The sequence below is a fragment of the Nostoc sp. C057 genome (assembly GCF_013393925.1).
GTDB lineage: Bacteria > Cyanobacteriota > Cyanobacteriia > Cyanobacteriales > Nostocaceae > Nostoc > Nostoc muscorum_A.
Genome location: NZ_CP040289.1, coordinates 229,515 through 285,878 on the forward strand (window position 1 = coordinate 229,515; position 56,364 = coordinate 285,878).

Below are 56,364 nucleotides of genomic sequence, written 5' to 3' on the forward strand. Positions count from 1 at the left end.
GCAATCGCGGATACTGCCTTTGCTTGTAAGCTTTAGTTTGGCAATGTTTGTCATGCCAGCAATGTATTTTTTGTAACTCATAGAAATTAGGGAAACTCAGCTAAATCGGGAACACAGGAAACACAACAGACAATTGTTCTTCATTGAAAGCAGTTGCTTGTACTATTATTGACAGCGTTGCTAACTACTGACAAAAGTAGTTTTTTGCGACAAAACCTTCTTTTGTCAGAATTGCTAATTTCGGACTACCTTAGCAAGGGAAAATCATGATTTTTATCATGACCTTAAGCTGCCAACATTTATTAACTTGATATTAGATGTTTAATACCTTATAAAATGTTGATAAACAGGAAAGCTTATGACTGTCAGTTGCTCAAACGATCAATCTTTAAACATATTTGCTCAACTTTCTCAACCACCAAATACTTTGCCTTCAGCTTAAAAAGCAAATATAATCCTTATTCGCTTTGGATGTAACGAAAGTTCATATCCCCCTTGTAGCCAGAAGCTTTCGCAAGCTCCTTAAGGTTTTGCACGCCGCTATACTGATGTCCATTGATAACCCAAGTTGGTACACCTGGGACTTTCGCTGCATTGCACAAGTCTGGGTGGGGATTGATACCTCTCTTATCGCACTCAACTTTAATACTGTCGTTGATTATTTGGTAGGCTTCCTTCCCAAAGATTAACTTCTGTTCGTGACAGTGAGGACACCACCAAGCAACATATTCTTTTGCCCCGATATACACCAAATGCTTCGCCAAGGCTAGTTCTGCCTTCCCAGAAGTGGTAGTGATTTCCCAACCGACTCCAGTCTGAGGCCGTTCTTTGGGCAGGAAGAAAATAATTGATGGGGACTTTTGGTTGTCTGTTTGTTGAGCAATATCTGTCAGTAGGGCAGAGCCAGAACTCGTACTAACACAGATAATGGAGAGCGTTAACAGTGCAAGTAAAAAAGGGTGTTTGATAGCCATATTAAATATATACTTTGATTGAATAGTTGTCGAAGCTAACAATTAGAAGCTTTAAGATTATAGGATTTTGTATAACTGATAACACGAAGTCAAGATATTATTCTTCATCATCTTCTTCCTCATAATCGAAATCATCATCGCCATGTTCTTCATACCACTTTCTTTCTTCCTCCAAAGCGATTTCTCTTGAGATCCTTTTTCTTTCTAAAATTTCCCTTTCAAGATTTTCTCTTTCTTGCCTTGCTCTTTCTATTCTTTCTCTATCTCTGGTTTCTCTTTCTACCCTGTCTCTTTCAAGCTGAATTAATCGCTGCTCCACTCGTTCACAATAGAAATCCAAAGCCTTACCTGTGGCTGTTCCGGTAATCGCACCACCAGCTAAAAATATTATTACAGTTTTCCAGCCGCCAAAGGGATTACCGCTCCACTCCAAACTACCCTCATTGATCCACACCAGTAGAAAGTAGACGAGAATTCCAATAACTGTATTGATCAGTGCAAAAACTCTTGGTGTCATCTCGGTTTGACGAAGTATCAACCACTGCGCCAAACTGAGAATCACACCAAACATGATGGCAGCGATGCCTACGGCGGCAAGCTACGCACAAAGAATAACATTACCTGGAAAAGTGAATGGATCTACCACAAATTTGATGATTAGCGTGATACTAATCAGGGCAGAGAGCAAAAAGCTCAGAAGTAAGCTAGCGCTAATCGCAATAAACCAGTAGCGACCGAGATAACCCAGGCGAAATTCTAACAACGACTCTTGTACTCCAAACAAAGTCATCCAAAATGCAATACTCACGGTCAAATAATCAAGCATTAGCCGTTGTTTTACCCGTGTGTTGAAGAGGGTATTTCTAGAATAAGCTGAAATTTAATTCAGTTGTCAGAATTGAATTCAGGCTTTTGACAACTGAAGTTTTTCTTATTAACTGTGGTATTCGGCTGATTTTCGTTAAAGTATTCTTTCATCGGTGCAAAATATAAAAAGCAATGAAAAACCCCAACCTTTAAACAGGATGGGGGCATAAATAAAAAGTCTATATTTCCATGATGACACAACTCAATATTGCTACGAGCCAATTGGTACTGGAGGTGGAATAATGAACAAACCACTATCCAGACGCAAGAAAGTTATCCCTGGGGCATCTGAGGAACCAAAGCTAGCAACCGACTCTGCTGCCGAAAATACTTCTGAGCAAGATAACCCAGCTTCAGCAACGATTACGGTTACTGCTATTGAAGTTACAGAGTTGACCGAAGAAGAACAAAGCTTACGCTTGCAATTTGAACGTCAAGTAGAAAGGGCATTTTTGTCAGCAGGTCAGGCGTTGATGGAATTGCGGGACAGACGGCTGTACCGTTCCACGCACCAGACATTTGAGGAGTATTGCCGCGAACGCTTCAATTATAGTCGTGACGCGGCGTACTTGAAGATTTCAGCGACTGTGGTTTATGAGAATCTTCAAAAGTTTTTGCCGACCATTGGTCGGCAAATTCCAATGCCGACCAACGAACGACAATTGCGCTTTTTGGCGAAAGCCGAGTTGGAACCGGCTGTGCAAGCGGATGTTTGGCAGCAGGCAGTAGAGCAAGCTGGCAATAAGATTCCATCTGGTCGGATCGTGAAAGACGTAGTGGACAGGATACGCGAAAGGACGAAAGTACCCAATCCTTACAATATTGGTGAAATATGCATTCTTCTGCCCAAAGATAACCCAGACTTGAGAGGTAAAGCGGGTTATTGGGGCGTGGTAACTCATGTTGGAGACTATAGCTGTACAGTCCAGACATGGGACGGCGACTACACCGTAAAAATCGAACACCTGAAATCACTGGAATTGCTTGATGAAGATTGCCAATTCATGCAGCAGTTATGTTTGAGGTTACGGCAGTTGCATCAAGTGGCCAGGCGTGACGAGGCTGTGGATTGGCTGTTGCAGGGGTTGGGGAAACAAGCTAAACCTTATTTATCTTCGTTGCAGGCAAAGCTGCTGGCGGCTATGGAACGGGAGTACAAAATCGAGTGGAGGCAACAGAAATGATTGTGTAGCGAGGAAACAATAGTGATAGAATCTACGGTTAATAGCAAAGAGTGATATCTTGTGCCGTTTTCACGAGCTAAAAAGGTTTTTTTAGACCAAATTATGGTTAGCGAATTGGTAAATCTCAAACAAGAACTGATTTCTATTTCAGAAGCTAGTGACATTGGGTTTAACTATACTCCAACAGCCGCATTGCAAATCGAGACATTAGCGCGATCGCTTGAGTTGGTAAATCCTACTACTGAACCAACAAACCATCTTGAGTTGGTTCAAGGGCGCTGGCGGCTCTTGTACAGTACATTTGGCTTAGAACAAGAAACTACTCTACAACGTGTTTCTTTTGGTAAACTCCCGAATGTGGCTATCAGCGTTACTGGTATCTTTCAAGAAGTTTATACAGATGGTCAGCAATACAATAACCTAATTGAATTTACTCTATTGTCTGGTATTTTAGGTATTACTATAGTTGAAGGGCGTTACACAGTAGAAGATTCTAAACGTCTCAATATTGATTTTGTAGAAACATCCGTTAAAAGTGTAAGCAATGATTTGACCGACTCTAGTTTTCGTAAGGCTTTAGGAGTCGATAATCAGTTGCCTTTGGAATCAACACTCTCCTTTAATGGCTGGACAGATATTACCTATTTAGACGAAAATTTTCGCCTCATGCGTGGGAATCAAAAAAATTTGTATGTGTTGCTACGATCCGAGTAAAAAGATCAGAGTCTCCTTACTTGTAAATAAAGCTAAAACTATTACCTAGACTGTATTTGTCTCACTAAATCATTAAAAGGTTGCCAATTATCTTCTTGGGCGATCGCTTCCCAAATAGATTCTATATGGCGAATGAATTGTCATTGATCGAAGGAAGGAGAGTTTTTCACCCAGACATTATGGTTGTGATAAAAATCACCACGCTGTTCTAATGTAAACCCACCCAGCAATAATCCCAACCACACTTCTACCATTGGCATTTGCAACACACGTTGCAGTTTAACTAAAGAAATCTCATCTTTGACATTTATCAGATGGTTAGCGATCGCGCTCTGCCATTTTTCCACATTCTCATCTGATGCCAAATTGCGGACATCTTCTAAAGTTGTTACCTCATCAAGCATTGCCAAAACATTCGCTTTTTCAACAGGTGCTGCTACAGAATCACCCTCCTGGTTAGGAGATGAAAATTGGCGTGGGCCATGTGGTTGAAAGGTTTGTGGTGTTTGCGGTTCAATCAAATCATCTAAATCTAGGTGCATTGTTGTCCGCACTAGACCAGCAAAGAGATCGGTGCTAACAACAGGCCCCAAAAGACTATTGCGATCGCGGGTATCTTGCAACAGCACTTCGGCACGAGACTTAAGAATATCCGCAATTTGACTGAAGGCAAGCGCTGCGGTTGATAATTGTGCCTCCAAGGGTAATTTTTCTAACTCGGCATCCAAACAATCCCACATAGCATCAAGGGAAGAAGTTGGTGGAGATTCGGACAATTCATCAAGCACATCCCAAATTGTTAATTGGCGGTATGTGGTCATCTCTAAGATTGTGGATGCAAGGGGCAAGGGCGCACTGGGCAGTAGCTTGAGGTAATTTCAAACATATCCTTATATTGATAGAGCGAAACACCATATTGTTTCGCAAACGCCTGCAACACCTGATCTGTATAGGCGCGGATCTTACCAGCCGTTAACCCAAAACAGTGAATTGGTTCTAAGCGACAAATAGGCTGTTGTCCCAGCCACAGTTCTGCGCCCAAGGCGTGCAATGGTTTATCCCCTGGCTCTTTATACAAATACAGCACTGCAAAATATGTTGCTGGTGGTTCGACTGTTACTGAATCAATTTCTGCTGAATTATTCTGCGAACGGTGGCGGTAAAACGAACGGCGATTGTGGCATACTTTTGGATTCCAACACCCGTCCCCTGCTGTTCCATGTAAAACTTTAGCTTGAGTTGTTGGTAATTTGGCGCATAACTGACACTTGGGGTCTAACGGCTTTGGCATACCTTACTCTGCTTCTTCACCGATTGCACGATAGTAAGCAGCGATCGCTGCTTCTTGTTCGCTGCGAAGTGTATATCGTCGAAAGGCTTTCTCGCTTTGATGTCCTGTTAGTTTTCGTGCATGGCTAGGGTCAACTCCCAATAGCAATAAGTCAGTAGCGTAAGTATGTCGAAAGGAGTGAGGGTGCAAATCCTCAATGTGGGCTATTTCACCAATTTTTTCTACAGCAAAGTAAATACCGTGATAACTCAAGCGTTCACCTTTGTATGAAGCATGGTGTGAAATCATCAATGGACTAAGGCTGTTTAACACCTCTCCTTGCTGTGAGCGTAATTGTAAATAATCTGCCACGACTTCTCGGCTTTCTTTTCGCAGTGGCACTAAGCGTGGTTCATTGGTTTTGGTGTCCGGTAAAAACAGGAGCTTGCCATCAAATGAGCCAACATTTAACTGCACAACTTCCCCAGCCCGGAGTCCATGACTAAGAATGTGAACGAGTGCTGTATCCCGTTGCTTTGTTTCTCCCAGCAATTCCAACGCTGACCAAACCTGTTCCATCTGTTCTGGGGTTAAACTCTGGGCTGGTGGCAGTGGCACTTTTTCCAGTTTTATCCCCAGTGTAGGATTAGTAGCAATAATTTCAGGATACGTGTAACACATCCATTTGAAAAAGCTTTTGAGTGCAGCAACTCCGGCATTTATGCTGCTTTTTGAAAGCGGTTTATCTGCATCAGTCCGCAGTTCATCACGGAGATATTCTTTATATAGTGCAAGGTGACGTGGGCGTAGCTCATGATAGTGCAGTTCACTCCAAGCCAAAAATCGTTTGAGTTCTCGTTCGTAAAGCTTGCGGCTGTTTGGTGCGAGATTGTTGCTGCGTAAAAATTCCAGAACTTTTACCCACCGAATATCGGTTGGTGGTCTTCTAGTTTCTCCTGGCTGTGTGAAATGTAGAGCTTCACGATCAAGGGGAATGAGTTTGATCTCAGGTAGAGAATCTGCGCTGTAGTTCATTCAGTTATATGTAAATTATTTAATAAGTATTAAATATAATTTTCTGTTTATCTACTCATCTGGTGGTGAGGTAGTCATGACTTCTACAACGGTATGATCATGACCGAAGCGTGCCTGCTCCCATGTAGAATAACGCTGCATTCTCCCGTGATGAGGCCCACCTAAAACCATTGTTTCAAAAAGCAACGGGGGATCTCCAAAAGTGAGATCGAATCCTGAAAAACTAGTTGATACTTTGGCATCCCCAACTATAGTTTCGGCAACTAGATGTTGTGTTGAATCTTGTACTGAGTGTAAATAATTTTGCCACTCTGGCAATGAATTAACAGCAACGGGTGTATGTCCTACTAGTTTGTAATAAAGCATGATTGACAATTTGTGGCTATCACAACAAAACTTTACCCGATTTTATACAAAGTAAATTAATCCTTTTGCTACCTCATAGCTCTTTATTAACTAATATATGCTCAATCGGAATAGTGGCAAATAATTCTGCATTTCGCATCATGTTTATTCCACAGCAAATCCCGATAGTTGACGCATTTTTGGAGTATGGAAACCGATGACAATATCTTGTTTCTCTATACCCATTTCCATTAATTCTAAAGCAATATCCGCTTCCGTTGTATTTTGTTGAATCCAAATTTTATTATTCTTGATATCTAAGTGCATTATTGGCCCGTAAATCCGATGCTGATTATTCCATCCAACGCTAATAATTTGATAATGGTCATGTTCTTCATCAAAAATTTGTTCTACTTCCACATCTCCGTAACTAGGCTTGTACTGGAGATGTTTAGTTAAGAGTTGCCTAACTTTTGTTCGATATTCATTTAATTTGTCCATTGTTCTATTGCCTCCGTTTCCACATTGTAAATAATTAACTTCAATTTGTTTTCATTGACTACAGTTTGGATAAAAGACAAGTTAAAGAAGTCGTTATAAGTTACCAATGGTACAGCTAAATATAAGTTTCTATTTGGCTCTTCAACACGCAACGCTGTTCGATAATTAATAAATTGTCCTAGCGCCATGTGAAATTCAGAAATTTTTGAGGCACTCACAAAATTTTTGATTTCAACTGCTATTTTTTCTCCTGCTTTTTCGGCAGCTAGAAGTCGCTCTGCACCTAAATCAATTTGAACATCAACCCCGCCACACCTAATATTGAGCGGATCATCTGTAATTACCCAACCCTCTTTTTCTAATGCAGACCTCACTATATTGTGGAATAAATCACGAGCCATAGTTTTACACCAAAGCCACACTAACCTTAATACTGCTGTCACTGTAAGCATAAAGTGAGCAACTTGCTCATCTTATGCTTACACTGGCAATTCGCCAGTAAAACATTTAAACATAGATTTCAACTTGGTACTGACTATCGACTCCAGCACATAAATCTTTTAAATCTAGACTTTGCTCACATTATGCTTTAGATTACCTTGTAGTACAAGGCTACAACACAAAATAAGCTACCCTTATCTTTTATCCGACATAAACTCCGATTAACACTACTTCCCTTGATATACAACACTTTCACCAACATGCGATCGCGGAGAGTGCATGTTGGCAACGGAATAAAGACTATTACGCTGCCGATAAATTTTGCTTGTCTTGGTATCGCCTTTGACGCGTAATCCAAGCGATAACCATTTACAGGGTGCTAACTTCCAGTTATAGTTAGCCGTAACTTAATTATAGGCACAATTCAACTATATCTTTGACTGAGTGCAAAGATAGTTTACAAAAGTTGCTCAGGCGGTTGCCTTAGTCTATGGGAATAAAAAAGTTTAACAATTTCTGTTAAGTGCTTTACCCCGCTCCAAGCATCCGTCCAGAAATCGCTTGAAAGAGCCTGTACGCCGTACCCACGCTACGTTATTACTAGAGCGATCGCCACTTCGCCACTGGCTCATGATGGTTACGCCATCGCTGTTAAGCTCTTCAAAGATTTCTGGTCTTATTTCCCAGTAACTCTATTATTATCCAGTCATCAGTAATGGGGAGTATATTTTCCAGTGTTGTAGAGTCTTTTTGTTCTTGACTAATAAATTTCGTCTTCTTCATCTAGCCAATCTTCATCCCAGAGAAGTTCATTGTAAACCTTAGTAGCTTGAGATATTTTTAGGTTGTGAGCTGCTGTCACACAATTTCTTGGTTGCCAGCCAATGAGGGCGTATCGAGCATGTAAATATCTGACAGCATTTTTGCAGTCATTAATTACTGGAATATCCTCAAAGATATATTTTCGCAATTGGACTCCTAAACGAATTGCCTCCATTTCATAATTGTGAAAGTAGTGTTCTTCAGCATCAGGTGTAGAAATCAGTAATCCTCTTACCCAGGCATGATTTTTATAGATAGCCTTCGCTACAACTAAATTGACTTGTTTTGGTGTCCATTGGCTCCGAAGTAAAAAGTTATTTATTGCTGATTCATCATCTAAATCTATATCTACATTAGATTCTGAAAGTATTTCCGAGATATCTATATTTTCTAAGAACAGTTCGTACCACTCTTGAAAAGTTTCGGGACTAAATAGTTTTCTGGCTTCTTCAAATGAAATTTTCTCCCATCCAGCATCTGTAACTATTTCGTTACCAGTAGGAGCAATGAACAGATTTTCTTTTTTTACCATCCAAGGGAAGGGTGGATTGTGATTTTTTCTCTTTCGTTTACCCATTGAATTGCTATAGAGGATGACTCTTATTATCCTGTCTCCATTCTACCTGACAAATTGAGTGTCTCTAGTCCATGAAAAGCGATGCTAATAGAAACCATTACAAAAATAATTTGATTTCGAGGAAATCTAGTTAATATTAATTAGCGGAAGTAAAAATATTTTGTTAGAGTCTTTATGTTTGATTTTCATCGTTTGCGACTGCCATTAAAATATTTAAATATTCTCATTACAGTACTAACTTTTGTTTTAGTTTTCTGGTTCACTCCTGTCGTTTCTCAAGCATTAACTAAAGCTCCAGTTATTTTGGATGGACAACAGCTTTTTAGGATCAGCGATTCTGGTCAGTATAGCGCTCAAGAACGGACAAATTTAATCAACTCACAACTAAAAAATGTGATTTCCACTTCTGAGTCTATTCAAGTTAAAATTGAGAAACGCAACCAGCTACCTACTATTTTATTAAATGACCGCTATCTGTTAACAGTTACACAACAAGATACTTTACCAGGTAGTACACTTGATGAGCAGGCTAACATTTGGGCGCAGCAAATCAAAGAAGCCTTACAGCAAGCTCATTTAGAGCGAACTAGAACTTATCTTCAACAAACAACTTTTATCGCAGCAGTAATTTTACTCATAACTGTGGGATTTAGTTGGCTATTAGGATGGATTAAGCATCAATTTATCCGAGTAGCTTCACTTCGCTTAACAACTAGCAATGCCATACCTAATTCGGAAACCCTTAAAGTATTAGAATTATTTTTAAAATTAGTGTTGGCAAGTATGCGGTTCGCACTTTGGATGAGTGCGATTCTTTATATCACTAATCTCTTTCCTTTCACTCGTCAATGGAGCTATCAAATTTCAAATATTCTGATTACCAGTTTCACCTCACCGATTCTGACGTTGGGAAAAAATCCTTATTCTCTTACTGAATTAATCGTTTTGGTTGGTTTGTTGTTTGGCTTAGTTATCTTTGCTGGAACGTTAACCAATTTTTTACGTTCTCGGATTCTCTCTTTTACTGTCATCAATCGTGGCGCTCAAGAGGCGATTATAATACTTTTAAAATATGGTCTAATTTTTATTGGCACACTGGTACTGCTACAAATATGGGGGCTTGACATTAGCTCTTTGACAATTTTAGCGAGTGCTTTAAGCGTTGGAATTGGCTTTGGTTTACAGGATATTGCTAAGAATTTTGGCAGTGGTTTAGTACTAGTATTTGAGCGTCCGATTCAGGTTGGAGATTTTGTGGAAGTTGGGGAATATACAGGTATTGTCGAGCGAATCGGTGCCAGAAGTACCGAGATTCGTACTCTTGACCACGTTTCAATCATTGTACCCAACTCTCGCTTCTTGGAAAAAGAAGTAATCAACTGGAGCCATCGCAACCCGATTTCTCGCCTTCATCTCCCCGTTGGCGTTGCCTATAGCTCAGATCCCAAAGCAGTGCAATCTGCTCTGTTAGAGGCTGCTTCTAAGCATCCCAATGTATTGCAGACTCCTTTGCCTCTAGTGCTGTTTAAAGAGTTTGGCAACAACACTTTAAATTTTGAGTTATTAGTCTGGACTACGGAACCTAATAAACAATTTTTGCTCAAAAGTGATTTATACTACATTATTTACGAAGTATTAAAACAACGAGAAATTGAAATTCCTTTTGCTCAGTTAGATTTACATCTGCGTTCTGGTAAGTTGGAATTTACGCCAGAAATGCACTTAGCTTTAATACAGATGCTTGAAGGATTATCAAATCAGGAGTCATACATAGATTCAACCAGTACAATTAAAAAGGGTACAGAGGGTATAGATGCATGAGCGCTCGTAATCTCGTAATCATGGGGGTCGTCTATCCACAAAAATCATCCACCCGAATATCCCGCCAGACATCAGAAACCTGCCAGCCAGAATTGCCCACAGATTGTACTGGAGGATTGTCAAGCAATGGAACATAGTCAGGAACTCTAGGCTCTGAAATCGCTACTGGTTTCTCCTCAACCTCAACCACAGGGGCTGGAGAATTGACAGTATTAGCTTCAAGAAGTTGGTCTTCAGCCTCCTCGATTAGCTTCATCTGTCTCAGGGTAAGCTTGTCGGATTTTTTGATGATCTTCTTCGTATCTGTATTATTAGAAGTTTTCATTGGCTGTTCCCTTGAAGGCATTGGCTTAAAATTTGTCTGAGTAAAGTTGCAAGAAGTTAGGTATAAATAATTTGCACGGAATTAACAAGGTACACCAAATCGATGGAAAATACGAGTCCCTTGCTGAGGAATTTATTAATTGTGTACAAATCTGTTTTCGGGTAGATGTCCCAGCATAATCTGTTGCACAGATGCAAGTATTAAGCGTAAGCGTAGCTCGCCGCAGGCATCGCTTCTCGATCATGACTGTAACTCAAGATTATTTTGCGTTTTTGACTCCTAATAAGCAGATAATGGATGGTTGAGAGTTCTCGCTGTGGAGGAACAGCGTTGAGAAACTTATCAGGTGATAAAGGCACAATCCTAGTAGTTGATGACGAAGCCAGCATCCGTCGAATTTTACAGACGCGTCTAGAAATGATTGGCTACAGTGTAGTTACAGCTAGTGATGGCGAAGAAGCTTTGTCAGCTTTTAGTCTCTTAACTCCTGATTTGATAGTTCTGGATGTAATGATGCCAAAACTAGATGGTTACGGTGTCTGTCAAGAATTACGGAAACAATCAGACGTACCAATTATCATGCTAACAGCCCTGGCAGATGTAGCAGACCGAATCACTGGGCTAGAACTAGGTGCTGATGACTACATGACAAAACCTTTCTCACCCAAGGAACTAGAAGCTCGAATTGCCTGTGTACTAAAACGGCGCTCCCACAAAACCAGTATCAATACTATTCCTAACTCTCTTATAATTCATGCAGGCGACCTGAAAATCGATACAAGTAAGCGGCAAGTCCATAAAAATGAGCAACGTATTCGGTTGACAGGTGTGGAGTTTAGCTTACTAGAGTTGTTAGTGAATCATTCTGGAAGAGTTTTTTCAAGGTTAGAAATATTGCAGCAGTTGTGGGGCTTTGTACCAGAGATGAATACAGACACCCGTGTGGTAGATGTGCATATTTCACGATTGCGGACAAAGGTAGAATCCGACCCCAACGATCCAGAATTCATTATTACAGCAAGAGGTAGCGGTTATTTTTTCCCACGAATTATAGATTCAGAGCAAGAATAATAGAAAAATATGAGTAAGCTGATCTTAATTACAGGCATAAGTAAAGGTCTAGGCTATGCGATGACCATTTAATGAAATTCAAAATGCAAAATTCAAAATTAAAGAAATAATTTTGAGTAGTCAGTTACCGAAACAAGTGTTTTGTCGATGCAAACTGGCTTGTCATTCGGTTTGCAGAAGAACAAGTCTCGTCTCAACCAGAACCGATTTATTGCTGGTGCGATCGCCCAACTGACAGATAATACTTATCGCCATCAGCTACTTCATGTAGAAAAAGTTCCTCCTATGCGTCAGTGGTCTGCACATCAAGCTGACAAATTAAAGAAAAGTGATTACCGCCAAGGCTACCTTGTCCAGAGGAAAAACTAAGGATGTGAAAAAGTATTTCGAGACAGTTACAGTTGTCACTTGCTTTGGAAGCAATTGGGTTGGCTGCTCACCGACAATCACAGAACGTATTTAGCCAAATGCGCCTTAAGACGTTCGATGTCATGGTCAATGCCACCTTGCTTCAGTACGTCGTGACAAGAGAAAGAAGGAAGGATTTCTACGCCACAGAACTTGTAATTTGCGGTGTTGAACATGAAAAAATCGTCCACCGATTTGCCCGCAAACAGGAACTGCCTCTCGTCATTGAAGGCAATAGCTGGGGCGTTCCAAGTCAGAGAGAGCATATATTTTTTGCCTTGCATTAGTCCGCCTGTCCCGTACTGTTTTGTGAGGTCGCTGCGTGTGCGACCGTCATTTGCTACCATCTTTTGCTGAAGAAGTCCAGCATTGAAAACTTCGTCTACGTACTTTTTATAAATCCAAGGGTTTCCGAACCAGTAAACCGGTGACTGAGTGATAATGACATCAGCCCAAAGATGCTTTTCAACTTCTTCGTCAATGTCATAGCCGTTTTTAATCTCTGTTAATCGGACTTCATGTCCGTTCTGTTCTAACTCTTCTCTAATGACTTTAGCCAGGAAGTCATTGAGTTTTCCTTCGGACATTCCGGCAACAGGCTGAGAAGCGTTGATGATGAGTGTTTTCATGGTGGACGCTAAAGGAAAGTTTAGGAATGAAGTAAGTTTACCAGCATCGTTTCTCCTGTTAAGTCGCTCGTCTCATCTTGCACGATTCTCCCGCACACAGGCAAGCCGCGTGCTGCTGCACAACGACTGTCACAGCTATCTGCCTATGCATTTCATTCAGTCGGGCACCATGCACGAATGGCACGCTTGTTAAGCGCAAACCCTTGATATAACTGGATGAAAGGGTGTGGGGTTGCAGGTATTGGGGAATAAGAAGATGTTGAACTTCTTAAGCAACTAAAATTTAATTGTCTTAAACACTACCCACAGCAGCAATAAATGTCCCAAGTTAAAGTTGATACTGTACTCTGTGTCAACGGAAGTGTCCTAATGGTTTTTTACACGCCAGGGCATTGCTGGCAGTTTCGGATTATCAGCCGGACAGGTGGGATATTCGGGGAAAAAAAGATTTATTACACGGCAGAGGCGGCGTTGAGAACTGGGTTTGAGTGGTTGCGGGATGAGGAGTGATGAGTGCGTATATGCGATCCAAGGTCAGCATTAATGGCAAGAAACAATCGCTTTTGGTGAAGGTGAATTGCTCGAAATTTACACCCTGTGCGATTGCCTTCGGCACTGCGCTCCGCGCAATCGCATAAAGGCAGGCGAAGCAGAGCCATTGCGCCTCAAGAATGATTTCGAGTCAACTGTAGCAAGATGGCCTCAAGACTCTGTAGTGCTGCGTTTGTAGTGCGTTGATTTTCGTCAAAATTACGTTGATGTTCTTCAAAGTTACGTTGATGTATTTCGTGGCTATCGCGTAACTCAAGTAGTACATCATCTAAAATTGCACTTCTGGCTAATACACGATTTACATTTTCGGTAAGTGAGTCTAATTGCTGTTGAGTATTGGATTGTCTCTCAGCAAGCCCCAATACTATTTGTTCAAGCCGGTCTAGTCTGCTAGGGAAATACTCAGGCGTGTCGGTCATATTACTTTCGTTAGTCCTCTACTAGGGATTATATAAAGTTGTGACATAGAATTGCACGTTATTTTAGCAACAGTTTCCAGTCTGAACAGCCTTTTACTAGGCGTTGCTGAATAAAGGGATGAATAGATTTATGTAGGTACAGTTTGATACTTCAAATAATGAAGTAATAATTTAATTGAGTACCTCAGCATTTCTTCTGATTTGGAATAGCATAAGGTCTTTCGGTGAAGGCGTGCAAGATAATGTCTAACCCTTGTGTTTTCATTTTCAACCCGTGTCATATATGTTTTACTGACAATTTGGTCTTCATCAGGGATAAAACTTGGGTAAACTTTCCAACCATCTGTCACATAGAAATAGCTCTGCCACTGCTTAACAATTTCCCATAATGGCTCAAACGTTTCAGCGCTATGATCTCCTAGAACCCACGCCAAAATCCCTTTAGTAAAGTGATTTACTGCTGTCCACAGCCAAATTTTGTTTTTTTTGAGCCTATGAATGTCTCTAATTCATCCAGTTCTCCAACTTCTGGAATGACATCTTCTTTTGGTACATCGGGAAGTTTTTCTCCCAGTTGTTTGACCCAATAAATGATAGTAGTATGATGCACTCCTTTAACCCGTTCAATACCGCGAAAACCCATGCCGTTAAGGTACATTTTTAAACATTCCTGTTTTAACTCCTCAGAATATCCTTTTGGCGGATCGTACACGTCGATAAATTGGCGTTAGCGAAGCGGGGCGGAACGCAGGGCAAACGCATCTAAAGTATAAGAATCCTTTAATAGCAAGGGTTTTGGCGTTTTTTAATTTAGCCTATTTTTTCATCAAGATCCTTGCCCAGCAAGGGTTTCAGAAATCCCGTGCGTTCGCCCTGGGGCGGAACGCACGTCGCAGTTAGTACAGATGTGATTTTGCTTACATCTTCGCTTACCATTCTTCAGAATTTCCGTAGACCCACAGTATGGACATTGCACAGTAGATAACCTCAACTCATCCCTCTATTATGCAACGCCCCTTTTACTATTAGACTACTAGTTTTGCTCAGGGCAAAAAGCATAAGATGACATCTAATAAGTTGTGCTTCTCTCAATTGTAATCGTTGCCATTAGGAGCAGACAGTTGAATCACCTCAGTAAAACGTGAATACTTAACCGTATCAGTAGGGGGGTAATCTGCCGACACTGCAATCAACCCAATTTTTATATCCTCGAAATAAATCACACCCCCGATACGTCCTTCAACTTGGAAACCTCCATGAAATAAATGATATGGAGCGATGTAGATCAGCAAGCAGTCACTAATCTTTATTGCCCTGTCAAACATCTGCTGACAAGTTTTTTGGAGGACAGCATCTAGATATTCATTATAGGCAGGCTCACCCATGTCAGTGAATTCTGAATGATCCGCAAAATGATCCATATAAAATAGCCAGATATCGGACAAGTCTGCGTCATTCGTGAGTTTTTGCTTAAGTTCATGTAATCGGTCGATATTCATATTGTGGATATTGAGGAGATGGGGCAAACAGACAATACTGTTAAAAAGTTATCAATTATTTTTGCATTAATGGGGGATAGAGAATTGTCACCAAAGGGTTCTACTAAATGGTGGGAGACTAAGATCACGAAACTAGTGCTAATGTACTATAGGATTTCTAATTTAGGATTTAATTTGCTTGAAAATGGTGTGAAAAGCGAAACTGTTTGTAGTGGAGCTACCCTTGGAACAAGAATCTGTCGCTAGAACTCGGAAGATAGTTCACGTTGATATGGATGCCTTCTACGCATCGGTAGAACAGAGGGACAACCCTAGCTACCGAGGTAAACCGTTAGTAGTCGGTGGCAGCCCGAATCAGCGAGGCGTAGTTGCAGCCGCCAGTTATGAAGCTCGTAAGTTTGGTATTCATTCCGCGATGCCCTCAGTAACAGCGTTCGTCTTTGACGTTGCCGCAGGCATCGCTAAATGTCCCGCACTTATCTTTGTCAGACCGAGATTCGACGTTTACCGAGAGATTTCCACTTCAATTCACGCCATATTCAAACGCTACAGTGATTTAGTGGAAGGGGTTGCGCTAGATGAAGCATATCTAGATGTTACTGAGAATAAGCAAAGTATCCCCTACGCTTCTACTATCGCAAGACACATCAAAACTGCAATTTTCCAGGAAACCCAGTTGACGGCAACCGCAGGTGTGTCGATTAACAAGTTTCTTGCAAAAATGGCATCAGGGCAGAACAAGCCGAATGGACTAACGGTGATTTTACCGGAGGATGCGATCGCATTTGTAGAGAAGCTAGCGATTGAGAAGTTCCACGGCATTGGAGAGGTGACGGCGGCGAAGATGCATTCGCTCGGCATTCATACTGGGGCAGATTTGAAAACGCGATCGCTGACTGAGTTAACACACCATTTTGGTAAAGCAGGTAATTATTACTACAAAATTGCCAGAGCAGAAGATGACCGCCCAGTTGAAGCGAATCGGGTTCGCAAGTCCATTGGTGCAGAAACCTCGTTTGCACAAGACTTAAGTGATATCAGCCAGATGTTACAAGAACTCGACCAGATTGCCCAAATTGTCGAGCAACGGTTAGAGCAGCATGAAACGCGAGGTCGCACGTTAACATTGAAAGTCAAATTTTCTGATTATCAGCAGTTAACCCGTAGTAAGACAATGCTTGCTCCCATCAGTGAACTATCTACGATTTTTGAGATAGCCAAAGCGCTGTTTGAGTCAATTGAACTGGAGAATCGTAGTATCAGATTGCTAGGGATTTCTTTGTCTAACCTTGATAATCAAAAACAATCTCAAGCTATTCAATTGCCATTATTTCAGAATGGGAACATCAGATTTTAGCGTAGGTGTAAGCCCCACTTCTAAAAAGCTAAGTTACTGTCGTAAGCATTTCACAAGCTCATTAGTGACTGCAATTGTGTGTCTGAATTATCTCCCAATTCTTGCTGCAATTGGGATAGTTGATTTTCTAACGCTTCAGCAGTCTGAATGAGATTCGACTCTTGGGCTATTCTTAGCTGAGTTTCTTTAATAGATATTTTTCTTACCAGTTCATTGACTGCATCCACTGAATCATCATTTTCAGTAATCATGGCTGAATTACGATTCCTCTAAATTCTGTTTTGAGATTTAATACTCTGCTTCAATTTGATAAAGGGCAGGATTAGCAACAAAGAGGTAATTGTTGTTCAAAAATCTCATTTTGGGAAATGCGTTTAGAGAATGCCGATTGCCACGTTTCTTTACTAGACCATTTTGCAATATTAATAAATTGAAATCTCTCCGTTGAGTCAAGACTGCGATGTAACTTTGTGTCGATAAACCCTGGTTCATTTTTCATCAACTGAGCAGTCTGATTCCATTTCTGAAGAAACTCATCTTCCAAACCTTGAGGAACAGAGAAGATATTGATCAGTACCACAGGTGAATCCATAAAGGCTGTTCTTTAAACTCTGTCATGCTAGACGATAGCATTTATCAACAGAAACTTGAATGTACCTATAGTAGGATTATACAAGTTTTAGATGCTGCTCACCGACAAAAATCATCAACCCTCAACTCGCGCCAGACATCAGACGGTTGCCACCCGGAGTTACCCACAGAGCGGAGGGAGCGATAGTGTTCAGAAATGTAGTCTGATTTTGATGCTTCAATGTACACAGGTGGATTTGGTTCAATCACTGTTTCAGGAATATTTTGACTCTCAGACATCTCAATGGGTTCAGTCGGTGGTGGGGTTACTTCTGTCTACATCCAACTCTCACTGCTGTAGTTGCAGCTTCAGTACGGTTCGTTACTCCCAACTTATTTAATACTTGGCTGACATGATGCCTAATGGTAGAAGGACTCAGTTTCATCCGTTGAGCGATCGCGTCATTACTCAATCCTAAAGCCAGCAGTGCTAAAACCTCTCCCTGCCGCTTGCTCAGTTCATAGACAGCTTGGGATGATGGTTTGCTCGGTTGCAGCAATGCCTGAATCACTTCTGGTGTCAACATAGAACGACTGATCGCAGCGCTTCGTATGGCATCCGCCAACTCATCAATTGAGATACCTTTGAGCAGGTAGCCAATAGCTCCGGCTTGCATTGCTTGCTGTACCAAATCATTCTCTAGAAAACTCGTCAAAATTAAAACTTGAATTTCTGGGTATTTTTTGCGGATAGCTTTTGTTGCTTCTGCCCCATTCATCCCCACCATCATCAAATCCATCAGCACTACATCTGGTTGCAACTGTTCGCATAAATGTACTGCCTCATCTCCATTACGCGCTTCACCCACTAATTCAAGGTCATCAAATGCCAGCAAGAGAAATTTAATACCTCCTCGCAAGATTTCATGATCGTCAACAGTAATCACCCGAATCGGTTTCAATGATTTATCTTTTTCCATATATAAATCTGGGGTATTAAAACTATTTTTAATACATTTACATTACATTGATTGCTTTATTTGCAGTATTTATACGTGAGATTCTTAATCTTTAATTTTTTTATTTCGTGCGAGTCAATCACAGGAAAATCCCACAACATGATACCGAAATCTGTCTTTTCTAAATAAGTTGATGGAAATAAACATAACTATGTTAAAAAAGCAAATACGCCTAAAAGCTTTACCAATGAAAAATGACAAATGACGAATGACAATCCTAGTAGTTAATTTTATTTGTACCCAATACCTAATTCCCTACTCCCCACTCCCTATTTTCAAAACAGCGATTGACCAACTCAGGACAATCTTAGTCCCCTCCCCTGGATAGCTTTCTAGATGGAAAGTAGCACCAATCGACTCAGCCCGCTCTTTCATAATTGCTATTCCCAAATGCCCAGATGGTATCTTGTTGGAGTCAAAACCACAGCCATTATCACTGATACGCAAGACTATTTCCTGTGAATCGCTGTAGAGGCTGACTGATACTTGCGTTGCTTGACCATGTTTAATAATATTATTCAGTGCCTCTTGAGTAATCCGGTAGAAGACAAGCTTCACCTCATTAGACACAGAGCGATGATCGCCTTCCACCGTTGTTATTACCTGTAAATTTGCCCGTCCTTGAATTGCCTTGGTTAACTGCTGTAGCAATTCACCTAAAGGTTTCTCTACCAAACCATTAGGACGCAACTCGACTAGTAAATTCCGCATTTCTGCTAACGCCCCTTGTGTCAATTGGATGAGTTCTTCTAACCCCTGTTGGGCTATCTCTGGGTTGCGTTTCCAGACTCTAGGCAAAGCTTCGGCAATTGTTGCCACAGCAAACAATGTCTGCGATACCGAATCGTGTAAGTCACGGGCGAGGCGATTTCGCTCCAGCTCCACAGCAATCTTCCGTAGCCGTTCGCTTTCAATCAATTGTTCTCGTAGCTTCACGGCTTGGATCAACTCTTTAGTCAGGTGTAGACTCATAATTACTACCAAAGACAAAAATCCATATTCAGTCAAATATATGGATTTGATTATCCCCAAATCGACTAGCCGATCGTGTTGAGCAGTTCCTACCAAAATCACTAAACTTAGACATAGAGTCAGCGCCGCTTGCTTCTCATCGCGCCGATATTGACGGTAACAACTGTAAAAAACAAAAATGATATTACTGTTTAAAGCTAAGAATTGGAACCCAAACAGGGGATTGAGTGTGCCTTCTGGAAGGGGAATCGATTCGCCCCAAGGTAGATAAATACTTGATAGCTTGCTGATATGAGAATACTGAATACCAGTGGGGGAAATTTCGTTGATTAACAGGCAGATAAGGTACAGGCTATTCAGTGCTAAAATTAAGCGCACTGGCTTAAATTTAGTGTAGACAGCCACAAACCAGACAATAGCAATTCCATAAATATATCCCAAGGAAGATAGTAACTTTCTGATATTTATATAATCTTCTACATCACTGGCTTTATATTTGAGCATCACAGCCAGAATATAGCTAACACATACTAAGCAAACTAAGCCAAAGCAGAAGTGAAGCATGGTTTGTAATCGCCGAGAGGCAATTAGCAGGTGTAACAGACCGACATACAGGCAAACGCCAGCACATATACCCAGAATGGTTTGAATAAGAATCATTACCTGTTAAATGAGAAATTTGTTTTATAAATAATTTAGTAGGGACAAGGCATTGCTGTGCCTTTACGATCTTTGCCACGCTAGAAAAAATTAAATGCCTAGACAACTTCATTAAAGCGTGATTGGTGACTTGCCCAATGCACGCCACTTGCAAGATGGAGTTTCCCGCCGCTTTCGATGAAAAATTTCTCCTCCAGCCTCCCCAGCTTTTTGAAGTCAGGTTCCTAACTATGGATATATAGGATCAATGACCTAGTACAGTATGGGTCATTTGTCCTAGTCAAAAATAGGACATTTATCCGATGCATTGATCAAGGTGATCGCTGTACAATTCATGACACTAATGATTTAAGCAAAACTTGGCTATGCATTGCCTCTGCGGCCAAAACGCACAGGTGCAAAAGCTTGTGCGCCAACACCATTGGGTAAAAACACTGTATTGCGTAGAAATGTTGCAATCAATACCTTTAGTTGAAAATACTTCTAAAGTCCTTACATCTGGTAATCAATTTAAAAAGGAAATGAATCAAATCTTATCCCGCAAAACTTTGTTGTTTAGTTCTGTTATTGCTTGTACACTGCTTGCCACTCCTAATATCGTTAGGGGTAACGACTTGTCAGCACCAGAAACTCAAGATAACACAGCACGTTGTCGCCAAAATGTCGGCGGTTCTTATCTGACAACAATCTTCAACTCAGATGGCACAATCGGATCGCGTGGAGTCATAACACTTACCGAAGAAGGTAACTTTTTTGTCATTGACTCCAATCAAGGTGGTGTTACCAACGTCTTCAATCCCTTTAGTAGTGGACAAGGTGCTTGGAAGTGTGACGGCAAAACTGGGGTCAGTGCCAGTTCAATTACCTTTGCTTTTCCAGGAAGTGCGGGTTCTACTGGTAGCATTGCTCGCTCTGACTATCAAGCCAGCTTTAATCCCCAAACGCAGACAGTACAAGGGACTATTACACTACGTTTTTTCAATCTCAATGCTAATCCCTTATTGAATAATGTCCCGCCCGTAGGAACATTCAACTTCTCAGGACAACAAATCAAAGCCGCCAATTAAGCATAATGACTTCCAAAATCCACTTGATCTCCGGCTTACCTCGCTCAGGTTCCACCTTGCTCGGAGCCTTACTGCGGCCCCCCGGTTTCACGCCAGCATGACTAGCCCCGTTGGTAGTTTGATGAACCGATGCTAGAAGCTATGAGTGAAGATAATGAATTTTCAGTCTTTATTACCCTAGAGCAAAAACGGGCATTAACCTTAACTATATTTTTTATCTTTTACGAACCCGAAGCTCAAAAAGATTTATCAATTTTTAGAAGAAGAACCCTTTGAGCATGATTTTACCAACGTGGAATACGAAGCTTCGGAATTTGATAATCGGCTGTGGTGTGGCAATTTGTCTTTAATTCAAGAGCTATTTCCTGGCTCAAAAGTGATTTGCTGCGTGCGGAATGTCGCTTGGATTATGGAGGGAGCAACGCGATTTTGTGAGGTTAGATAAAAAAGTGCTGTGAAAAATTATTAATGAATTCAAAACTTTTGTATGGTAAATTTTCTGCCCGTAAGTAACGCCATACCCTCTTCGAGTGCGCCCAAACTAGAAATTACCTGTTCGCCGCATTTAGCAACTTGGCTGCAAACCCAACTTCTTAGCCTCGCCTTCACTACTTATCAAACTAATCGCCTGTTTTTTATTGGCTGCAATGACCAAGGTACGATCGCTGCTCACGAGCGATTGTTTGATAAACCGATGGGTCTGTATGCATCAAACAACGGCATATACCTTAGTACACGTTATCAAATTTGGCGATTTGAGAATTTACTCTCACCTGGGGAAAGATATCAGCAAAGCGATCGCCTATACATCCCTCGTCAGGCATACACCACTGGCGATTTAAATGTCCATGATGTGGTACTGGATGATGCAGAAAATATCGTATTTGTCAACACAGATTTTAGCTGCCTCGCTACCATCAGCAACGACTACAGTTTTGTCCCCCTGTGGCAACCAACCTTTATTTCCAAGTTGGCGGCGGAAGACCGTTGTCACCTCAACGGGTTAGGTTTGCGCGACGGCAAACCAAGATATGTGACTGCCTGTAGCACCACCGACACCGCCGCCGGCTGGCGTAACCATCGGGTTGGCGGCGGTGTGGTAATTGATGTGCAAAGCAACGAGATCATTGGCACGGGTTTATCTATGCCCCACTCGCCGCGCTGGTATCAAGGCAAGTTGTGGCTATTGAATGCGGGAACAGGGGACTTGGGATACCTGGATGGTGAGCAATTTGTACCCATTACCTTCTGTCCTGGGTTTGTGCGCGGGCTGGCATTTTGGGAAAACTTCGCCTTTGTGGGGCTATCGAAATTGCGATCGCCTACCTTTAGCGGACTGCCTTTAGAAGAAAGGCTGACGGCTCTTGGCAATACTTCCCAGTCTGGGCTAATGGTGATTGATATTAATACTGGGAAGACGCTGCATTGGCTACTGTTCGATGGCGTAGTTGAAGAACTATTTGATGTAGTAGTGCTACCAGGTGTGCGTCAGCCCCAGTGCTTGGGCTTCCAGTCAGAAGAAATCGAACGCCTAGTTACCTTTCCCGGTTCTGGTGGCATTGTCACCACCAAACCAACAGCGAAACGCCCCAGTGTCGGCGATATGGCTCCTGTTGCCGGATTACCCCGCCAATTGTGGTCAGGCAATGAGCAAGACGAAGCGCCGTTATCTTCCCCTGCTCATATCTCCCTACCCCCAAAATACCAGCGCGTCTATCACATTACTGCTAGCAGTTTGGCTGATTACGATGCCTTTACCTTTCCCAGTTTGCAACAGAGGTGGCAAACTCAGCCGCAACGAGGGGAATTGGTGGGCATCTCTGCGTCGGTGGCTGGAGAAATGGTGGCCTTTGCCATTGCGGAAATGTTACCAGAAAAGACGGCGGAATTATTATCGCTCTTTGTCGCCCCAGAATATCGGCAGCAGGGGATTGCTACTAAGCTGATGCAGTATTTAGAAAAAGCTTTGGTGGCGGAAGGTTGTCAGCAGGTGAGGGTAGTTTACCAGCCGACAGCATTGACTACGATGCCTGCGGCGGGCGTAGCCAACGCTCTTGTACCCATATTACAAAAACTCGGTTGGCAGTCACCGCAAACCACCCAGGATGGAGAACAGCGATCGCACAAAGTTCTAGTTTTAGCTGCACCCCTAAGCAATCAATTCTTATTCCCAGCCCCACCGACTAGCCCCAAGGTGTCTTTAGTGATGACAGTTTACAACACTGAGGCTTACCTAGCAGAGGCTTTAGACTCGATGCTGGCGCAAACCTTCACCGACTGGGAACTAATTCTTTGGGATGACGGCTCGACTGATGGCTCAGTTGCCATTGCTCAAGATTATGCTCGACGAGATGCGCGGATTCACTTCCATGCAGGTAAACACTTGGGGCGCGTGCAGGCACTCCAACAAGCCCATAGCTTGACGCGAGGAGATTACGTTGGCTTGCTTGATGCCGATGACCTCTTGGCAGCAACGGCACTACAAGAAACAGTGAGTTTTCTTGATAGCCACCCTGACTACGGCATGGTTTACACCAATCATCTGATTATAGATGCCCAGGGTAAATCACAGGGACTAGGCCACCGTTGCCAGATTCCCTACAGCCCAATGGGGTTGTTGGTAAATTTGATGACATTTCATTTTCGCTTGCTGCGGCAATCGGTGTTTGCTGCCGTAGGGGGTATTAATCTAGAGCTTACAGATGCCGAAGATTATGACTTATGTCTGCGCGTCTCAGAAGTTACTCAAATTTATCATTTAGAGCGATCGCTTTACTTTTATCGGCTAAATCCTCAAGGTCTTTCCCAGCAACAAACCACAATTCAGCGACAACATTCTGAACGTGCGATTAACCAAGCATTACAGCGTCGGAGACTGGCCGAGTCCCTGCGGCTGATTGTGGATGAGGCAACGGGTGATTTCCGGTTGCAGCAACAAAACCAATCCCAGGCGAGTTTGATTGCCGATGCCGCGCGATCGCAGTTTGAAAAAGGTAAGCAATTAGCACAACAGGGCGATCTCCCGGCAGCAGTTGGATGTTTCCAAGCAGCCCTGCGGTTGCAACCAGATTATATTGCTGCTTACAACCAGTTGGGTAATGCTTTACAGGGTTTAGGGCGGCTAGAAGAAGCGATCGCCACCTACCAACACATCATCCACCTCAATCCCAATGTTGCCCCAGCACATTGTAACTTGGGAGCAACCTGGCAGATGCAGGGGAAAACAGAAGAAGCGATCGCGGCTTATCAACGGGCGATAGAACTGAAACCTGATTTTGCCTTAGCACACCTCAACTTAGGTAAGTTACACGCCAATCAGCAATCTTGGCGAGAAGCAGCACAGTGTTTGCAGCAAGTAGTGCGGCTACAACCAGAAGCCGCCGCCCCTTACTATGAACTGGGGAATGTATTGCAAAAACTGGGGGAAACCGAAAAAGCGATCGCCTGTCTGGATAATGCCCTAAAACGCCAGCCGGATTTTGTCGCCGCTTGGCACAATCTCGGCTATTTGTGGATGACACAGGGCGACATGAGCAAAGCTCAGAAATATTTTGAGCAAGTTATTACCCTGCAACCAGATTTTCCCCAAGTGGATGGCAACTTAGGTCAGGTGTTAGAAGTGCAGGGACAATTAACAGCTGCTCTAGCCAGCTACAACCGCGCCCTAGAATTCAACCCAGCAGCCACCGAGATTTTCTATCAACGCGAGCATCTGCGGTTGAGGCTGTGCGACTGGGAAGACTATGAGCAACGGCTGCAAACCTTGCAACAGCGAATCCAGCAGCATTTGCAAGATGAAAACGCTCAACCCTTGTTGCCCCTGAGTATTCATAGCTTCCCTGTATCCTTGGATTTCCACCAGGCTGTTGCTCGCCACTGGGCGCGGCGTGTAATCCGTAACATCCAGCCCGACAAACACCTCTGCACCTTTACCCCACCCCCCGCACCTGCCCCCAAACTGCGCTTAGGCTATATTTCGGCAGATTTCCGCCAACACGCTGTCAGCACGCTGATTCACGAGATATTTCAATATCATGACCGTTCTGCCTTTGAAGTCTATGGCTATAGCTTGGTGGATGCCAGCGATGAATTTACCGAGAAGATTCGCTCCGGGTGTGATGATTTTGTCAATCTCGCTCAAATGTCATCGGCAGTAGCCGCCCAGCGCATCCATGCTGATGGCATTCACATCTTGATTGACTTAGCTGGCTATACCACCTACAGCCGTCCCGAAATTCTCGCACTTCAACCTGCGCCAATTCAGGTGCAGTATCTCGGCTATCCCGGCACAATGGGGGCAGAATTTATCCAATACATTCTGGCAGATCCCTGGTTAATTCCCGCCGAGTTAGCCCCCCATTACAGCGAAAAGGTCATCGAACTGCCCCACGCCTTTGTCGCTTCCCCCCTAGCCATTGCTGAACAACCCCTGAATCGGCGTGACTTTGGCTTACCCGCCGATGCCTTTGTTTTTTGCTGCTTTAATCGCAGCGACAAATTTGACCCGGAAGTCTTTGCCACCTGGATGCGGATTTTGCAGCAGGTTCCCCATGCAGTGTTGTGGCTAATTGAAACCACCCCAAAGGTGAGCGATACCCTGCGCCACATTGCCCAACAACAGGGCATCACCCCGGCACGTTTGGTGTTTACCCCGCGTATGCCCTTGGCAAAATACCTAGCCGCCTATCCCTTGGCGGATGTATTTCTCGACACCTTTGTCTACAACGCCGGAGCCACCGCGATTCATGCACTTTCGGCAGGACTTCCCATCATCACCCGCCCTGGTAAAGCCTTTGCTGCCCGTATGGGGGCCAGTATTTGTGCGGCGGCGGGTTTAGATTTGCTCATAGGCGACAGCACTGCCGCCTATGAACAAAAGGCGGTGCATTTAGCCACCCACCGCGACGAATTGGCAACAATTCGCCAGGGTTTGCAAGTACACCGCCACACCTTGCCCCTGTTTAGGTCTCAACAGTGGATTACCCAGTTGGAAGCTGCTTTGCAGCGAATTTGGGGACAGAGGTAGCAGGGCAGCAGGGAGCAGGGCAGCAGGGAGCAGGGGAGATAAATACCCAATGCCCAATGCCCAATGCCCATTAACTTTCATCTCATGGAGAAAAAACCAAAATGACTACATTTAACCAGCAAACAGGCACAGCCAACCCCTTCAATGGCATTTCTGTGGGGATTTACAGCCACCCCACCTTTGCCGACATCGATGGCGATGGCGATTTGGATGCCATTGTTGGGGCAGTTAACGGCACGCTCAGGTACTACCAAAACACAGGCACAGCCACCAACCCCATCTACACCGAGCAAACAGGCACAGCCAACCCCTTCAATGGCATTTCTGTGGGAAATTACAGCACCCCCACCTTAGCCGACATCGATGGCGATGGCGATTTGGATGCCATTGTTGGGGCAGTTAACGGCACGCTCAGGTACTACCAAAACACAGGCACAGCCACCAACCCCACCTACACCGAGCAAACAGGCACAGCCAACCCCTTCAATGGCATTTCTGTGGGAAATTTCAGTAGCCCCACCTTAGCCGACATCGATGGCGATGGCGACTTGGATGCCATTGTTGGGGCAGTTAACGGCACGCTCAGGTACTACAAAAACACAGGCACAGCCACCAACCCCACCTACACCGAGCAAACAGGCACAGCCAACCCCTTCAATGGCATTTCTGTGGGAAGTATCAGTAGCCCCACCTTTGGCGACATTGATGGCGATGGCGATTTGGATGCCATTGTTGGGAAAGGGTACGGCACGCTCTTCTACTACAAAAACACAGGCACAGCCACCAACCCCACCTACACCGAGCAAACAGGCACAGCCAACCCCTTCAATGGCGTTGATGTGGGAAATTTCAGCAGCCCCACCTTAGCCGACATCGATGCCGATGGCGATTTGGATGCCATTGTTGGGGCAAATGACGGCACGCTCAGGTATTTCCAGAACAACACGCCACCAGAGCCATTTGCCTTTGTTGCCGCCACAGGCACAGCCAACCCCTTCAATGGCATTGATGTGGGGTTTTCCAGCACCCCCACCTTAGCCGATATCGATGGCGATGGCGATTTGGATGTCCTTATTGGGGAATCTGACGGCACGCTCAATTACTACAAAAACACAGGCACAGCCACCAACCCCACCTACACCCAGCAAACAGGCACAGCCAACCCCTTCAATGGAATTGTTCGTTTTAGGGCTTATCAAAGCAGCCCCACTTTTGCCGACATCGATGGCGATGGCGACTTGGATGCCATTGTTGGGGAACAGGCCGGCATCCTCAAGTACTACAAAAACACAGGCACAGCCACCAACCCCACCTACACCCAGCAAACAGGCACAGCCAACCCCTTCAATGCCATTAATGTGGGAGGTTTAAGCAACGCCACCTTAGCCGACATCGATGGCGATGGCGATTTGGATGCCATTGTTGGTGCAACTGACGGCATCCTCAAGTACTACAAAAACACAGGCACAGCCACCAACCCCACCTACACCGAGCAAACAGGCACAGCCAACCCCTTCAATGGCATTGATGTGGGAAGTATCAGTAGCCCCACCTTAGCCGACATCGATGGCGATGGCGATTTGGATGTCCTTATTGGGGAATCTGACGGCATCCTCAAGTACTACAAAAACACAGGCACAGCCACCAACCCCACCTACACCGAGCAAACAGGCACAGCCAACCCCTTCAATGGCGTTGATGTGGGAACTAACAGCAGCCCCACCTTTGCCGACATCGATGGCGATGGCGATTTGGATGCCATTGTTGGGGCAAATGACGGCACGCTCAAGTACTACGAAAACGTGCTGTCCAATCTTCCACCTGTTGCCGTCAACGATGCCGTCAGCACCAACGAAAACACCGTCCTTAACGGTAATCTCCTGGCTGCCAACCCCACCACCCCCGACAGTGACCCCGATGGCAATCCCCTCACCGTCACCCAGGTAAATGGCATTGCCACGAATGTTGGTAGCGAAATCGACCTGGGCAATGGTAAACTCACAGTGAATACCGATGGCACTTTTAGCTTCAATCCCAACGGCGGCTACGAGTCTTTAGCCCAAGGAGCTACCACTACTGAGAGCTTCACCTACACTATCAGCGATGGTTCCGACGGCACGGCTAGCGCCACTGCGACCATCACCATCAACGGGGTGAATGATGTAGCCACTATTACAGGTACAGCCACAGCAGCAGTTACCGAAGATGCAACTACCCCCAACCTCACCGCCACAGGTTCTCTCACTGTCACCGATGTTGATACAAATGAAAGCCTATTCAACACCACCGTCACTTCTGCTACAGGTAATCTCGGTAGCCTGAGCATTACCAATGCCGGAGCTTACAGCTACAGCGTTGCTAACAGTGCGGTACAGTTCTTAGGTGCTGGTCAAACTAAAGCTGAAACTTTTACTGTTAACTCAGTTGATGGCACAGCTAGCCAAGATATTACTGTCACCATCAACGGGGTGAATGATGCGCCAACAGGTTCACCAACTGCTACCTTAAGCAACACACCAGAAGATACTGCCATTACCATTACTGCGGCGAACTTATTAGCAGGTTTCAGTGATGTAGATACTAGTGATACCCTCTCAGTTACCAACTTAACTGCGACTAACGGTGCATTGGTAAATAACAATAATGGGACTTATACCTTCACCCCAACTGCTAACTTTAATGGCGCAGTTAATCTTAGCTACGGTGTGACTGATGGCACAGCAACCTTAACTGGACAAAGCCGCAGCTTCACTGTCACCCCTGTGAACGATGCCCCTGTTGGTGTTAACGACAGTGTGATTACTGCCTTTAATACTGCCGTCAGCATCCAAACTAGTACCCTACTGGCAAATGATACTGATATCGATAGCACCGGACTCAGTATCACTGCTGTCAGCGGCGTTACTCACGGTACTGTCGTGCTTAACAATAACGGCACTGCCAGTAACACCGCCGATGATTTCGTTCTCTTTGCCCCCACTACTGGATTTAGTGGTAATGCCATCTTTAATTATACCCTCAGCGATGGTAGCCTCACTAGCACTGCTAGCGTTACTGTGGCTATTGGTGCTGACATTAACGGCACTAACCAAGCAGATAACCTAGTTGGCACTAACGGTAACGACAACATCGAAGGCGGTAATGGCAACGATACCATTTACGGCGGCGCGGGTAATGACACCATCGAAGGCGGTAATGGTAACGACCTCTTGTATGGCGATGGCTTCATGAATGGCGGCGTTGGCAACGACTACCTAGAAGGCGGTAATGGCAATGATACCCTTTACGGTGGCGCTGGCATTGATACCCTCACAGGTGGTAATGGCAACGATCTCCTCTATGGTGGCGCTGGCAGTGATATCCTCACGGGTGACAACGGTAACGATATCTTTGCTTTTGCTGCCGGGGAAGGTACTGATACAATTACTGATTTCACTCAGAATAATGATTTGATTGGACTGTATAATGGCTTGAGCTTCGGGCAATTAAGTTTCTCAAGTAGCAATATCTTGGTGACTTCTACGAATGAGATTTTGGCAACGCTGACTGGTACTAATACTACGACGCTGACTGCCGCTAATTTCGTCACGCTTTAATGATCTCGATTCATGCAACGCCGACCTTAGTTGCATGAATCTGCAATTTTGATGCATTAATTTGTAACTAAGTTACTTGAGAAGGCAGAAGGCAGAAGGCGCAGCATCTCTAAAAGGGAAGGTAATATCTGCGAAGGGGAAGCGAATGTGATTGTTGCCCAGCCACAAATTCCCCTAGCGCCCCCGCTCGATGCAGAACTGTTTGACTCCCTAAATGGCTCTAAGTCGAAAAAATCAACTAAACAAAAAAGTTAATCTTAAATAAAATATGAGACAAGGTGCAATTATCTGGCTGACTGGCTTAAGTGGCGCTGGAAAAACAACGATTGCTCATGGTGTAGCCCAAGAACTGCTCCTGAGAAATTGCTTACTAGAGGTGCTAGATGGTGATGTTGTTCGCACCAATCTTTCACTTGGGTTAGGTTTTAGTAAACAAGACCGAGACACAAATGTGCGTCGTATTGGCTTTGTTGCAGAATTACTCAGTCGTAATGGCATAATTGCGATCGTTGCGGCAATCAGCCCCTACCGTGAAATTCGAGAGCAACTCAAAAAGACTTCTACCAATTTTGTCGAAGTTTATGTCAATGCTCCACTGTGCGTTTGTGAATTCCGTGATGTCAAAGGACTCTATGCTAAAGCCAAAGCAGGGCAGATTAAACATTTTACTGGTATCTCTGACCCTTATGAAGAACCATTAAATCCAGAAATTATTTGTCAAACTAATAAATTTACGCCACAGCAATGTGTTAGCCAAGTGCTTGATTACTTAGAACAACAAGAGTTTATCAGTGCTTTAGACTTTGTTACGAAATAATCTTAACTATGTATTGTATTGACAGCAATTATTGTTAAAAAACAAAGGATAGAAAATAAAAGTGAATTTTCCTCCTTTTTTTCTCAACTTTGTAATCGATTTCTTATTTTATTAGATATTTTTAGCTTGACTTTAAGTGTGATAAGCACCGTTAACTTTAAGGACAGTTCCAGCCACGTAGCTACTGGCTATCGGTGAAAGCAAAAACACTACTGCCCAAGCAATCTCATTCGGCTTACCAAAACGACGCAACGGGATCTCAGCAGTGATTTTTTCTTTAACTTTATCTGGGATCGCTTTAGTCATGTCAGTTTCGATAAATCCGGGTGCCACAGCATTGACTCGCACTCCATAACGTGCCGCCTCTAAAGCCAGAGATTTAGTTAAACCGATGACACCTGCCTTGGATGCTGCGTAATTTGTTTGACCGATATTTCCTCGCTCACCTGAAATCGAACTGATACAAACGACCGAACCTTCTCGTCGCTCGTACATTTTGGGAACGATTGGCTTCAGGGTGTTGTATATTCCCTTCAAGTTAGTTTCTATGACCGTGTTCCAATCATCTGTTGTTAGTTTTGGAAAAAAGTTATCTCTGGTAATTCCAGCGTTGGCGACAACTCCGTAAATCGAACCGAGTTTGTGTTCCACTTTGTCTGCCACTTCTGCCATAGCTGCGGAATCGGTGACATCAGCCGAAATTGCTAGGGCATTACTTTCACTATTGGGATGACTACGGTAGGTATAAGCTACCTGAGTTCCAAACTCTTCTAATAGACTGACAATCGCCGCTCCAATTCCTCGATTGCCACCAGTCACCAAGACGACTTTATTTTCTAATCGAATGGCACTAAGTTAACCGTAAAACATTGATATAGCTGGTTTCTGGGTGTAACGGTATAGGGGGAATGGCACGCTTGTTAAGCTTTTTGTTGGGGTGAGGCAGGAGGAAAGAAAACCTTGTGCTATTTGATTTTCAGCCGATGAAACAATATTCCTTCTGCCTCCTGCCTTATCTTAGTGACATTCCTCTCTGCGATCGCCACTTTTCATGCCATTAATGCTCAATTGGCACTAAAAGCTGTAACCCATATTCCACATAGTTTACAGCTTTTCTTAGTGCCATTCATCTGTGTGAGCTTGACTGAAGTTGGCACACACCGGTGAGGCGTGGAGATAGTCGGGGCGGCGGGGAAAACCTATGAATCCTAACTGCGCTACTTCTTGAACTGTTAGTTGGATTATTCTACAGCCATACTCGCTAAAGTTGCGGTGATGATTGAGAGCGATCGCCCTGCTCAAGTCTGGTTTTGTGGGGTCGAACTCCACCGCAATGACTGGACGAATCCCGGCTTGCACCATCCCCGCTTCAATGCCGCCGCCACCCGCGAAAAGTACTACAGCGATCGGGGCATCATCTGGCAAAACTGGTTTTATTTTTGTGTTATCAAAATTTTTGCAGACATCTAATTTTGGTGATGTCTTTTTGGATTTCGCTCTTTTGATAAAGGTTGACCCATCAAGTAACTTTTTAGTTTTGAGGTACGGATATAAACATCCAACCGATTCGCATTGTGAGCCTTTAACCCCTTTCTCTAAGAATTTTTCGGGTATTGCAGATAACTCAGCTATTACTGATTTAGTCATGCAGCCACCTCCATGACCAAATCATCGGGTACTTCAAAAATCCCCAGTTGACCAATGTAAGGAATCGGTGTAATCTCGCGCGGATTCTCCAGCTTCCAGTGATATTGCCCAGGCATTCCCCAACCAGATGCAACTTGTGAAAACTTGCAATCTACTATTGTGACAATGCCAATAACTTGACCGCGACGTAAAGAGATTAACTCTGGGATTACTACTCCCATGCTTTGACAAAATTCTCTCGCTACCTGGTACTCTTTTTTGGTGCAGGTTTTTGCAGCGTGAATCAGAATATCGCCGCGATAATGAATAGGCCAGCCTCGGTTTTCAATATTTTTTAGAGCATAAATTATCGCCCATGCCCAAGGCTGACGGACGGATAGCGCTTTCATCTGTTTTAAAACTCCAGCAATTGAACGTAAGCGTCTAATGCCGCGATCGCTGGATGTGGATGTATTTGCGACTTCAGCCCATTGCAGATTGTGGCGATAGTTCCAAGCTCTATGAAAGTGAAATGAATATTGGATTGACGGTCACAACAGCGATGTAGAACTGTTAGAAGAACAAAATTCAACTGTCTGAGAATTACATCTTCAGCTACATGAAGTCGCCAAGTAAGGTTTTCGGAAGTAACCGAGCGCCAGGGGTTATCGAAAGAACACTTTTCAACTTGGGGCAGCACTTTTACCTTAAACCTGTAATCCCTGTCAGTAGTAGAACATTCATCAGGGGCAAGAGCCGCCCATTGTTGTAAAAGCTGTTGGTAAGTTTTAATCATTCTCAGTTCCCGCATAAAAGACAATGTTTATCCTCCAGTAGAGCCTTAAAAACTACGACCACGAGATAAATTCTTGAATCTGGTAAACTGATGGTCAAATAAAAGCTTGACTGTACCAGTAGGGCCATTGCGTTGCTTGCGAACAACTAACTCAGCAATGCCACGATCTGGGGTATCGGGGTTGTACATTTCTTCGCGGTAAAGCATGATCACAACATCACTGTCTTGCTCAACAGCACCACTGTCTTTTAAATCACTTAGTACAGGGCGTTTATCGTTACGGTGTTCAACTTCGCGGTTGAGTTGGGACAAAGCCAGTACAGGCACATCCAAATCTTTGGCTAATCTTTTCAATCCCCGGCTGATTTCACCGACTCGTTGAGCCATGTTCACCCGTGAATCAGTATCAAGCGCCATTAGTTGTAAGTAGTCAATGATGACAAGCCCAACACCACCGTAATGGGATGAAATTCGGCGGACTTGGCTACGGATTTCATTAAGAGAAGGGCAAGATTCGTCGTTGATGAAAATCTGCTGTTCACTTAATTCCGCGATCGCCACGCTCAAGGGTTGCCACTGGCTGTCAGAGACATTCCCAGTTTCCAAGAAGTTATTTTCAATGCCAGATTCGCTGCTCAAGAATCGCTGTACGTACTCATCAGTAGACATTTCCAAGCTGAAAACGCAGATCGGCATCTTCCCAGTTTTGGCAACATTGAGAGCGAGATTACCAGCCAAAGCGGATTTACCAACAGAAGGACGAGCAGCCAGTACATACAACCGTCCTTTGCGAAAACCACCGCCGAGTATACCGTCCAGGTCATAAAATCCACTCTTCAGTGCTGGTGAGCCTGTACCAGCATGACGCGCTTCAATTTCGGTAAAAGTGTCGGCTAGGGCATGAGAAATATGAACCAAGTCAGAGGCAGAATGCTCAGACTTAATGCAGTAGACTTTTTGTTCGGCTTCGTCAAGAATTACAGGTAAATCAGTTTCGGTGGCATAGCCGAGTTGAACAATCTCAGTGCCAGCAAGGATTAACTGCCGCCTTTGGTATTTTTCCATTACCAAGTCAGCTAAAACATCGATGTTCACAGCTGACACAGTACGGTCAACCAGACTGGCCAGTTTATTGCGTCCACCGATACGGAACAATAAACCATTATCAGACAACCAGTTGGTGATGCAAAGCAAATCTGTTGGTAATCCTTGGCTGTACAGTCGTAGGGCTGCTTGATAGATGTCTTTGTGGGCATTGATGTAAAAAGCATCTGTCACCAAGCGATCGCTGATTCGGCTCATGGCACTTGGGTCGAGCATGATGCCACCGAGTATCACTTCTTCAGCCTCAATGCTCTGTGGGGGCAAGCGGTCTTGTTGCGATGTGAAGTTTGATTTGTCTTGTGTCATAGTTCACCTCATTTGAAAATTTTGATTTCTAGAAAATCTAGATTCCATATTGTTCACGCAGCTTGCGGATGTAAGTACATATACATTTGAGGATGTGTAAGTTTTAACCAATCCAACCATTTGAGCGTTGCACCTGGGTCTTGTTGGTCATAACGGCTGCTAAAAGAAGCGATCGCTTTGTCCTTGCCAACTTCATCCATGCGGTCTAGAAGTTCACTGAATGTGGCTTTATGCCAATCAAGAGAACGATTTGAGTAGTAACCGATGGGTTGGTCATTAGCTTTTGATTGTTCAGTTTGTGGTGTAGATGATTCAAGAACTTTTGACCAATAAACCAGCAGTTCTTCTAAACCAGCTTTACTCACCTCCAAATTGCTGATTGATTTGATCACAGTGGGGACTTTTTGCTGCCAATTAACCTTGTCCCACTCGGCTCTCTCCTTGGCGATTAACTCCACCAAACGGCGATCGCAAGTTTGGTAAATGTTGTCTCTGCAAGAAGTACGCCAGGGGAAACGCCAACAACGGAGTTTGATTTCATTTCTGTAAACTGCGGGTAAAGGCTCAGATGCCAAGATGCCGGGGTCAAGCAGGATGTGATTGAGCAAATCATCAATCGACTGGAATCTTGGTTTGCTTGGTTTTTTGTTCGCTTGTTCGTTTTTATCTAACAACCCCGCCGCAATAGTAGGTCTACATGAGGGAATGTCTGTTTGATGCAAAGTCTCGGATTGATTTGACAACGAAGTGAGAGATTCGGGAATTGGTTCTTCCTGGTTTGATTGTGAAGACGAAGATTCGGGAATTGGTTCTTTTTCCTGATTTGGTTGTAAATCCAAGTTAGTTTCTTCACACACATACTCGCTTTTTGGGGGGACTGCCCTTAGTGTGAATTCCTTAGATGGGATTCCCTTAATGGGAATACCTTTGTGGGTCAAATTTGACCCCACCCCCCATGCAGAATTGACCCCCCCACTGGGTGCAAAATTGCCCCCACCCCCCGTGCAATTTTGACTGGGGTTAATTTTGGCTGGGGTTTCTTTTATTGTTTTGATTTGGGAGCGAAGTAATGGAACTTGGTTAGGAGAAACCCACGAAGAAGGTGTAGTGGGAGTATAAATGTTAGTAGTTCCAATACGTTCTTGTATTTCAATCATTCCGGCGGCTAGTAAAAGCTTGATGGCATTTTTGGCAGTTTTGAGAGCCATGTAACAATGTTTAGCCATCTTAGGGATAGACTCAAAACAACCGCTTACACCTGCTCTTCTTTGGATATGCGCGTACAGCCTAAATTCTGATGATTCAAGTGGATAATCATCAAAAAAACCGGGAATGAAGACTTCAAAAGCTGTCCGATTATTGATTTGATTTTCTGCTAAACTCATAATGATATACCTAATAAAAATTGCCTTCCCTCGAAAGTCTCTTAACAATCGAGAGATTTGTTTCTAATCACAAGTCAAGTTGGGAAATTCCCGAATTTGTATTTGTTGAGGAAATTCAGCAAGTTCGCCGCCTTTGGCGTGTTTCGTTTTAAAAGGTTGCTGATTCAAATAAACATTTGACCCCAATTGCTTGACAAACACAGGTGTTTTTGACTCGTTGCACTGTTTGACGAGAGACTCGATCCATTCGCTCTGGCATGGTCTAGAGTCTGGCCCTGATTCACCACCGATAATAAGCCACTGGACATCATTCAAATATTGGCTAATATCGCCCAAATGTTTTAGTAATGGCTCAACTGACCAAAACCTAACACTAGCTGGAATTTGGGCAAGGAATTGACTACGTTCTTCAAGAGTGCGACGGTTTTCTATAGAAGTTCCAACCCAAATATTAGAAGGTAATTCCTCTAGCCCATGATTAGAGAGCCATTCATTTATAGATGACAACATAACTTCTGGGCGCTTGGTGAGGATTTGGAATATCTGCTTTGGCGCTACGAACATTCCATCTAACATTTCATGTTGCCAAGAACGCGGAACCCACTCACCAAAAACATCAGTCATTGAAGAAACGAAATGCTTCTTAGGTTTCCTTTGGAACCCCCATTTCCGAATAGCTTCTGTATCTAACACTAGCTCTGGTGGTTGCCCAGAGTAGGGTTGTTTATTCCCACCAAAAAAAGAATTTTGATTCAGCTTTTCGCTATAGCAATTTTTACACCCCTCAGATATTTTTTGACACCACCAACCGCCTCCCTTGGCACGGATGATATTATCTGTTAAGTCTGCCCATTCTATATTTGTTGGCATGATTACTTCTCTCTCATTAACTTGAAATTGAACAGTTGAGTATGACTAATAAAACACCTCAAACGGAATATGATTCCCCGTGGAAGCAGATGTTGCAGTTGTATTTTGAAGACTTCATGCAATTCTTTTTTCCTCAAGCCCATGCTCAAATTGATTGGAGTAGAGGTTTCGAGTTTCTAGATCAAGAGTTACAACAAGTAGTTCGTGATGCTGAATTAGGAAAACGGCTAATTGATAAATTGGTGAAAATCTATCGCATTGGGGGCGAAGAATCTTGGCTGTTGATTCATATAGAAATCCAAAGTCAAGAGGAAACCGATTTTCCTAAACGGATGTTTGTCTACAACTATCGAATTTTTGACCGTTATGATCGCTCTGTTGCATCATGCGCGATACTGGGGGATGACAACATCAACTGGCGGCCATCGCAGTTTGGGTACGATTTGTTTGGTTGTACGGTTGATTTTCAGTTTCCTGTAATCAAGCTGCTAGACTATCAACAAAGGTTATCGGAGCTAGAAGTCAGTCGTAACCCCTTTGCTACAGTGGTAATGGCTCACTTGGCAGCAGTGCAAACCCGCAGTAATAGGTCACAAAGGAAACAATCAAAACTGAATTTAGTGCGTCGGTTGTATGAGCAAGGGTTTGAACGCGAGGCTGTTGTTAACCTTTTAGTTTTCATCGATTGGATGCTAACGTTACCATTGGATTTAGAACTAGAGTTTAAAAGAGAAGTCGAACAATTGGAGGCACAACTGCGTATGCAGTACGTTACTAGTTTTGAGAGAATTGCTCGAATAGAATCTTTATTAAAAGGCATAGCTTTGGGGTTAAAACTCAAATTTGGAACACCTGGACAAAACTTATTACCTGAAATTGAGCTTCTTGAAGATTTCAGATTGCTGGAATCAATCTTGGCAGCAATAGAAACAGCAGATACTGTTGATGAATTGCGTTCTATTTATCAGACAGCAGATGACACACCGTCAGAAAATTAGAATTGTTTGATATTTGATTTTCAAGGTTCAGCAAGTTTTGAGTGCCGAAATTAGCGTTAATTAAGCACTCAATGAAGTATCGTTATCAATTTCTGCATTAAGCTGATCAAACAGATCCGCCTGATCACCCCAACAATCCCAGTCAACTCTAGAGGAACGTGCGAACATCTCCAGCTTGGTCATATCAGGACACAGCTTTTCTACAAGTTCAAAAAACTGTTCGGGCTTACGTGAATGCTCACGACGGGGTGAGTGTAAAATGCTTGACTGGTTTGTGAGTGTCCGTCCAGAGAAAGCTTTGACATTCCCACGAACAGCCAAAGCACAGTGTTCAGTCGAATTCCGCAACCAATGACCGACACCTAGATGTGTTTTAGTGCCATCTTTGGTGACTTTTTCCCAAGTCAAAATAGTCTTGAGTTCAAATCCCCATGTTTGCAAGCATTGAGCCGCTTCGACCATGTGATTATTTGTGTACCAAAGCCAAAGGACTGACCCTGTAGGATGGCTTAAGTCTGGAACAGGTAATGACAGTATTTCTTCTATGTGCATTGGCTTGTAGTTAATGCGGTTTCGGTGAGTCTTATCCTGATTTCTCAGCCGATAGAACCAGGGAGGGTCAATCACGATGCACTGGTATTGACCTTCTAATGTTGTTAGTCTCATGTTTAACTCCTGTTATTTTCAAACTTGTTCTGGAAATTCAATGTGGCTTAAAGTCTGAAGTTCAACAGCTAATCCGCTTAAGAAATTTTGGAGTTCGACTGTTGCCAATTCTTTGGATATCTCTTTTTCTGACGCATAAATAAGTTGCTTGTGATGCCCAAAATAAACTTCTGTACGAGTTAAGTTTTGCTCTGTATCAGTTAACAGAGTCAAAGTAAATCTTCCAAGTTTACAAAAGTAATAGGGACGCTTTGAACTCCAAGGCTTTCCAGGTTGCCAAGTGATTTGGAGTTTTTTACCAATGTGAACACTGATAGATTCAAAATCAACGTGGAAAATATTCAGTAAAGGAAGCATTTCGCCACTGTTGTAATGGTCTACAACGTGCTGTCTAATGCCTAGTTCTGCTAAACCTTCAGGAATATCAATGTGAGCTTCAGATGAGATTTTCTCAACTACTGTGACTATGGCTTTCATATCCGTTTAACCATCTTGTAATTTGTAAGAAAATATTTAGGAAGGTGTATTACTCACGCTTCAATTAAACCCCTGGCAACGAACGTTATTCAGGGAATAAACAATCAGTTTCATATTCGTCATCATCCTCATCTGAATCTTCATCTTTGATGGATTCAAATTCTTCGATTGCAAAAATAGCCATAGCCACACACGCTCTTTCTGCTGGATGTGTAGCTGATTGCATCCGATATGATTCGGGGACTACATAGCCTTGGATCGCGTAGAATTTCTTAGCTAGTTTTTCAATGAGTACATCTTTCTGGAAGTAGCCGATTTCCATATCTTTTCCCCTCAAGGTAAAATTTACCTTTGTTGTAAAAGTCTTAATTCTTGATGACTCGGCGATCACTCTGCTTGACCAATGACCAATGACCAATGACCGATGACCGATGACCAATGCCCGATGCCCGATGACCGATGACCATCAAGCTGTTACTAAAGATTTTTTAGCAAAAGCACCTGCCTGCCTTAGCGCTGCTCCAGGACTGGGATGAGCGAAGAACTCTTCTACAGCTTTGGTCAACCCAGCCGCAACAGCTGGTTCGTGGCAAGCGTAGACATAGATGGGCTGTTGTACACCATTGACCAATCGTGTTTCTTGGCGATCGCCTAATTGTGGGTAGAATGTTCTCACCCATGTGCCTAAATGTCCGCGATAGTGAGCGCCGCTCAAGGGGACTTTCTTACCGAGTTCGCTCTCTGCAAAGTTGACCACGCCGAGCCAGCGTTCTTCTAAAGGGGTTAGCAATTTCCTATTATGTTCAGCCAAAAGGTTCCCGGCATAGTCTTTAAATTGCTGTTCCATGTATGGGTTGAGTCTGCCACCAGTTAACTCAGCTAAAGTTTTCATGGCCAGGACAAGAGTATGCAATCGTTGTTCAACTGGGGGGAGGGTTGGTGTAGGGGGTTGTTCTTGTGGTTGAGTAGCGGGTTTTGTCCAGCCCATAATGTCTTGCATCCAGGCGCGAACACCGATACTTTCAAATGCTTCACAGGCTAATCTTGCTTGTTCACTGCATCTTTTCCCCGCTTCGTAGCCGTAATAGTGAAGTATTGCGGCAACAGCTATATCAGGGATACCGGACTGCGACCAGCCTAAAATGTCAACACCTTCAAAGCCTTTACGGACAAGCTTTTCAACCATTTTAGAGCGAGAATTGTCAACAGCCGTTTTGAGCAGGGCGAACGCACGGGATTTCTGAAACCCTTGCTGGGCAAGGATCTTGATGAAAAAATAGGCTAAATTAAAAAACGCCAAAACCCTTGCTATTAAACAATACCATTGCCAAAATAAGAGTATGAAGAGGTAGGGCATTTCGTAGTAGATTTATTGTCTCTCACAACGATAAATCAAACACTACAAGCAGCCCATGCCTGATATCTTATCACTGCTACAATGCCTGCTACCGCAGATCAACGCGACAACAATGCGGCAATTTAACCAAATAATCCTGGCTATGTTAACGATGAGCGGGCGAGTCACGATGTTGGGAATCTCGCGTTGGGCAGGCACTGGTGGTAGTTATCGGACGATATTAAGATTCTTTCAGACAGTAATACCTTGGGCGACGTTGTTTTGGCTATTTTTCCGTAAGCATTTATTCCGTGCAAATGAGGTGTATTTGCTTGCAGGAGATGAAGTTGTAGTGAGTAAATCAGGTAAAAAAACTTATGGTTTGGATAGATTCTTTTCCAGCCTAGTAAGTAAACCGATATTAGGACTGTCTTTCTTTACATTATCATTAGTAAGTGTTGAACAAAGGCACTCATTTCCCATTCAAATAGAACAGGTGATTAAGAGCGATGTAGAAAAAAGTAGTTCAACATTAGCCTCAGAAATAAAGCCTAAAGAAAAACGTAAGCGTGGACGACCAAAAGGAAGTAAGAATAAGAATAAAGCCGAGGTGATTTTAACATCTGAATTAGTGCGAATTCAAAAGATGATTAATTCGCTGTTCAAATTATTAGCTGGATTTGTGCCGCTTACTTACTTAGTGCTAGATGGGCATTTTGGTAACAATAATGCTTTGCAGATGGCACGTCTTGTTAACTTACACATAATTTCTAAGTTGCGCCACGATTCTGCATTGTATATCCCATATCAACATCCTGACTCCCATAAACGCTCTCGTCGTAAATACGGTGATAAGATTGACTACCATAACATACCTGATAAGTATTTGCGTAAAAGTAGCATAGAGGATGAAATTCAAACTGATGTTTATCAATGCACTCTCCTTCACAAGGAATTTGCCCAAGCACTAAATGTAGTTATTTTAGTTAAAATTAATCTTAAAACTCATGCTCGTAGTCATGTAATTCTATTTTCTAGTGACCTAAAGTTGTCCTACGAAAAAATAATAGATTACTACAAATTGCGCTTCCAAATCGAGTTTAATTTCCGTGATGCCAAGCAGTTTTGGGGACTGGAAGATTTCATGAACTTAAGCCAAACTGCTGTGACTAATGCTGTTAATTTAGCATTTTTCATGGTCAACTTGTCCCATCATCTTCTCTTGGATTTTCGTCTCCTTAATCCCGACTCTGGCATTATTGACCTGAAGACTCATTATCGTGGTTTTCGATATGTCCGTGAAATCTTAAAAATGCTTCCGGAAATGCCTGAGCCTATTTTATTAACCCAGATTTTTGCCAAGATTACTTCTTTGGGACGGATTCATAACGTTTCTACAGGCGTTGAACCCTCGTAAATTGGCAAAGGTATTGATTAAAGGATTCTTATACTTTAGATGCGTTTGCCCTGCCGTTTTGAGACTTCTGAATAATCCAGCAGCATCAACCCCAGCTAATCTTGCTGTAGCCCGAAGACTAGCCTTACCTTGTCCATTAGAGTCAACAGTGATTTCTTGCTTTATCTGGTCGATAATTTGAGCGATTTCGATTTGTGACATAACTTTAGTTGAGTGATAATTTTTCCTTGTTGATTAGAGGGAATTAGACATTCACGCGCACCAAACTTTTTTCACCAACCAGAGAGAAGCGATTAGATATAGTCCGTGATTGAGTCAAGGTTGGCGACATCAATTCAATAAGGTAAAACCAAGAATTATTTACCAGCCCAATCCCCAGAATCAGCCGTTGTTTTGTTCCTTTATCGTGGGAACAGAGGATCACTCTTTCGCCCAGAACGAAAGCAGGTTTTTGCACAGTGATGACTTCTAATTCACCAGTCCCGATGATTTGGTTTTGTGTGGCGTGGAGTATTTCATTACGGCAATCAATTGAATAAATCCAACATTCGTGTTTCCATTGCATACCGCAGCAATAGCCAAATGTTCTTGTGGTTCTAAGGTATACTCTCTCAAGTAAATTCACCTCAAGGAGTGGAATTGTTCCACGCCAAGGTGGGGAGAGATACCAACTTGTTAAGAGAGCGTTAATGTGGTCAATCATGCTTTTTTCCCTAATAAGTAATTAATGGCTTCAGTATCGAGAGCAGCAATACGTTTTTTAATTGATTGTGGGGGATTTTCAAAAAACTCTTTTAGATGCAATTTCCGAATTTGATAATGTCTGGCAGAACGTTTTGTAGCTTTGAGCCATCCTCGTTTTACCCACCTTGTGACAGTTGAGAAGTTCAATTGAAGAACTTGAGCAATTTCTTTACAAGAATAGTTATCAAGGGTGGGACGGGCTGAATAACCTAAGCTATTTAACTTCAGGTAAATTGCAACTGGTGTGCGATAGAATCCTCGCCTTTTTAGGATTGAGGCTATTTGGTTGATTGTATATACTTCAGCTTTCGCCTCAATAATTGCGAGTTCTTCATCAGTCCATTTTGCATACATTTGATTACCTCCTTCTCTTGTAGGAGGTGTAATATTTCCCATCTACTCCCCCTTGATTGACATATAAATAGATGGGTTCGGGAGGGTTGCATAAAATTAGTTCTATTTCAGTAACCATATTTTATTGACCTATGCAATAATTAGTGGTTTGTAGCGTAAACTTTCAGTGCTTTACGATTGCTTGAAGAAAAGCTGATATTCAAGCAATCGCTTTTTTACTAAACAGAAGGCTGTTAATTGGAGGGAAAAGAGGAAAGGGGAAGGGGTAAAAGAAAGAGAAAGAAAAAATTTTCGCCATACAGTACAAAGCAAGCATTTTTGAATATGAAGCTTCCCTTTTCCCTTTTCCCCTCTTATTTCTGCTCTAACTCCCATTGCAGATAAGTCAAAGCAGTTTGAGCATCAGCAATGTTTAAATCTGGCTGATACCCTGCTGACAAGAGTTGTTTGTAATCTGGGTGCGTAGCAATCTGGGATATCAGGTTTTGAGCTTGTGCAACTAAGTCATAGAGGTTGGGGTTAGATATTTCAATGCCCAGCCGTGAGCATAAATCCTCTGCCTTTACACCGAAGGTTCCTGGCTCAATCTCCGTCGCTAACTCTTCAAGCAGAGATTGGAAATTCGGGTGTTCATCGTTAATTTCAATCTCAAATAAATCTGCGCTCTGTGTAACGATAGTTGCCCAATTGGGTAAAGTCTGTGCAATGGTCTTCGCGTAAAGTTTCATGATTTTCTCCTCTGGGATTAATAACTTAAAAATCCTCGGCAATCTCCAACAAAAAGCCGCTTCCCGTGTTCTGCACTTGCACCAGTTCTTTATCCAGCAGTGTTTGAATGACTGAATTTGAAACTTGGCATTGGAGAGAGTGCAGAGGAACACAACCACCACAAAGCTGAAGTGAACGCAGCAGATGATTGGCTCTACGGTCAAAATTGTCTGTAGAATTAGCCATTGGTACTACCTCCAGTGACGGCTGCTAATTGTTGTTGCAGAATCGCTATTTGCTGTTGATAAAACTTAATCTCTGCGGTTATTTGCGTGAACAATTCCTGTGGAGATAGTGGTTGGATTTGATTTTCTTGCAAGTACGATATCTCGTCAGAATTCTTGTTAGGCATCAGTACATAGCGCCAACCATCATCAAATTGTTCAGCCAACTCTGTACCATACGGGTAATAGTAAAGTCCTAGAATCGTGCCTTGTTCTGTACGCTGATCCAAAGCGAAGCGTGGGTAGCCCCAGTGTTGGGGAATGGATATTGTGGGTTGCATATTGATTGGTGGGTGAATGAAGGGAAAATGAGAGAAGAATTCAAAAGTCAGAATTCAGAAGTCAGAATTTCGGGAAGAGGTGGGAAAAAGAGGAGAAAGGAAGGCAGATTTTATTAACTTCTGCACCCTGCTCTTTGTTTCTTTACTGACTCCTGACTCCTGGATGCTGACTTCTTAATTACGCTGTGACTAACTCCGCTCTCTCCAGCAGCTGTTGCAATTTATCGCCAGTTAGCTGTTCTAAGGGTTGGTCTAAAAAATATTCCTCAAAAATGGATTTACCATCAGTAGACACGTCCACCATCGACAGCGATCGCACAGCATCAAGCACGGAGTTAGAATACTGCTGCTGGACTGAATAACGCCTCTTCACCCACCAGTTACCATCAGTGCATCCGACTTGCCCCAGTTTCACGCCTTTGTTGTTGTAAATGCCATCATTGAGAATTTCAAACCCGTAGTTCTGGCACTCGTTGAAGATATGCACCATGATTTGGTTTTCGGTAGTGCAAGGTGTTTCTGTTGCTGCTGGGGTGGCCTCGTTTAACGTACTGTCCTGGTGATGCCATTGAATGAAACGGTGGCATCTAGCCCAGGTATTAGCGCGGAATTTCTCTTTACCGTCCACCATGACTACCCAAGGTTGAGTTAGATCATCGTCATAGGTGATGCTGGCTATCAGTTCTTTGCCGCAGTAAATCTCGTGATCGTAGAAAGATATTTCTAGGGTTGTCAGTTCTTCGGGTGCAATCGCTTGAGCTTGGACAGCGATGTAGTTGTCGAGTTCGGCTTGGGAGATCGCTTGGTTGTCAACTTTCTGAAGCTGGGTGGATTGGTGGGTGATGATTGCGTTTACCCAGGTTTCAGCTGCTCTTTTGTCCCCGGTGGGTGTTATGCCGAGTTCGGCAGCGATTCTTTTGAGGCGCGGGAGGTTATAGCGGGAAAGGGCTTGCTGTGTGTAGGTTGGATGGGTCATAATTAAGATTCCTTATTATTAGGGACAGAGAAAGCGCTTTTGATTGGTCGTCGGGGGCGCTTTCTCCATATTTTTACTATAACACTTCCGTTATAAATAACAATACTAAGTTGCTAAATTCCAACGGAATCAATTATGATAAAAACTATAGTTTAATGGAGGCATGAGGAAAATGCATTGCCGCCTAGCTGTGCTTATGGCTGAAAAAAACCCAACACTGTCATTGGCTGAAGTTGCCAGAAGTTCTAACATTTCTTATCCAGCTGTTTATCGGCTGTTCACCAATGACTTTAAGCGGGTGGATACGGAAACGATTGAAAAGTTATGTGACTACTTCCGATGTGACTTAGCGGATTTATTTGAGTTGAGGGAGGTAATAGATGTGAGTAGCTAATGCTGCTTCTCTCTCTTTACAATCACTACCGCAAAGTAGTGCATTTTTAAAGGAACTCTGTGTAATTGAATAAGTCCTGGGTATAAGCTCAGGGATAGAGTTTTAGGATTATTTATCGAAGTGTAAATCCTTATGTTCCTCCCTGTGTTTCTTTAACCCAGTGATTACTTCTACCGACAGCATTTAAAATCCACTTTGCAATCGACTTTAGAGAAGTACTATTGATTTAATTGGGGTGGAATGATGAAAAAGCCATCCTCTAGGTGCAAAAAAAGCATTTTCTCTGTAATAAGTGATTTAGAACTGCCATTTAATCCCACATCCAACAGGTAAGTTTTAAAATTTTGTAATTTCTACAATCTAATGAGAACAAGGTTTTGAACTAGTGAAACTTAATTATAAATTTTACGATCCCAGCTTTATCTAGTGTTAAACCCTAGCTTATTGATAATAGTGTTAATAACTTTTCTCAATTTGAGATTAAATACTTTGATCACAGCATAAATGATAGAAAAGGTGAAACATTTATCATAATTTAGTTTTAGCTGTTTTATTAAAATTATTTTTTGACAAAACAACCTGCGGGTAATAAAATATATAAAGTACATTTACTCATGCTGAATGTAAGTTTAAAAGAGCAAAATCTATAAAGAGTTATATTATATTTATAGAAAGTATTGTAACATTAATAAGTTTTTCGCTAGTATCACCTGTATATGTACATTATCGTCTATTAAAAATACAAAATTTGGAGATTGCAGTATGGTAGCAAATAGTCACTTAATTACAGGCGAAACATTTTCTTTATCAGACAAGTCCGATATTGCTCAGGTATTTCTTTCAGACGACGAGATTAATGAAAAATACAAAAAGGGAGAAATAAGAATTGTAACGGAACAGGCCCGTTACCCACTTGATAGTATTGAAACGATGCTTGACAGTAAAAAATATATTTTAAACCCTGAATACCAGCGCAGAAAAAGGTGGGAGAATGCTCGAAAATCCCGTTTGATAGAATCGTTTATAATGAATGTGCCGATTCCACCTATCTTTCTATATGAAGTCGATTACTCTATATATGAAGTAATGGACGGGTTGCAAAGGCTAACAGCTATTTATGACTTTTATAAAGGAAAATTTAATTTAGAAGGATTAGAATATTGGCGAGAACTTAACGGTAGAAACTGTCAAAATTTACCTGAGCAAGTGAAACGAGGAATAGATAGACGTTATTTATCGTCGATTGTATTGTTGCAGGAGACGGCAAAAAGCACAGAAGAAGCAGATTTCCTTAAGCAAATAGTTTTTGAAAGACTAAATAGTGGTGGGGAGAAACTAACTCCACAGGAAACAAGAAATGCTCTACGCAATGGCAAATTTAATCAATTATGTATAAAACTTGCTGAAAATGACTCTTTCCGTAGAATGTGGAAACTACCTTTAGAATCCGAAGGGGAAGAAAAATTACTTGAAAGTGAATCTTATCGCAAGATGGAAGATGTTGAACTGGTTTTGCGATTTTTTGCTTATCGCCATATAGAATACTTCAAATCTCCTGTGGATAAGTTTTTAGATGATTATCTAAAACAAGCAAATAATTATTCGGATGAAACAATAAAAGAACTTGAAAATCTTTTTAATGAAACTATTGATTTGGTTTTTTTATTGTTTGGAGATGGAGCTTTTATACCACCGAAAGAAAAACGTGACAATCAAACACCATTAAAAACTATTTATGATCCAATGATGCAGGCGATGGCAAATTACATTTCCAAAAAACAAATCTTGCTAACTAATCATGAATTCATACGAAATAACCTATACTCAAATAAAGATTTGTTATACGTAAAAGAAGAGAATAATAGACCTCTTTTTGATGGTAGATATAATAATAAAAAAGATGTACAAGCACGTATAAAGTATTTTCAAGGGTTTCTACAAGGTTTTATCTCATAAACTTAGCTAGAAATTATGAATATAACGTCATTAGAGAGATTTAAAAAAGAAATAAATCAAGTAAGAGAATATTTTAAATATATTCAATATGTTGACAATATTTTCAGTTGTGTTGTGTCATTAAATGATAATGAGCAAATTAAAGCTTCTTTAAATCAATTCAAAGAGCATCATAAAAGTTTTAGAACAGATAAAAAGATATTTGAATACAAAGCATCTATTATTTCGCTTTATGGATTACTAGAAAAGCATATAGAAATTTGGATGAAAGAATATCTTGATTCGCTTGCACTTATAGCTATAGACTATAACAATATAGATGAGAAAATTAGGAACAATCATTTTGAACTTTCTTTAAAACTAATAAGCACTATTGTTAGTAGAGAAAGTGCTAAATATCAGCATCTTACCAAAGAATAAGTTTTAAAAAAATTGAATCAATGTATTGTAAATCCTGCTGCTTATAAATTCAATACAGAAGCATTTGTTCTTTTATCAGGTAATTTAAAACATAGACAAATAGCAAAAATATTTGAGCTTATCAATGTCAATTTAAATGAAACGCTAAAGAAAAATGTAACACTAAGTCAGTATTTTAAAAATGATAGAGGGCTTATAAACATTTCAAATATAGATACAGACATTTTATACAACAAAATAAACGATTTAGTTGAGAGGAGAAATCAGATTGCTCACGGTTCAGAATTAGATAATATTCTAGATATATCGGAATTGGAAAATTATATCTATTTTTTGGAAATATATTGTGAAGCTCTTTTTGAAATATTGTCAGAGGAGCTTATCAAAAAAGAATCAAGTTATAGATTTCAAAAGATAGAAAAAGTTGTGAAAATTTTTGATAATAAAATATTGGCATTTGAAATTGAAAACTATACGATAAGAGTCGGAGATATACTTATTGTTGAAACTATAGAAAATAAATTTTCAAGAAAGACTATTGAGAAAATTGAATTAAATAAAAAACCATATACAGAACCAGGGCGAACGCACGGGATTTCTGAAACCCTTGCTGGGCAAGGATCTTGATGAAAAAATAGGCTAAATTAAAAAACGCCAAAACCCTTGCTATTAAAGGATTCTTATACTTTAGATGCGTTTGCCCTGTATACAGAACTTACAGTTGTAGAAAAAACAAATATTGCCATTCTTGTTGAGTCTGGTATCAAAGAAAATCAAAAATTTTACATAGTAAAACAATGATTACTTACAATATTGCAGTGCGCGTAGTAAATATTGTAGACATTCCCGCCTATTTGCCCAACGTTTACCAGTTCTGGCAAGAAACCGCTATTAGCCGCACTACTCCATATAACCTCTATAATAATTCTGCTCAGTATCTTGGTAGAGATATCATGGACGAGATTTGCAGTCGATACAAAATTCAACCAGATGTTTTAGTTTTACTTAAATGGATACTATCTCAGGAGTCGAAAAATGGGGATTAATCCAGCCACTATAGATCCTCTTGCCTTACCTTCAGTATCTCTTCATGAGCGATCACAGTTACCTAGACAGCCTTGTATTTACTTCGCTATCGACCTTGATGGACAAATTCAATACATTGGGCGATCAATTAATCCGAAGGCGAGATGGGCTTTACACCACAAGTATCCTGAACTGCATGAGATAGGTGGCATTCGGCTCTCCTACTTACATATAGATGATGTATCTTTACTCTCTCAAATAGAAGCAGCTTTAATTGCCTGGTTTAATCCACCGCTCAATCAAACCACGAATTTGAACCCATTTGCAAGTGGGATGTTGGGTTTAAGGCTAAGGGTAGGAAAAAGAGCAGAAGAAATAGCCGTGGAGCTTGGCGTTGCCGTCTCTACGGTTCGGAATTGGGATCAATTAAAAACAGCTCCCCGGATGACTCCTGTGGGACTTCAAAAACTTATGCAGGTGTACAAGTGTACTTTTGATGAACTAGTTCAGGCGGAACTGGAGTCTGAAAATGCTTAACCCCCAGGCTATTAATCCTCTTGTTTTGCCTTCAGTTTCTTTAAAAGAGCGATCTGTGACTTGAAGAAGATTTTGGACAGGTTGTCCAACTTTACCTTCCAAAACTAGATGTCCAACTTTACCTTCCAAAAACATGAAAAAGATAACATCTAGAAAAATTAACTCCCGGTTCGCTCATTTTTTTTGGAGTTCGAGAAATTGCCGAAAACCAGAAAATCTAGGTGTAGTAATGGTTTTAGCCATTACTATAAATTTACCTTGAACTACCACCCTGCTCTAAAAACTCTATTTTTATGCGATGCCTACGGCGGTAAACTACGCGCAAAGTCGGGAGGAGAGTACATTTGTATTATGGGCTATAACCCCCATTAAATCGTCCAGCTTTTTTCTAACTCAATTTAAAATGGGCGAACCGGGAGAATTAAAGGAAAAGTTGACGAGGAGTTATATTAAAACAACGAAAAACTTCAGAAAGAAAATGCAAAGAAATACGTGGTTTATAAGCAGTGTCAGAGCTTTGAGGTTTAGCGATTAAGTGGGAACTCATCCAGAATGAAAAAGAGAGGTCTTTTAACCCTTGTTCATCAAGATGCACGCAACGTTCATGAAGGTACGAATAGACATCTTTAATCTGAGGTTGTTTTGACAAATAAGGTGTAATCGCAATTAACTCTTGTAAGTAAGAGATGTTACGTTGATAGGTTGACAAACATCCCATCGAGCGAAAATAAGTAGTCAACTTCAAGGGATACTTTGTTTGACCTAACCATTCTCCACAATGAGAACAATAACCTGGTTGACAAAAATTTAGCATTTTTTGATTGCAAGAAGGACAGGTATTCTCTAGAGAAATCTGATGTTGAGGGCAGAATTTAACATATTCAATTAACCAGAGCAAAGGAATATAAATAACTTGCCCTTGCTCTCGCCAGGCTTGATAACAATAAGGACACCAAGCACAAGAAGGTTTCAAAAGCAACTCTGCTGAATCAAAAACTTTCAGCCAACTCATTAAAGTTAAAGAATATAAATCTTGACGTGATGTTAATTGCTCTATAGCTGTCACAATGACTGGAGTAATAGATTGAAGTCCATTTATAACTGATAAATTAGATGCAGTTTTTTTGTTAGTTAAAAATATCTGTTTAAGAGAAGTTTTTTTAGTATCTTTATGCAATAAATATTCCTGATGTTGAATCAAAGGAACAAGTTCATAAGTATAAAGTTGCCAAGAGCGAAGGCAATGCTGTTGTGCTAATCTTTGTAAATAGCTACTTAAACTCTCAGTATTAGGAGTTCCTAAACCTATTGGTTGTAGAGGATAAAGATGACTGATTTTAGGTAGGTTTTGAATTGTAAAATTTCCTAAATCAAAAGGAATGAAAAAAATCTGTTTCTTTATCCTCCTTTTCTGATTCCTGCTTTTTTAAGGGATAACGGCGACAGGGCGAACGCACGGGATTTCTGAAACCCTTGCTGGGCAAGGATCTTGATGAAAAAATAGGCTAAATTAAAAAACGCCAAAACCCTTGCTATTAAAGGATTCTTATACTTTAGATGCGTTTGCCCTGATAACGGCGAGGAGAAGTTTGTGCAATCGGCGAATGAGTAGTTTTTTTCTCTTTCTTGCTTTGATTGTGTTTCTCCTGAGCAGTACCATGAGATGAGGGAATTAATTTCAAGTCTTTTTGTAGTTTGAGTAAATCCTCTGATGACTCTTGTAGTTGTTGTTCACCTATAGTAATAGATTTCAGCATTACCAAACATTGACGTACCTCTAAAGCATGACGTTGCAAGTCAGATAAAGTAATAGTCTGAGCGTTTCCATCACTCTCTAAAACATCATTAAGTGTTACACAAAGCCAATCTTTAAGAATACCTACACAACCTAAACTCCTCTCATAAAGAAATTCCCAATTAGATAATAAATCTGGCTGTTGAGGTAAAGGAAGATATTGACTAAAAGTTTGCACCACACTTTTAAAAGCTTTAGCTTCTTGCGAATTATCAGCATGATACCGTTGAAAATGAATGGTTTTACTACGTCGGCATAACTGATCTCCTAAATCAATTAAAGGTAATAAGTCATAAGTTCCAGTGGGAATAATTTTCACTTGAGTTAGATTGGCTAGAGATTTGAGAGTTTCGGGTTGATCTTTTAATTTCCGACCACTAGGTAACATAGCAAGATGATGTGCTTCATCAATATAAAAAGCATCCGGAGAACGATGAATCAAAGCCGATTCCACTGCACTCCGCCACGAGGAGCAAGATTGCCCATAATTAATCTTTTTTCGATTAAAGGTTCGTTTAGTACTTTTAATAGACGAATATAAAAATCTTTCCAATCAAACTGACTAAATTCTGGAGCTTTAGCTTCTAAACCAATTACAGGGACTTTACCCTGATTGTGCTTTAATTCAGGTAAGGCTTTCTCGGTTAGTTTTTGCTCTAAACGTCGCAGTAGGGTAGTTTTCCCTACTCCAGTTGCTCCTACTACGAAAATTAAGGAAATCCCTGGTGCTTGATAAACTGATTGCATCACCTGATTAAAAGTCTGAATTAGATGAGGATGAGCCATTGTATAATTCACAAAAAATGTCACCCTTTCAGATATAGGAGCCTTTAATAATTCTTGAGGTAATCGCTGTTGTTCCATCCGTTAAAATTCTCCGTAAGATTCAAGAGTTTCTTCATTATTAGCGTTATTTATCAAGACTGATGAATTATTTTCTATTTCATCAAAGTGAGTCAATTGAGGACTGTTTGGAGAAAGTTCTTTCCCTTCAATTAAATTAAGTACCGTTTTATTTTCTAATGCTTGTAAGCGTTGTTTAAGCAGTTTTTCCTCGACTTGATAAGCCCCTTGTAAATGCTCCATCAATTCAGTATTAGATAAAACTATCGCCTGACCTTTATGTTTTTTGCGTTGGCGTAAGTCAGTACTAATAACTTGTAGTTCTTTTTCCGTGCGTCCTTGGAGATAGGGATAATGATTCGACGTACATTCATGCCAAAGCCCCTTAACATAGCAATAGGCAACACTAACATTGAACGGGTCAATTTTGAGCGAAACTGCTGTTTTCTCCACCTCTGGATTACGGAAAGCATGACACCAGTAATAAATATGATTTACCTTCACTCCTCTTCCAGGGCGAACGCACGGGATTTCTGAAACCCTTGCTGGGCAAGGATCTTGATGAAAAAATAGGCTAAATTAAAAAACGCCAAAACCCTTGCTATTAAAGGATTCTTATACTTTAGATGCGTTTGCCCTGACTCCTCTTCCGGGCTGTACGATTCGGGTATCGCCACTATGGGGGGAAGGTAAGGTTAAAATTAAAAAGGTTTGGTCATATTCCAAACGACGACTTTCTCTTGAACCTCCTAATTGGATACCAGTTTCATAAGCTTGAAATGGGGAAAGTCCCAAACTTGAATTGAGTCGGTTATCATAAATCGAATAAGCCCATGTTTCTAATGATTGATAAAGCTCACCAATTGTCCAGACGGCTTGATGGATGGGGTTAACAGACTTGGTTATTTGTCTGGTGTTTTTGAGAATTTGAGTATTTCCTTGTAATTCATGCAACCATAACGTGTTAGTTGTGCCAAACACTCTTTCCACAGGGCTTCCATAACGAGGTTCTCCTGATGGGCGGTATTTATGATTGCATTTGTAATAAGCCAACAGTTGTTTAAAATAAACGCTATGGAACTCTTTTCCATTATCGGTAATTATGGTTTGAGGTAATCGGCTAAATCTTTTGACACAAATCCGAATTACCATTAAACAACTACGGTAACTAGGTGGCTCAAAGGAAATATACACTGCTAAAATTCGTTTACTATAACCATCTACTAGAAAAGTTGCCCAACAGCGACCTAAGCTCATTTTTTCGCTGTCAATAGCACTACTAATATTGCAAGTTGCTAGAGAAATTAAGGAACTCACTAGGTTAATATCTAAGCAAGTGTGGTCAATATGAGCATTTTCCCAGGGTAACTCTCCGTCTTTGGGTATTTCACTGTTTGAGTGAAATGGTTTAGTTTGTTTAGCTATTTTTGAGCCTTGGCGGGCTAGAGTGAGTTGGTAATTTTTTTGTCTTTTAATCTGTTCACGAAATGTTTTTTCTGAGGGGGTTTAAAAACAGGTTCTTGTTGACTACAGGCTAATTGAAATTCTCGATAAACTCCACTCACTCGTCTATTTTTGGCAGTAAAGTAATGTTTTTTAATGAATTCTGCCATAAAATCTAAGAGTGCTGGTTCTAGTTTTTGATGATGCCCTTTATCTAAATGTTTAGGGAGTAAGCCTACATAACCATGATTTTCTCCATATAGCTTTTGTGCTTGCTGATATTGTTGACGCCAACGACGAATACTGCGACTGGCTTTGGTAATAGGTGGAGAATTTTCTTCTAAGTATGGCTTTATGGCCTCATATCGAGCATTAGCGGTTTCTAAATCTTCAGAACGTGCTTTGAGCAGTAGTTGTTGAACTTCTTTGTTGCCCTGACTTGAGGTATCTTTCGTTAGACCTGATAATTCTTCTTTCTCATAAAATTCGGCTTGTTCTAATGTGGGGAAAATATGAACAAGGTCTGGTTCGGCTAATGGGGCAGTATTAAAATTGATAAACAACTTTTCTTGGGCAATTAAACTATTGATTTTGTCAGGGCTAATTCCAGTTATGGCTAATAGCAATTCACTATAAGTTATTCCCGGATTCCCTTTGACTATAGATACTATTCTTTGATTATTACTCTGATTTTTTTCTAACTCTTCGTCTTGAAAATATGGCTCCAACCATTGATAATTTCTCAACCGAATTACATTTTGTTCGATATCTGTCCTCAGCCGATAGTTAAGTCCGTATTTTTGAGCATATTCTTCTCCAGGTGGACAAAGCCAATTTCCTGCTTCATTTTGGACGTAGCGGTTTGGTTGTTGTTGTGCTTTTTTGATTAATTCACTAATTGGTTTAAATTCTTCCCATCCTACCCAGTTGACTTCGATTACAAAAAAATCTGGAGTATGGCTTGTACGAACTTGGCGATTACTTTTTGAAATGTAATTTAATTCTATTGGTGGCGGTTGGTCGTAATATTCTAAAACTTGTCGGTTATGCTCTAATTTGTCAATAATATGTGCTAGTTCTCCCCGATGGGATTCAAACTGAATGGTATGACCCATCTTTTGACTGCAATAATTCCCACAAACATTGCCATAATTCCCTTGTACCCTCCGAGATGGTGGAGATAAGCGAATCTGAGCTATAAGACTACGGGTATTCTGAGTCAGTTTGAGTTGACTACACCATTGCTCAAACTCTTCAAATGTAAGCATTGATTGGAGTTTAATTCTCCTTTTCAGTTTATTGCATTTGTGTCCACTTTCTTGTTCTATTTTTGTTATTATGTCCATTTTCTTCTTCCAAATGGACAATGGCTTTATTCTTCTCTTAACGAAGTTATAAGTATTTCAGCCTGCAACCTGTCCAATTTCTTCTTCCAAACCTGTCCAAAATCTTCTTCAAGTCACACGATCGCAGCTACCAACAACGCCATGCATTTATTTCGCTATTGATAGCAATGAGGTAGTGCAGTACATAGGGCGATCAATCAATCCTGCTCAAAGGTGGGTAAGTCATCACAAGCGACAAGCATTGAGTAATCACACTGGTGTAAGAATAGCTTATTTGGAAGTAGAGGTTAATTTATTACACTGGGTTGAATTGGCTCTTATTAGATGGTTCAATCCACCTCTGAATTACTCTGTTGAATTCAACGAGCTAAATTCATGCGATGGATACGTGTCTAGGATTGCAAAACTCAGAGAGGAAAAGAATTTGACTCAAAGGCAGATAGCGGAGGCGCTGGGGCTTGATGTCTCGAGGGTTCGCAACTGGGAAAAAAGCCGTGATGGAGTCAAAATGTTCGTTCGAGTTGCAAAACTTTGTGAGTTATTAAATTGTGAGCCAAAAGACCTTTATGAAGCTGTAGAGCCTGAAGAAGATGCTGAATTATGAATGCGTTCATCTTCTTGCTATGCCTTCACCGTCTCTCAATAAGCAATGTCTGCTGCAAGCTAAGTCTACACAGTTGCCAGTTACATCCAACATTTACGTTGCAATCAACTCAAAGCAAATAGCATCGGATTAAAGGAGGTGGAAGTATGAACCAGCCACCTTCTAGAAGACGGAAAAAAGCCACTCCTGCCGCATCTGATGACAGCACATTACCAAATGACCTTGCAGAAGAGGATATCTCCCCTAAAGAAAACCCGGCCTTAGCAACAATTGACGTTACTGCTGTTGAAGTACCGGAACTAACCGAGCAGGAGCAGAGCGATCGCCTGCACTTGGAGCGTAGGGTAGAACGAGCCTTCTTTGAAGCAGGGAAGGCATTAACTGAGTTACGCGATCGCAAATTATATCGTTCCACGCACAAAACTTTTGAAGATTATTGCCGCGAACGCTTTGGTTTTAGCCGCAGACAGCCCTACCATTTAATAGAAGCTGCGGTTATTTTTGATAATTTGGTGGAAAAATGTGAACGGAACGTTCACATTTTGCCGACTAATGAGTGGCAAATCAGGCCACTATCAAAGCTTGACCCGGACATTCAGCCCGAAGCATGGGAGCAAGCAGTAGAGTCTGCCAACGGGAAAGTACCTTCTCATCGCATCGTCAAAGATGCGGTGCAGCGAATAATGGAACGTACTCAAGTACCTAACACTTATCAATTAGGCGAGGTATGCCAAATCTTAGCCAAAGATAATCCAGAACTCAGGGGCAAGGGTGGCTGCTGGGGGATTGTAAGCCAAGTAAATGAGTTTAGTTGCACCGTGAGAGTTTGGGATGGCGAGTACACGATTGGGTTGCAGCACCTGAAGTCCTTCAACTACCTGCCCCAGGAATGTAAGCAGATGCAGGTGATTTGCGATCGCATCAGTCGGGTGTATTCGGGTGCGTTAGAGGAGACAGTCAAAAGTCTGTTGCAGTCGTTGGGTAAGCTGAATCGACCTTATTTAACGGCTGTCGAAGAGAAATTGTTGAATGTACTGGAGTCTGAATACGAGATAACATAACTCCTGAATATTCAACTTTCTTTTGTTCTCTGTAATCTTTGAAACACTCTAGTTAATTGTAATGTTATTTTTC

Annotated in this window: 63 protein-coding genes and 2 pseudogenes; 21 read left to right on the forward strand and 44 right to left on the reverse strand. The window is 41.9% G+C overall.

Annotated elements, in window-relative coordinates; genetic code table 11:
- Window positions 1-458 precede the first annotated feature (458 nt).
- From FD724_RS37290 to FD724_RS37300, 3 genes are all read right to left on the reverse strand, one after another.
- On the reverse strand, window positions 459-974 hold the full coding sequence (locus FD724_RS37290; RefSeq protein ID WP_179076646.1) for a thioredoxin family protein: 516 nt from the start codon (window positions 972-974) through the stop codon (window positions 459-461).
- A gap of 97 nt (window positions 975-1,071) precedes the next feature.
- Complete coding sequence (locus FD724_RS37295; RefSeq protein ID WP_179076647.1) at window positions 1,072-1,545, reverse strand: hypothetical protein; 474 nt, start codon at window positions 1,543-1,545, stop codon at window positions 1,072-1,074.
- Between the two features lie 27 nt (window positions 1,546-1,572).
- Window positions 1,573-1,800: a hypothetical protein gene (locus tag FD724_RS37300; RefSeq protein WP_179076648.1), complete on the reverse strand. Its 228-nt coding sequence runs from the start codon at window positions 1,798-1,800 to the stop codon at window positions 1,573-1,575.
- 283 nt (window positions 1,801-2,083) lie between these two features.
- On the opposite strand from FD724_RS37300, the gene FD724_RS37305 reads away from it, so the two are divergent.
- Window positions 2,084-3,025 carry a hypothetical protein gene (locus FD724_RS37305; RefSeq protein ID WP_179076649.1) on the forward strand — a complete coding sequence of 314 codons (942 nt, stop codon included), beginning with the start codon at window positions 2,084-2,086 and terminating at the stop codon, window positions 3,023-3,025.
- A gap of 60 nt (window positions 3,026-3,085) precedes the next feature.
- Window positions 3,086-3,739, forward strand: coding sequence for a PAP/fibrillin family protein (locus tag FD724_RS37310; protein WP_256874751.1), 654 nt, complete (start codon window positions 3,086-3,088; stop codon window positions 3,737-3,739).
- A 140-nt stretch (window positions 3,740-3,879) separates the two neighbouring features.
- Here FD724_RS37310 and FD724_RS37315 read toward each other — a convergent pair whose 3' ends face one another.
- The 8 genes from FD724_RS37315 to FD724_RS37345 all read right to left on the reverse strand — a co-directional run bounded on the left by FD724_RS37315 (window position 3,880) and on the right by FD724_RS37345 (window position 8,730).
- Entirely contained in the window at window positions 3,880-4,560 is a 681-nt protein-coding gene (locus FD724_RS37315) for a hypothetical protein (RefSeq protein WP_179076650.1), read from the reverse strand.
- Between the two features lie 2 nt (window positions 4,561-4,562).
- Entirely contained in the window at window positions 4,563-5,030 is a 468-nt protein-coding gene (locus FD724_RS37320) for a hypothetical protein (RefSeq protein WP_179076651.1), read from the reverse strand.
- 3 nt (window positions 5,031-5,033) lie between these two features.
- On the reverse strand, window positions 5,034-6,044 hold the full coding sequence (locus tag FD724_RS37325; protein WP_179076652.1) for a site-specific integrase: 1,011 nt from the start codon (window positions 6,042-6,044) through the stop codon (window positions 5,034-5,036).
- 51 nt (window positions 6,045-6,095) lie between these two features.
- Window positions 6,096-6,410 (reverse strand): hypothetical protein, encoded by a 315-nt coding sequence (locus FD724_RS37330; RefSeq protein ID WP_256874752.1) that lies wholly within the window; start codon window positions 6,408-6,410, stop codon window positions 6,096-6,098.
- Between the two features lie 144 nt (window positions 6,411-6,554).
- Window positions 6,555-6,890 (reverse strand): XisI protein, encoded by a 336-nt coding sequence (locus FD724_RS37335; protein ID WP_179076654.1) that lies wholly within the window; start codon window positions 6,888-6,890, stop codon window positions 6,555-6,557.
- On the reverse strand, window positions 6,878-7,291 hold the full coding sequence (locus FD724_RS37340; protein ID WP_179076655.1) for an element excision factor XisH family protein: 414 nt from the start codon (window positions 7,289-7,291) through the stop codon (window positions 6,878-6,880). Before FD724_RS37340 ends, FD724_RS37335 begins: the two co-directional genes overlap by 13 nt.
- A 546-nt stretch (window positions 7,292-7,837) precedes the next feature.
- Window positions 7,838-7,963 (reverse strand): hypothetical protein, encoded by a 126-nt coding sequence (locus tag FD724_RS41470; protein ID WP_256874753.1) that lies wholly within the window; start codon window positions 7,961-7,963, stop codon window positions 7,838-7,840.
- Between the two features lie 128 nt (window positions 7,964-8,091).
- Window positions 8,092-8,730, reverse strand: a complete 639-nt coding sequence (locus tag FD724_RS37345; RefSeq protein ID WP_179076656.1) for a hypothetical protein — start codon at window positions 8,728-8,730, stop codon at window positions 8,092-8,094.
- Window positions 8,731-8,904: 174 nt separating this feature from the next.
- On the opposite strand from FD724_RS37345, the gene FD724_RS37350 reads away from it, so the two are divergent.
- Window positions 8,905-10,551: a mechanosensitive ion channel family protein gene (locus tag FD724_RS37350; RefSeq protein WP_179076657.1), complete on the forward strand. Its 1,647-nt coding sequence runs from the start codon at window positions 8,905-8,907 to the stop codon at window positions 10,549-10,551.
- Between the two features lie 31 nt (window positions 10,552-10,582).
- Here FD724_RS37350 and FD724_RS37355 read toward each other — a convergent pair whose 3' ends face one another.
- Entirely contained in the window at window positions 10,583-10,876 is a 294-nt protein-coding gene (locus FD724_RS37355; RefSeq protein WP_179076658.1) for a hypothetical protein, read from the reverse strand.
- Between the two features lie 297 nt (window positions 10,877-11,173).
- Between FD724_RS37355 and rpaB the strand changes: the two genes are divergently transcribed.
- Complete coding sequence (gene rpaB, locus FD724_RS37360; RefSeq protein WP_179076659.1) at window positions 11,174-11,947, forward strand: response regulator transcription factor RpaB; 774 nt, start codon at window positions 11,174-11,176, stop codon at window positions 11,945-11,947.
- 125 nt (window positions 11,948-12,072) lie between these two features.
- Window positions 12,073-12,316: pseudogene (locus FD724_RS37365) on the forward strand (hypothetical protein); the annotation flags it as partial.
- Between the two features lie 77 nt (window positions 12,317-12,393).
- Here the strand turns inward: FD724_RS37365 and FD724_RS37370 are convergent.
- Window positions 12,394-12,984 carry an NAD(P)H-dependent oxidoreductase gene (locus FD724_RS37370; RefSeq protein ID WP_179076660.1) on the reverse strand — a complete coding sequence of 197 codons (591 nt, stop codon included), beginning with the start codon at window positions 12,982-12,984 and terminating at the stop codon, window positions 12,394-12,396.
- Window positions 12,985-13,302: 318 nt separating this feature from the next.
- Between FD724_RS37370 and FD724_RS37375 the strand changes: the two genes are divergently transcribed.
- Window positions 13,303-13,494, forward strand: a complete 192-nt coding sequence (locus FD724_RS37375; protein WP_179076661.1) for a hypothetical protein — start codon at window positions 13,303-13,305, stop codon at window positions 13,492-13,494.
- Between the two features lie 155 nt (window positions 13,495-13,649).
- Here the strand turns inward: FD724_RS37375 and FD724_RS37380 are convergent, their stop codons facing one another.
- The 3 genes and pseudogenes from FD724_RS37380 to FD724_RS37395 all read right to left on the reverse strand — a co-directional run bounded on the left by FD724_RS37380 (window position 13,650) and on the right by FD724_RS37395 (window position 15,454).
- Window positions 13,650-13,955, reverse strand: coding sequence for a hypothetical protein (locus FD724_RS37380; RefSeq protein WP_179076662.1), 306 nt, complete (start codon window positions 13,953-13,955; stop codon window positions 13,650-13,652).
- A 128-nt stretch (window positions 13,956-14,083) separates the two neighbouring features.
- Window positions 14,084-14,682 (reverse strand): annotated as a pseudogene (locus tag FD724_RS37385) (IS1 family transposase); the annotation flags it as partial.
- A gap of 361 nt (window positions 14,683-15,043) precedes the next feature.
- Window positions 15,044-15,454 (reverse strand): hypothetical protein, encoded by a 411-nt coding sequence (locus FD724_RS37395; protein WP_179076663.1) that lies wholly within the window; start codon window positions 15,452-15,454, stop codon window positions 15,044-15,046.
- Between the two features lie 223 nt (window positions 15,455-15,677).
- On the opposite strand from FD724_RS37395, the gene dinB reads away from it, so the two are divergent.
- Window positions 15,678-16,811 (forward strand): DNA polymerase IV, encoded by a 1,134-nt coding sequence (gene dinB / locus FD724_RS37400; RefSeq protein WP_256874754.1) that lies wholly within the window; start codon window positions 15,678-15,680, stop codon window positions 16,809-16,811.
- A gap of 50 nt (window positions 16,812-16,861) precedes the next feature.
- Here the strand turns inward: dinB and FD724_RS37405 are convergent, their stop codons facing one another.
- From FD724_RS37405 to FD724_RS37425, 5 genes are all read right to left on the reverse strand, one after another.
- Complete coding sequence (locus FD724_RS37405) at window positions 16,862-17,062, reverse strand: hypothetical protein (RefSeq protein ID WP_179076664.1); 201 nt, start codon at window positions 17,060-17,062, stop codon at window positions 16,862-16,864.
- A gap of 71 nt (window positions 17,063-17,133) precedes the next feature.
- On the reverse strand, window positions 17,134-17,403 hold the full coding sequence (locus tag FD724_RS37410; RefSeq protein WP_256874755.1) for an antibiotic biosynthesis monooxygenase: 270 nt from the start codon (window positions 17,401-17,403) through the stop codon (window positions 17,134-17,136).
- A 98-nt stretch (window positions 17,404-17,501) separates the two neighbouring features.
- Window positions 17,502-17,681, reverse strand: coding sequence for a hypothetical protein (locus FD724_RS37415; RefSeq protein ID WP_179076665.1), 180 nt, complete (start codon window positions 17,679-17,681; stop codon window positions 17,502-17,504).
- A gap of 26 nt (window positions 17,682-17,707) precedes the next feature.
- Complete coding sequence (locus tag FD724_RS37420; protein WP_256874756.1) at window positions 17,708-18,361, reverse strand: response regulator transcription factor; 654 nt, start codon at window positions 18,359-18,361, stop codon at window positions 17,708-17,710.
- Between the two features lie 294 nt (window positions 18,362-18,655).
- Window positions 18,656-20,032 (reverse strand): sensor histidine kinase, encoded by a 1,377-nt coding sequence (locus FD724_RS37425; RefSeq protein WP_179076666.1) that lies wholly within the window; start codon window positions 20,030-20,032, stop codon window positions 18,656-18,658.
- A gap of 365 nt (window positions 20,033-20,397) precedes the next feature.
- Here FD724_RS37425 and FD724_RS37430 point away from each other — a divergent pair, with 365 nt between their 5' ends.
- The 4 genes from FD724_RS37430 (at window position 20,398) to cysC (ending at window position 30,538) form a co-directional block, all read left to right on the forward strand.
- The gene (locus FD724_RS37430; RefSeq protein ID WP_218651560.1) at window positions 20,398-21,099 is read left to right on the forward strand and encodes a hypothetical protein; all 702 of its coding nucleotides are present in this window, start codon (window positions 20,398-20,400) and stop codon (window positions 21,097-21,099) included.
- A 487-nt stretch (window positions 21,100-21,586) separates the two neighbouring features.
- On the forward strand, window positions 21,587-26,125 hold the full coding sequence (locus tag FD724_RS37435) for a TIGR03032 family protein (protein ID WP_179076668.1): 4,539 nt from the start codon (window positions 21,587-21,589) through the stop codon (window positions 26,123-26,125).
- 101 nt (window positions 26,126-26,226) lie between these two features.
- Window positions 26,227-29,721, forward strand: coding sequence for an FG-GAP-like repeat-containing protein (locus FD724_RS37440; protein WP_179076669.1), 3,495 nt, complete (start codon window positions 26,227-26,229; stop codon window positions 29,719-29,721).
- Window positions 29,722-29,989: 268 nt separating this feature from the next.
- Window positions 29,990-30,538, forward strand: a complete 549-nt coding sequence (gene cysC, locus FD724_RS37445) for an adenylyl-sulfate kinase (RefSeq protein WP_179076670.1) — start codon at window positions 29,990-29,992, stop codon at window positions 30,536-30,538.
- Between the two features lie 132 nt (window positions 30,539-30,670).
- On the opposite strand, the gene fabG is transcribed toward cysC, so the two are convergent.
- From fabG to FD724_RS37480, 7 genes are all read right to left on the reverse strand, one after another.
- On the reverse strand, window positions 30,671-31,384 hold the full coding sequence (gene fabG, locus FD724_RS37450; protein WP_179076730.1) for a 3-oxoacyl-ACP reductase FabG: 714 nt from the start codon (window positions 31,382-31,384) through the stop codon (window positions 30,671-30,673).
- A gap of 270 nt (window positions 31,385-31,654) precedes the next feature.
- Window positions 31,655-32,185 (reverse strand): hypothetical protein, encoded by a 531-nt coding sequence (locus FD724_RS37455; protein WP_256874757.1) that lies wholly within the window; start codon window positions 32,183-32,185, stop codon window positions 31,655-31,657.
- Window positions 32,182-32,574, reverse strand: a complete 393-nt coding sequence (locus FD724_RS37460; RefSeq protein ID WP_179076671.1) for an ASCH domain-containing protein — start codon at window positions 32,572-32,574, stop codon at window positions 32,182-32,184. The genes FD724_RS37455 and FD724_RS37460 overlap by 4 nt, the downstream gene beginning before the upstream one ends.
- Before the next feature lie 5 nt (window positions 32,575-32,579).
- Window positions 32,580-32,960 (reverse strand): hypothetical protein, encoded by a 381-nt coding sequence (locus FD724_RS37465; RefSeq protein WP_179076672.1) that lies wholly within the window; start codon window positions 32,958-32,960, stop codon window positions 32,580-32,582.
- A gap of 45 nt (window positions 32,961-33,005) precedes the next feature.
- The gene (dnaB, locus tag FD724_RS37470; RefSeq protein WP_179076673.1) at window positions 33,006-34,370 is read right to left on the reverse strand and encodes a replicative DNA helicase; all 1,365 of its coding nucleotides are present in this window, start codon (window positions 34,368-34,370) and stop codon (window positions 33,006-33,008) included.
- 53 nt (window positions 34,371-34,423) lie between these two features.
- Window positions 34,424-35,755 (reverse strand): hypothetical protein, encoded by a 1,332-nt coding sequence (locus FD724_RS37475; protein WP_179076674.1) that lies wholly within the window; start codon window positions 35,753-35,755, stop codon window positions 34,424-34,426.
- Window positions 35,756-35,818: 63 nt separating this feature from the next.
- Window positions 35,819-36,625: a DUF5131 family protein gene (locus tag FD724_RS37480; RefSeq protein WP_179076675.1), complete on the reverse strand. Its 807-nt coding sequence runs from the start codon at window positions 36,623-36,625 to the stop codon at window positions 35,819-35,821.
- 41 nt (window positions 36,626-36,666) lie between these two features.
- On the opposite strand from FD724_RS37480, the gene FD724_RS37485 reads away from it, so the two are divergent.
- Window positions 36,667-37,623 (forward strand): cytosolic protein, encoded by a 957-nt coding sequence (locus tag FD724_RS37485; RefSeq protein WP_179076676.1) that lies wholly within the window; start codon window positions 36,667-36,669, stop codon window positions 37,621-37,623.
- Between the two features lie 60 nt (window positions 37,624-37,683).
- Here the strand turns inward: FD724_RS37485 and FD724_RS37490 are convergent, their stop codons facing one another.
- The 4 genes from FD724_RS37490 to FD724_RS37505 form a co-directional block, all read right to left on the reverse strand.
- A complete protein-coding gene (locus tag FD724_RS37490; RefSeq protein WP_179076677.1) occupies window positions 37,684-38,289 on the reverse strand; it encodes an MT-A70 family methyltransferase in 606 nt (201 codons plus the stop codon).
- An 18-nt stretch (window positions 38,290-38,307) separates the two neighbouring features.
- Window positions 38,308-38,766, reverse strand: coding sequence for a hypothetical protein (locus FD724_RS37495; protein ID WP_179076474.1), 459 nt, complete (start codon window positions 38,764-38,766; stop codon window positions 38,308-38,310).
- An 85-nt stretch (window positions 38,767-38,851) separates the two neighbouring features.
- A complete protein-coding gene (locus tag FD724_RS37500) occupies window positions 38,852-39,088 on the reverse strand; it encodes a hypothetical protein (RefSeq protein ID WP_179076678.1) in 237 nt (78 codons plus the stop codon).
- Window positions 39,089-39,232: 144 nt separating this feature from the next.
- Complete coding sequence (locus FD724_RS37505) at window positions 39,233-40,066, reverse strand: hypothetical protein (RefSeq protein ID WP_179076475.1); 834 nt, start codon at window positions 40,064-40,066, stop codon at window positions 39,233-39,235.
- Between the two features lie 112 nt (window positions 40,067-40,178).
- On the opposite strand from FD724_RS37505, the gene FD724_RS37510 reads away from it, so the two are divergent.
- Entirely contained in the window at window positions 40,179-41,519 is a 1,341-nt protein-coding gene (locus FD724_RS37510; RefSeq protein WP_179071337.1) for a transposase, read from the forward strand.
- 244 nt (window positions 41,520-41,763) lie between these two features.
- Here FD724_RS37510 and FD724_RS37515 read toward each other — a convergent pair whose 3' ends face one another.
- From FD724_RS37515 to FD724_RS37540, 6 genes are all read right to left on the reverse strand, one after another.
- Window positions 41,764-42,222: a DUF1392 domain-containing protein gene (locus tag FD724_RS37515; RefSeq protein WP_179076679.1), complete on the reverse strand. Its 459-nt coding sequence runs from the start codon at window positions 42,220-42,222 to the stop codon at window positions 41,764-41,766.
- Window positions 42,219-42,659, reverse strand: coding sequence for a helix-turn-helix domain-containing protein (locus FD724_RS41475; protein ID WP_256874758.1), 441 nt, complete (start codon window positions 42,657-42,659; stop codon window positions 42,219-42,221). Before FD724_RS41475 ends, FD724_RS37515 begins: the two co-directional genes overlap by 4 nt.
- A 311-nt stretch (window positions 42,660-42,970) precedes the next feature.
- Complete coding sequence (locus FD724_RS37525) at window positions 42,971-43,345, reverse strand: hypothetical protein (RefSeq protein ID WP_179076476.1); 375 nt, start codon at window positions 43,343-43,345, stop codon at window positions 42,971-42,973.
- A 25-nt stretch (window positions 43,346-43,370) separates the two neighbouring features.
- Entirely contained in the window at window positions 43,371-43,571 is a 201-nt protein-coding gene (locus FD724_RS37530; RefSeq protein ID WP_179076680.1) for a hypothetical protein, read from the reverse strand.
- Window positions 43,564-43,890 carry a hypothetical protein gene (locus FD724_RS37535; protein ID WP_179076681.1) on the reverse strand — a complete coding sequence of 109 codons (327 nt, stop codon included), beginning with the start codon at window positions 43,888-43,890 and terminating at the stop codon, window positions 43,564-43,566. Before FD724_RS37535 ends, FD724_RS37530 begins: the two co-directional genes overlap by 8 nt.
- A gap of 178 nt (window positions 43,891-44,068) precedes the next feature.
- Window positions 44,069-44,866: a hypothetical protein gene (locus FD724_RS37540; protein WP_179076682.1), complete on the reverse strand. Its 798-nt coding sequence runs from the start codon at window positions 44,864-44,866 to the stop codon at window positions 44,069-44,071.
- Window positions 44,867-45,038: 172 nt separating this feature from the next.
- Here FD724_RS37540 and FD724_RS37545 point away from each other — a divergent pair, with 172 nt between their 5' ends.
- The 6 genes from FD724_RS37545 (at window position 45,039) to FD724_RS37565 (ending at window position 49,199) form a co-directional block, all read left to right on the forward strand.
- Window positions 45,039-45,260 (forward strand): helix-turn-helix transcriptional regulator, encoded by a 222-nt coding sequence (locus FD724_RS37545; RefSeq protein WP_258169732.1) that lies wholly within the window; start codon window positions 45,039-45,041, stop codon window positions 45,258-45,260.
- 762 nt (window positions 45,261-46,022) lie between these two features.
- Window positions 46,023-47,216 carry a DUF262 domain-containing protein gene (locus FD724_RS37550; protein ID WP_179076683.1) on the forward strand — a complete coding sequence of 398 codons (1,194 nt, stop codon included), beginning with the start codon at window positions 46,023-46,025 and terminating at the stop codon, window positions 47,214-47,216.
- A gap of 15 nt (window positions 47,217-47,231) precedes the next feature.
- Window positions 47,232-47,636 (forward strand): hypothetical protein, encoded by a 405-nt coding sequence (locus FD724_RS42265; protein ID WP_372726552.1) that lies wholly within the window; start codon window positions 47,232-47,234, stop codon window positions 47,634-47,636.
- 12 nt (window positions 47,637-47,648) lie between these two features.
- On the forward strand, window positions 47,649-48,263 hold the full coding sequence (locus FD724_RS42270; RefSeq protein ID WP_372726553.1) for an MAE_28990/MAE_18760 family HEPN-like nuclease: 615 nt from the start codon (window positions 47,649-47,651) through the stop codon (window positions 48,261-48,263).
- A 170-nt stretch (window positions 48,264-48,433) separates the two neighbouring features.
- Entirely contained in the window at window positions 48,434-48,682 is a 249-nt protein-coding gene (locus FD724_RS37560; protein ID WP_179076684.1) for a helix-turn-helix transcriptional regulator, read from the forward strand.
- On the forward strand, window positions 48,672-49,199 hold the full coding sequence (locus FD724_RS37565; protein ID WP_179076685.1) for a GIY-YIG nuclease family protein: 528 nt from the start codon (window positions 48,672-48,674) through the stop codon (window positions 49,197-49,199). Before FD724_RS37560 ends, FD724_RS37565 begins: the two co-directional genes overlap by 11 nt.
- A 421-nt stretch (window positions 49,200-49,620) precedes the next feature.
- Here the strand turns inward: FD724_RS37565 and FD724_RS37570 are convergent, their stop codons facing one another.
- The 6 genes from FD724_RS37570 to FD724_RS37595 form a co-directional block, all read right to left on the reverse strand.
- Window positions 49,621-50,601, reverse strand: coding sequence for a TniQ family protein (locus FD724_RS37570; RefSeq protein ID WP_179075893.1), 981 nt, complete (start codon window positions 50,599-50,601; stop codon window positions 49,621-49,623).
- Window positions 50,602-50,752: 151 nt separating this feature from the next.
- Complete coding sequence (locus FD724_RS37575) at window positions 50,753-51,436, reverse strand: hypothetical protein (RefSeq protein WP_179076298.1); 684 nt, start codon at window positions 51,434-51,436, stop codon at window positions 50,753-50,755.
- A complete protein-coding gene (locus tag FD724_RS37580) occupies window positions 51,433-51,858 on the reverse strand; it encodes an ATP-binding protein (RefSeq protein WP_179076299.1) in 426 nt (141 codons plus the stop codon). The genes FD724_RS37575 and FD724_RS37580 overlap by 4 nt, the downstream gene beginning before the upstream one ends.
- 3 nt (window positions 51,859-51,861) lie before the next feature.
- Window positions 51,862-52,341 carry a hypothetical protein gene (locus tag FD724_RS37585; protein ID WP_179076686.1) on the reverse strand — a complete coding sequence of 160 codons (480 nt, stop codon included), beginning with the start codon at window positions 52,339-52,341 and terminating at the stop codon, window positions 51,862-51,864.
- Window positions 52,342-52,452: 111 nt separating this feature from the next.
- Complete coding sequence (locus tag FD724_RS37590; RefSeq protein ID WP_179076687.1) at window positions 52,453-53,154, reverse strand: DDE-type integrase/transposase/recombinase; 702 nt, start codon at window positions 53,152-53,154, stop codon at window positions 52,453-52,455.
- Window positions 53,155-53,279: 125 nt separating this feature from the next.
- The gene (locus FD724_RS37595; RefSeq protein ID WP_179076688.1) at window positions 53,280-54,548 is read right to left on the reverse strand and encodes a TnsA endonuclease N-terminal domain-containing protein; all 1,269 of its coding nucleotides are present in this window, start codon (window positions 54,546-54,548) and stop codon (window positions 53,280-53,282) included.
- Window positions 54,549-54,867: 319 nt separating this feature from the next.
- Between FD724_RS37595 and FD724_RS37600 the strand changes: the two genes are divergently transcribed.
- Window positions 54,868-55,230: a helix-turn-helix domain-containing protein gene (locus FD724_RS37600; protein ID WP_256874759.1), complete on the forward strand. Its 363-nt coding sequence runs from the start codon at window positions 54,868-54,870 to the stop codon at window positions 55,228-55,230.
- 146 nt (window positions 55,231-55,376) lie between these two features.
- A complete protein-coding gene (locus tag FD724_RS37605; protein ID WP_179076689.1) occupies window positions 55,377-56,291 on the forward strand; it encodes a hypothetical protein in 915 nt (304 codons plus the stop codon).
- The last annotated feature ends 73 nt before the right edge of the window (window positions 56,292-56,364 follow it).

Bases quoted from the DNA above. Each gene is read 5' to 3' on its own strand.
- FD724_RS37290 (WP_179076646.1), bottom strand. From the start codon at position 974: ATGGCTATCAAACACCCTTTTTTACTTGCACTGTTAACGCTCTCCATT.
- FD724_RS37295 (WP_179076647.1), bottom strand. From the start codon at position 1,545: ATGTTTGGTGTGATTCTCAGTTTGGCGCAGTGGTTGATACTTCGTCAA.
- FD724_RS37300 (WP_179076648.1), bottom strand. From the start codon at position 1,800: ATGCTTGATTATTTGACCGTGAGTATTGCATTTTGGATGACTTTGTTT.
- FD724_RS37305 (WP_179076649.1), top strand. From the start codon at position 2,084: ATGAACAAACCACTATCCAGACGCAAGAAAGTTATCCCTGGGGCATCT.
- FD724_RS37315 (WP_179076650.1), bottom strand. From the start codon at position 4,560: ATGACCACATACCGCCAATTAACAATTTGGGATGTGCTTGATGAATTG.
- FD724_RS37320 (WP_179076651.1), bottom strand. From the start codon at position 5,030: ATGCCAAAGCCGTTAGACCCCAAGTGTCAGTTATGCGCCAAATTACCA.
- FD724_RS37325 (WP_179076652.1), bottom strand. From the start codon at position 6,044: ATGAACTACAGCGCAGATTCTCTACCTGAGATCAAACTCATTCCCCTT.
- FD724_RS37330 (WP_256874752.1), bottom strand. From the start codon at position 6,410: ATGCTTTATTACAAACTAGTAGGACATACACCCGTTGCTGTTAATTCA.
- FD724_RS37335 (WP_179076654.1), bottom strand. From the start codon at position 6,890: ATGGACAAATTAAATGAATATCGAACAAAAGTTAGGCAACTCTTAACT.
- FD724_RS37340 (WP_179076655.1), bottom strand. From the start codon at position 7,291: ATGGCTCGTGATTTATTCCACAATATAGTGAGGTCTGCATTAGAAAAA.
- FD724_RS41470 (WP_256874753.1), bottom strand. From the start codon at position 7,963: ATGAGCCAGTGGCGAAGTGGCGATCGCTCTAGTAATAACGTAGCGTGG.
- FD724_RS37345 (WP_179076656.1), bottom strand. From the start codon at position 8,730: ATGGGTAAACGAAAGAGAAAAAATCACAATCCACCCTTCCCTTGGATG.
- FD724_RS37350 (WP_179076657.1), top strand. From the start codon at position 8,905: ATGTTTGATTTTCATCGTTTGCGACTGCCATTAAAATATTTAAATATT.
- FD724_RS37355 (WP_179076658.1), bottom strand. From the start codon at position 10,876: ATGAAAACTTCTAATAATACAGATACGAAGAAGATCATCAAAAAATCC.
- rpaB (WP_179076659.1), top strand. From the start codon at position 11,174: ATGGTTGAGAGTTCTCGCTGTGGAGGAACAGCGTTGAGAAACTTATCA.
- FD724_RS37370 (WP_179076660.1), bottom strand. From the start codon at position 12,984: ATGAAAACACTCATCATCAACGCTTCTCAGCCTGTTGCCGGAATGTCC.
- FD724_RS37375 (WP_179076661.1), top strand. From the start codon at position 13,303: ATGTCCCAAGTTAAAGTTGATACTGTACTCTGTGTCAACGGAAGTGTC.
- FD724_RS37380 (WP_179076662.1), bottom strand. From the start codon at position 13,955: ATGACCGACACGCCTGAGTATTTCCCTAGCAGACTAGACCGGCTTGAA.
- FD724_RS37395 (WP_179076663.1), bottom strand. From the start codon at position 15,454: ATGAATATCGACCGATTACATGAACTTAAGCAAAAACTCACGAATGAC.
- FD724_RS37405 (WP_179076664.1), bottom strand. From the start codon at position 17,062: ATGATTACTGAAAATGATGATTCAGTGGATGCAGTCAATGAACTGGTA.
- FD724_RS37410 (WP_256874755.1), bottom strand. From the start codon at position 17,403: ATGGATTCACCTGTGGTACTGATCAATATCTTCTCTGTTCCTCAAGGT.
- FD724_RS37415 (WP_179076665.1), bottom strand. From the start codon at position 17,681: ATGTCTGAGAGTCAAAATATTCCTGAAACAGTGATTGAACCAAATCCA.
- FD724_RS37420 (WP_256874756.1), bottom strand. From the start codon at position 18,361: ATGGAAAAAGATAAATCATTGAAACCGATTCGGGTGATTACTGTTGAC.
- FD724_RS37425 (WP_179076666.1), bottom strand. From the start codon at position 20,032: ATGATTCTTATTCAAACCATTCTGGGTATATGTGCTGGCGTTTGCCTG.
- FD724_RS37430 (WP_218651560.1), top strand. From the start codon at position 20,398: ATGCATTGCCTCTGCGGCCAAAACGCACAGGTGCAAAAGCTTGTGCGC.
- FD724_RS37435 (WP_179076668.1), top strand. From the start codon at position 21,587: ATGGTAAATTTTCTGCCCGTAAGTAACGCCATACCCTCTTCGAGTGCG.
- FD724_RS37440 (WP_179076669.1), top strand. From the start codon at position 26,227: ATGACTACATTTAACCAGCAAACAGGCACAGCCAACCCCTTCAATGGC.
- cysC (WP_179076670.1), top strand. From the start codon at position 29,990: ATGAGACAAGGTGCAATTATCTGGCTGACTGGCTTAAGTGGCGCTGGA.
- FD724_RS37455 (WP_256874757.1), bottom strand. From the start codon at position 32,185: ATGACTAAATCAGTAATAGCTGAGTTATCTGCAATACCCGAAAAATTC.
- FD724_RS37460 (WP_179076671.1), bottom strand. From the start codon at position 32,574: ATGAAAGCGCTATCCGTCCGTCAGCCTTGGGCATGGGCGATAATTTAT.
- FD724_RS37465 (WP_179076672.1), bottom strand. From the start codon at position 32,960: ATGATTAAAACTTACCAACAGCTTTTACAACAATGGGCGGCTCTTGCC.
- dnaB (WP_179076673.1), bottom strand. From the start codon at position 34,370: ATGACACAAGACAAATCAAACTTCACATCGCAACAAGACCGCTTGCCC.
- FD724_RS37475 (WP_179076674.1), bottom strand. From the start codon at position 35,755: ATGAGTTTAGCAGAAAATCAAATCAATAATCGGACAGCTTTTGAAGTC.
- FD724_RS37480 (WP_179076675.1), bottom strand. From the start codon at position 36,625: ATGCCAACAAATATAGAATGGGCAGACTTAACAGATAATATCATCCGT.
- FD724_RS37485 (WP_179076676.1), top strand. From the start codon at position 36,667: ATGACTAATAAAACACCTCAAACGGAATATGATTCCCCGTGGAAGCAG.
- FD724_RS37490 (WP_179076677.1), bottom strand. From the start codon at position 38,289: ATGAGACTAACAACATTAGAAGGTCAATACCAGTGCATCGTGATTGAC.
- FD724_RS37495 (WP_179076474.1), bottom strand. From the start codon at position 38,766: ATGAAAGCCATAGTCACAGTAGTTGAGAAAATCTCATCTGAAGCTCAC.
- FD724_RS37500 (WP_179076678.1), bottom strand. From the start codon at position 39,088: ATGGAAATCGGCTACTTCCAGAAAGATGTACTCATTGAAAAACTAGCT.
- FD724_RS37510 (WP_179071337.1), top strand. From the start codon at position 40,179: ATGCCTGATATCTTATCACTGCTACAATGCCTGCTACCGCAGATCAAC.
- FD724_RS37515 (WP_179076679.1), bottom strand. From the start codon at position 42,222: ATGATTGACCACATTAACGCTCTCTTAACAAGTTGGTATCTCTCCCCA.
- FD724_RS41475 (WP_256874758.1), bottom strand. From the start codon at position 42,659: ATGGGAAATATTACACCTCCTACAAGAGAAGGAGGTAATCAAATGTAT.
- FD724_RS37525 (WP_179076476.1), bottom strand. From the start codon at position 43,345: ATGAAACTTTACGCGAAGACCATTGCACAGACTTTACCCAATTGGGCA.
- FD724_RS37530 (WP_179076680.1), bottom strand. From the start codon at position 43,571: ATGGCTAATTCTACAGACAATTTTGACCGTAGAGCCAATCATCTGCTG.
- FD724_RS37535 (WP_179076681.1), bottom strand. From the start codon at position 43,890: ATGCAACCCACAATATCCATTCCCCAACACTGGGGCTACCCACGCTTC.
- FD724_RS37540 (WP_179076682.1), bottom strand. From the start codon at position 44,866: ATGACCCATCCAACCTACACACAGCAAGCCCTTTCCCGCTATAACCTC.
- FD724_RS37545 (WP_258169732.1), top strand. From the start codon at position 45,039: ATGCATTGCCGCCTAGCTGTGCTTATGGCTGAAAAAAACCCAACACTG.
- FD724_RS37550 (WP_179076683.1), top strand. From the start codon at position 46,023: ATGGTAGCAAATAGTCACTTAATTACAGGCGAAACATTTTCTTTATCA.
- FD724_RS42265 (WP_372726552.1), top strand. From the start codon at position 47,232: ATGAATATAACGTCATTAGAGAGATTTAAAAAAGAAATAAATCAAGTA.
- FD724_RS37560 (WP_179076684.1), top strand. From the start codon at position 48,434: ATGATTACTTACAATATTGCAGTGCGCGTAGTAAATATTGTAGACATT.
- FD724_RS37565 (WP_179076685.1), top strand. From the start codon at position 48,672: ATGGGGATTAATCCAGCCACTATAGATCCTCTTGCCTTACCTTCAGTA.
- FD724_RS37580 (WP_179076299.1), bottom strand. From the start codon at position 51,858: ATGGAACAACAGCGATTACCTCAAGAATTATTAAAGGCTCCTATATCT.
- FD724_RS37595 (WP_179076688.1), bottom strand. From the start codon at position 54,548: ATGCTTACATTTGAAGAGTTTGAGCAATGGTGTAGTCAACTCAAACTG.
- FD724_RS37605 (WP_179076689.1), top strand. From the start codon at position 55,377: ATGAACCAGCCACCTTCTAGAAGACGGAAAAAAGCCACTCCTGCCGCA.